Source organism: Nisaea sp. (assembly GCF_034670185.1).
GTDB lineage: Bacteria > Pseudomonadota > Alphaproteobacteria > Thalassobaculales > Thalassobaculaceae > Nisaea.
Map to the genome: position 1 here is coordinate 114409 of NZ_JAXMNY010000001.1, position 55918 is coordinate 170326.

55 protein-coding genes and 1 other RNA gene (1 of these 56 cut by a window edge) are annotated in these 55918 nt (G+C 61.4%); 15 read left to right on the forward strand and 41 right to left on the reverse strand.

The window, feature by feature from the left end:
• Window positions 1-138: 138 nt before the first annotated feature.
• The 17 genes from ftsZ to rnpB form a co-directional block, all read right to left on the reverse strand.
• Window positions 139-1737 (reverse strand): cell division protein FtsZ, encoded by a 1599-nt coding sequence (ftsZ, locus tag VOI22_RS00515; RefSeq protein ID WP_323794650.1) that lies wholly within the window; start codon window positions 1735-1737, stop codon window positions 139-141.
• 187 nt (window positions 1738-1924) lie between these two features.
• Window positions 1925-3226: a cell division protein FtsA gene (gene ftsA / locus VOI22_RS00520; protein ID WP_028465845.1), complete on the reverse strand. Its 1302-nt coding sequence runs from the start codon at window positions 3224-3226 to the stop codon at window positions 1925-1927.
• On the reverse strand, window positions 3226-4101 hold the full coding sequence (locus VOI22_RS00525; RefSeq protein ID WP_323794651.1) for a cell division protein FtsQ/DivIB: 876 nt from the start codon (window positions 4099-4101) through the stop codon (window positions 3226-3228). Before VOI22_RS00525 ends, ftsA begins: the two co-directional genes overlap by 1 nt.
• Window positions 4089-5006 (reverse strand): D-alanine--D-alanine ligase, encoded by a 918-nt coding sequence (locus VOI22_RS00530; RefSeq protein WP_028465844.1) that lies wholly within the window; start codon window positions 5004-5006, stop codon window positions 4089-4091. The genes VOI22_RS00525 and VOI22_RS00530 overlap by 13 nt, the downstream gene beginning before the upstream one ends.
• A complete protein-coding gene (gene murB / locus VOI22_RS00535) occupies window positions 5003-5959 on the reverse strand; it encodes a UDP-N-acetylmuramate dehydrogenase (RefSeq protein WP_323794652.1) in 957 nt (318 codons plus the stop codon). Before murB ends, VOI22_RS00530 begins: the two co-directional genes overlap by 4 nt.
• Window positions 5960-5961: 2 nt before the next feature.
• Window positions 5962-7407, reverse strand: a complete 1446-nt coding sequence (gene murC, locus VOI22_RS00540) for a UDP-N-acetylmuramate--L-alanine ligase (protein ID WP_323794653.1) — start codon at window positions 7405-7407, stop codon at window positions 5962-5964.
• Complete coding sequence (gene murG / locus VOI22_RS00545) at window positions 7404-8540, reverse strand: undecaprenyldiphospho-muramoylpentapeptide beta-N-acetylglucosaminyltransferase (RefSeq protein ID WP_323794654.1); 1137 nt, start codon at window positions 8538-8540, stop codon at window positions 7404-7406. The genes murC and murG overlap by 4 nt, the downstream gene beginning before the upstream one ends.
• Window positions 8537-9661: a putative peptidoglycan glycosyltransferase FtsW gene (locus VOI22_RS00550; protein WP_323794655.1), complete on the reverse strand. Its 1125-nt coding sequence runs from the start codon at window positions 9659-9661 to the stop codon at window positions 8537-8539. The genes murG and VOI22_RS00550 overlap by 4 nt, the downstream gene beginning before the upstream one ends.
• Window positions 9658-11034 (reverse strand): UDP-N-acetylmuramoyl-L-alanine--D-glutamate ligase, encoded by a 1377-nt coding sequence (murD, locus tag VOI22_RS00555; RefSeq protein WP_323794656.1) that lies wholly within the window; start codon window positions 11032-11034, stop codon window positions 9658-9660. Before murD ends, VOI22_RS00550 begins: the two co-directional genes overlap by 4 nt.
• Window positions 11035-11038: 4 nt before the next feature.
• A complete protein-coding gene (mraY, locus tag VOI22_RS00560) occupies window positions 11039-12127 on the reverse strand; it encodes a phospho-N-acetylmuramoyl-pentapeptide-transferase (RefSeq protein ID WP_323794657.1) in 1089 nt (362 codons plus the stop codon).
• Between the two features lie 8 nt (window positions 12128-12135).
• Complete coding sequence (locus VOI22_RS00565) at window positions 12136-13572, reverse strand: UDP-N-acetylmuramoyl-tripeptide--D-alanyl-D-alanine ligase (RefSeq protein WP_323794658.1); 1437 nt, start codon at window positions 13570-13572, stop codon at window positions 12136-12138.
• Window positions 13569-15062, reverse strand: a complete 1494-nt coding sequence (locus VOI22_RS00570) for a UDP-N-acetylmuramoyl-L-alanyl-D-glutamate--2,6-diaminopimelate ligase (RefSeq protein ID WP_323794659.1) — start codon at window positions 15060-15062, stop codon at window positions 13569-13571. The genes VOI22_RS00565 and VOI22_RS00570 overlap by 4 nt, the downstream gene beginning before the upstream one ends.
• Window positions 15049-16785, reverse strand: a complete 1737-nt coding sequence (locus VOI22_RS00575) for a penicillin-binding protein 2 (RefSeq protein WP_323794660.1) — start codon at window positions 16783-16785, stop codon at window positions 15049-15051. Before VOI22_RS00575 ends, VOI22_RS00570 begins: the two co-directional genes overlap by 14 nt.
• Complete coding sequence (gene ftsL, locus VOI22_RS00580; protein WP_323794661.1) at window positions 16785-17156, reverse strand: cell division protein FtsL; 372 nt, start codon at window positions 17154-17156, stop codon at window positions 16785-16787. Before ftsL ends, VOI22_RS00575 begins: the two co-directional genes overlap by 1 nt.
• Complete coding sequence (gene rsmH, locus VOI22_RS00585) at window positions 17153-18124, reverse strand: 16S rRNA (cytosine(1402)-N(4))-methyltransferase RsmH (RefSeq protein WP_323794662.1); 972 nt, start codon at window positions 18122-18124, stop codon at window positions 17153-17155. Before rsmH ends, ftsL begins: the two co-directional genes overlap by 4 nt.
• A complete protein-coding gene (mraZ, locus tag VOI22_RS00590; RefSeq protein ID WP_323794663.1) occupies window positions 18121-18582 on the reverse strand; it encodes a division/cell wall cluster transcriptional repressor MraZ in 462 nt (153 codons plus the stop codon). Before mraZ ends, rsmH begins: the two co-directional genes overlap by 4 nt.
• 447 nt (window positions 18583-19029) lie before the next feature.
• Window positions 19030-19420, reverse strand: an RNA gene (rnpB, locus tag VOI22_RS00595) — RNase P RNA component class A.
• A gap of 193 nt (window positions 19421-19613) precedes the next feature.
• Between rnpB and VOI22_RS00600 the strand changes: the two genes are divergently transcribed.
• From VOI22_RS00600 to VOI22_RS00610, 3 genes are read left to right on the forward strand one after another with little or no spacing between them, the layout of a single operon-like run.
• Window positions 19614-20042, forward strand: a complete 429-nt coding sequence (locus VOI22_RS00600) for a ketosteroid isomerase-related protein (RefSeq protein WP_323794664.1) — start codon at window positions 19614-19616, stop codon at window positions 20040-20042.
• Window positions 20039-20635: a GNAT family N-acetyltransferase gene (locus VOI22_RS00605; RefSeq protein ID WP_323794665.1), complete on the forward strand. Its 597-nt coding sequence runs from the start codon at window positions 20039-20041 to the stop codon at window positions 20633-20635. Before VOI22_RS00600 ends, VOI22_RS00605 begins: the two co-directional genes overlap by 4 nt.
• Window positions 20635-21564, forward strand: a complete 930-nt coding sequence (locus VOI22_RS00610) for a carbon-nitrogen hydrolase family protein (protein WP_323794666.1) — start codon at window positions 20635-20637, stop codon at window positions 21562-21564. The genes VOI22_RS00605 and VOI22_RS00610 overlap by 1 nt, the downstream gene beginning before the upstream one ends.
• A 160-nt stretch (window positions 21565-21724) precedes the next feature.
• Here VOI22_RS00610 and VOI22_RS00615 read toward each other — a convergent pair whose 3' ends face one another.
• The 4 genes from VOI22_RS00615 to VOI22_RS00630 form a co-directional block, all read right to left on the reverse strand.
• The gene (locus VOI22_RS00615; protein WP_323794667.1) at window positions 21725-22225 is read right to left on the reverse strand and encodes a YHS domain-containing (seleno)protein; all 501 of its coding nucleotides are present in this window, start codon (window positions 22223-22225) and stop codon (window positions 21725-21727) included.
• Between the two features lie 83 nt (window positions 22226-22308).
• Entirely contained in the window at window positions 22309-23163 is an 855-nt protein-coding gene (locus VOI22_RS00620; protein WP_323794668.1) for a cysteine hydrolase, read from the reverse strand.
• A 180-nt stretch (window positions 23164-23343) separates the two neighbouring features.
• A complete protein-coding gene (locus tag VOI22_RS00625; RefSeq protein WP_323794669.1) occupies window positions 23344-23808 on the reverse strand; it encodes a nuclear transport factor 2 family protein in 465 nt (154 codons plus the stop codon).
• A 38-nt stretch (window positions 23809-23846) separates the two neighbouring features.
• On the reverse strand, window positions 23847-24395 hold the full coding sequence (locus tag VOI22_RS00630) for a carboxymuconolactone decarboxylase family protein (protein WP_323794670.1): 549 nt from the start codon (window positions 24393-24395) through the stop codon (window positions 23847-23849).
• 188 nt (window positions 24396-24583) lie between these two features.
• On the opposite strand from VOI22_RS00630, the gene VOI22_RS00635 reads away from it, so the two are divergent.
• The 4 genes from VOI22_RS00635 (at window position 24584) to VOI22_RS00650 (ending at window position 28423) form a co-directional block, all read left to right on the forward strand.
• Complete coding sequence (locus tag VOI22_RS00635; RefSeq protein WP_323794671.1) at window positions 24584-25180, forward strand: TetR/AcrR family transcriptional regulator; 597 nt, start codon at window positions 24584-24586, stop codon at window positions 25178-25180.
• Window positions 25181-25444: 264 nt separating this feature from the next.
• On the forward strand, window positions 25445-26422 hold the full coding sequence (gene argC, locus VOI22_RS00640) for an N-acetyl-gamma-glutamyl-phosphate reductase (protein ID WP_323794672.1): 978 nt from the start codon (window positions 25445-25447) through the stop codon (window positions 26420-26422).
• 274 nt (window positions 26423-26696) lie between these two features.
• Complete coding sequence (locus VOI22_RS00645) at window positions 26697-27437, forward strand: HpcH/HpaI aldolase family protein (RefSeq protein ID WP_323794673.1); 741 nt, start codon at window positions 26697-26699, stop codon at window positions 27435-27437.
• A complete protein-coding gene (locus tag VOI22_RS00650) occupies window positions 27437-28423 on the forward strand; it encodes a 2-hydroxyacid dehydrogenase (protein WP_323794674.1) in 987 nt (328 codons plus the stop codon). Before VOI22_RS00645 ends, VOI22_RS00650 begins: the two co-directional genes overlap by 1 nt.
• Here VOI22_RS00650 and VOI22_RS00655 read toward each other — a convergent pair.
• The 6 genes from VOI22_RS00655 to VOI22_RS00680 form a co-directional block, all read right to left on the reverse strand.
• Window positions 28420-29421, reverse strand: coding sequence for a DMT family transporter (locus VOI22_RS00655; protein WP_323794675.1), 1002 nt, complete (start codon window positions 29419-29421; stop codon window positions 28420-28422). The two genes, VOI22_RS00650 and VOI22_RS00655, sit on opposite strands and share 4 nt — an antisense overlap.
• A gap of 125 nt (window positions 29422-29546) precedes the next feature.
• A complete protein-coding gene (locus VOI22_RS00660) occupies window positions 29547-30521 on the reverse strand; it encodes a DMT family transporter (protein ID WP_323794676.1) in 975 nt (324 codons plus the stop codon).
• Between the two features lie 8 nt (window positions 30522-30529).
• On the reverse strand, window positions 30530-31249 hold the full coding sequence (locus VOI22_RS00665; protein ID WP_323794677.1) for an LrgB family protein: 720 nt from the start codon (window positions 31247-31249) through the stop codon (window positions 30530-30532).
• Entirely contained in the window at window positions 31249-31620 is a 372-nt protein-coding gene (locus VOI22_RS00670; protein WP_323794678.1) for a CidA/LrgA family protein, read from the reverse strand. The genes VOI22_RS00665 and VOI22_RS00670 overlap by 1 nt, the downstream gene beginning before the upstream one ends.
• A gap of 81 nt (window positions 31621-31701) precedes the next feature.
• Complete coding sequence (locus tag VOI22_RS00675) at window positions 31702-32067, reverse strand: hypothetical protein (protein WP_323794679.1); 366 nt, start codon at window positions 32065-32067, stop codon at window positions 31702-31704.
• A 510-nt stretch (window positions 32068-32577) separates the two neighbouring features.
• On the reverse strand, window positions 32578-33729 hold the full coding sequence (locus tag VOI22_RS00680) for a benzoate/H(+) symporter BenE family transporter (RefSeq protein WP_323794680.1): 1152 nt from the start codon (window positions 33727-33729) through the stop codon (window positions 32578-32580).
• Between the two features lie 81 nt (window positions 33730-33810).
• On the opposite strand from VOI22_RS00680, the gene VOI22_RS00685 reads away from it, so the two are divergent.
• Window positions 33811-34488 (forward strand): GntR family transcriptional regulator, encoded by a 678-nt coding sequence (locus tag VOI22_RS00685; protein WP_323794681.1) that lies wholly within the window; start codon window positions 33811-33813, stop codon window positions 34486-34488.
• Window positions 34489-34491: 3 nt separating this feature from the next.
• On the opposite strand, the gene VOI22_RS00690 is transcribed toward VOI22_RS00685, so the two are convergent.
• The 6 genes from VOI22_RS00690 to uvrC form a co-directional block, all read right to left on the reverse strand.
• Window positions 34492-34950, reverse strand: coding sequence for a molybdenum cofactor biosynthesis protein MoaE (locus VOI22_RS00690; RefSeq protein WP_323794682.1), 459 nt, complete (start codon window positions 34948-34950; stop codon window positions 34492-34494).
• A 4-nt stretch (window positions 34951-34954) separates the two neighbouring features.
• Window positions 34955-35206: a molybdopterin converting factor subunit 1 gene (gene moaD / locus VOI22_RS00695; protein ID WP_323794683.1), complete on the reverse strand. Its 252-nt coding sequence runs from the start codon at window positions 35204-35206 to the stop codon at window positions 34955-34957.
• Window positions 35203-36474: a gephyrin-like molybdotransferase Glp gene (glp, locus tag VOI22_RS00700; RefSeq protein ID WP_323794684.1), complete on the reverse strand. Its 1272-nt coding sequence runs from the start codon at window positions 36472-36474 to the stop codon at window positions 35203-35205. Before glp ends, moaD begins: the two co-directional genes overlap by 4 nt.
• 3 nt (window positions 36475-36477) lie before the next feature.
• Window positions 36478-36984 carry a molybdopterin-guanine dinucleotide biosynthesis protein B gene (mobB, locus tag VOI22_RS00705; protein WP_323794685.1) on the reverse strand — a complete coding sequence of 169 codons (507 nt, stop codon included), beginning with the start codon at window positions 36982-36984 and terminating at the stop codon, window positions 36478-36480.
• A 37-nt stretch (window positions 36985-37021) separates the two neighbouring features.
• Window positions 37022-37654, reverse strand: a complete 633-nt coding sequence (gene pgsA, locus VOI22_RS00710; RefSeq protein ID WP_323794686.1) for a CDP-diacylglycerol--glycerol-3-phosphate 3-phosphatidyltransferase — start codon at window positions 37652-37654, stop codon at window positions 37022-37024.
• Between the two features lie 75 nt (window positions 37655-37729).
• Window positions 37730-39697 (reverse strand): excinuclease ABC subunit UvrC, encoded by a 1968-nt coding sequence (gene uvrC, locus VOI22_RS00715; RefSeq protein WP_323794687.1) that lies wholly within the window; start codon window positions 39695-39697, stop codon window positions 37730-37732.
• A 411-nt stretch (window positions 39698-40108) separates the two neighbouring features.
• Between uvrC and VOI22_RS00720 the strand changes: the two genes are divergently transcribed.
• Both VOI22_RS00720 and VOI22_RS00725 read left to right on the forward strand, forming a co-directional pair.
• The gene (locus VOI22_RS00720) at window positions 40109-40933 is read left to right on the forward strand and encodes an SDR family oxidoreductase (protein ID WP_323796271.1); all 825 of its coding nucleotides are present in this window, start codon (window positions 40109-40111) and stop codon (window positions 40931-40933) included.
• Between the two features lie 2 nt (window positions 40934-40935).
• Window positions 40936-41298: a dihydroneopterin aldolase gene (locus VOI22_RS00725; RefSeq protein ID WP_323794688.1), complete on the forward strand. Its 363-nt coding sequence runs from the start codon at window positions 40936-40938 to the stop codon at window positions 41296-41298.
• Between the two features lie 8 nt (window positions 41299-41306).
• On the opposite strand, the gene VOI22_RS00730 is transcribed toward VOI22_RS00725, so the two are convergent.
• Together VOI22_RS00730 and uvrB are read right to left on the reverse strand one after the other, a co-directional pair.
• Window positions 41307-42284, reverse strand: a complete 978-nt coding sequence (locus VOI22_RS00730; RefSeq protein ID WP_323794689.1) for a calcium/sodium antiporter — start codon at window positions 42282-42284, stop codon at window positions 41307-41309.
• Window positions 42285-42591: 307 nt separating this feature from the next.
• Entirely contained in the window at window positions 42592-44793 is a 2202-nt protein-coding gene (gene uvrB, locus VOI22_RS00735) for an excinuclease ABC subunit UvrB (RefSeq protein WP_323796272.1), read from the reverse strand.
• Window positions 44794-45118: 325 nt separating this feature from the next.
• Between uvrB and VOI22_RS00740 the strand changes: the two genes are divergently transcribed.
• Genes VOI22_RS00740 through VOI22_RS00750 form a run of 3 tightly spaced genes read left to right on the forward strand, consistent with a single transcriptional unit; the run spans window position 45119 to window position 48009 of the window.
• Window positions 45119-45754, forward strand: a complete 636-nt coding sequence (locus VOI22_RS00740; RefSeq protein WP_323794690.1) for a hypothetical protein — start codon at window positions 45119-45121, stop codon at window positions 45752-45754.
• Entirely contained in the window at window positions 45741-46346 is a 606-nt protein-coding gene (locus tag VOI22_RS00745; protein WP_323794691.1) for an AAA family ATPase, read from the forward strand. The genes VOI22_RS00740 and VOI22_RS00745 overlap by 14 nt, the downstream gene beginning before the upstream one ends.
• Window positions 46324-48009: an adenylosuccinate synthetase gene (locus VOI22_RS00750; RefSeq protein WP_323794692.1), complete on the forward strand. Its 1686-nt coding sequence runs from the start codon at window positions 46324-46326 to the stop codon at window positions 48007-48009. The genes VOI22_RS00745 and VOI22_RS00750 overlap by 23 nt, the downstream gene beginning before the upstream one ends.
• A 127-nt stretch (window positions 48010-48136) precedes the next feature.
• On the opposite strand, the gene VOI22_RS00755 is transcribed toward VOI22_RS00750, so the two are convergent.
• Window positions 48137-48724: a CIA30 family protein gene (locus VOI22_RS00755; protein ID WP_323794693.1), complete on the reverse strand. Its 588-nt coding sequence runs from the start codon at window positions 48722-48724 to the stop codon at window positions 48137-48139.
• A 197-nt stretch (window positions 48725-48921) separates the two neighbouring features.
• Between VOI22_RS00755 and VOI22_RS00760 the strand changes: the two genes are divergently transcribed.
• On the forward strand, window positions 48922-49785 hold the full coding sequence (locus VOI22_RS00760; protein ID WP_323794694.1) for a glutathione S-transferase family protein: 864 nt from the start codon (window positions 48922-48924) through the stop codon (window positions 49783-49785).
• Here VOI22_RS00760 and VOI22_RS00765 read toward each other — a convergent pair.
• Window positions 49762-50973: an MFS transporter gene (locus VOI22_RS00765; protein ID WP_323794695.1), complete on the reverse strand. Its 1212-nt coding sequence runs from the start codon at window positions 50971-50973 to the stop codon at window positions 49762-49764. The two genes, VOI22_RS00760 and VOI22_RS00765, sit on opposite strands and share 24 nt — an antisense overlap.
• A 248-nt stretch (window positions 50974-51221) precedes the next feature.
• Between VOI22_RS00765 and fliG the strand changes: the two genes are divergently transcribed.
• Window positions 51222-52244, forward strand: a complete 1023-nt coding sequence (gene fliG / locus VOI22_RS00770) for a flagellar motor switch protein FliG (RefSeq protein WP_323794696.1) — start codon at window positions 51222-51224, stop codon at window positions 52242-52244.
• A gap of 22 nt (window positions 52245-52266) precedes the next feature.
• Here fliG and VOI22_RS00775 read toward each other — a convergent pair whose 3' ends face one another.
• The 4 genes from VOI22_RS00775 to VOI22_RS00790 form a co-directional block, all read right to left on the reverse strand.
• Complete coding sequence (locus VOI22_RS00775) at window positions 52267-53061, reverse strand: SDR family NAD(P)-dependent oxidoreductase (protein ID WP_323794697.1); 795 nt, start codon at window positions 53059-53061, stop codon at window positions 52267-52269.
• Window positions 53062-53169: 108 nt separating this feature from the next.
• Entirely contained in the window at window positions 53170-53664 is a 495-nt protein-coding gene (locus VOI22_RS00780) for a DUF302 domain-containing protein (protein ID WP_323794698.1), read from the reverse strand.
• Between the two features lie 206 nt (window positions 53665-53870).
• On the reverse strand, window positions 53871-54572 hold the full coding sequence (locus VOI22_RS00785; RefSeq protein WP_323794699.1) for a copper resistance protein B: 702 nt from the start codon (window positions 54570-54572) through the stop codon (window positions 53871-53873).
• 3 nt (window positions 54573-54575) lie between these two features.
• A protein-coding gene (locus VOI22_RS00790; protein ID WP_323794700.1) for a copper resistance system multicopper oxidase crosses the window boundary here: on the reverse strand, window positions 54576-55918 show its 3' portion. It continues 478 nt past the right edge of the window; the window shows 1343 of its 1821 coding nt (coding positions 479-1821); the start codon falls outside the window, past its right edge; it ends in the stop codon at window positions 54576-54578.

The window sequence follows — 55918 nt, forward strand, 5'->3', positions numbered from 1 at the left end:
GGAGAATTAGGGTCGGAATATTGGTAAATAAAAAAATAAGCCCCGGAAGATGTATCAATATCTCCCGGAGCTCTCAAATCACTCTTTATGACTGAATGTTACGCCGTAATGCACTGATTTAACGGCGTAAATTCAGGGTTAGTTCGCCTGCCTGCGAAGGAAGGCCGGAATGTCCAGGAGATCGTCATCCTGGCGTGCCGGTGCAACCCGTTCGGACTGGTCCAGAGCCCCGAGACGGGCCTGTTTCGGTTCAGGCGCATTGACGTCCACGAAACGCTGCGGATTGGCTTCCGGGGCCGGTTCGGACGACTTCTTGCCGACCATTCCGGTCATCCGGGTAAACAGGCTCTGCGGCTTGTCTGCGCCAGTGTCTTCGCGACGGCCGGCATTCGCCATAGCCGCAGCCTGGAAAGGGTCCGGCTCATGGCTCCCCTTGGCTGCCGGAACCGCTGGCGGCGGTGCGATGAAGGTGTCGTCGGCCTTCGGCTCCGCGGCAACCGGTGCCGGTGCTTCCGCTTCGGCCCGTGCCGTGTCGGCCTGGGTCTGAGCGGTCAGCGCCGCGTCGTCGAGGTCAGTTTCACCGATCACCAGAGTGTTTCCCGCGACATGAACCGTATCGCTGGATGCCGAGATGGCCGGGATGTCCCCGACAGGGGCACTCGGGGCATTAGCGGCAGCGGCAGCTGTGCTTTCGGCAGCCGACTTAACCGGAGCGGCTTTTGCCTTGGTCGGAACCACGGTCAGCGGCGGGCGTTTCTGCGCCATGCCCTCGGCGGCGATGCCGGTGGCGACGACGGAGACCCGCATGGTGCCTTCCATCTTCTCGTCGAAGGTCGAGCCGAAGATGATGTTGGCTTCCGGATCGACTTCCTCGCGGATGCGGTTGGCGGCCTCGTCGACCTCGAACAGGGTCATGTCCATGCCGCCGGTGATGTTGATCAGCACGCCGCGGGCACCCTTCATCGTGGTGTCCTCAAGCAGCGGATTGTTGATCGCGGCCTCGGCGGCGTCGATGGCGCGCTTCTCGCCACTGGCCTCGCCGGTGCCCATCATCGCCTTGCCCATTTCGCTCATCACCGTACGGATGTCGGCAAAGTCGAGGTTGATCAGGCCTGGCATGATCATCAGGTCGGTAACGCCGCGCACACCGGAATGCAGCACGTCGTCTGCCATGTTGAAGGCGTCGGCGAAGGTGGTCTTCTCGTTCGCCACCCGGAACAGGTTCTGGTTCGGGATGATGATCAGGGTGTCGACATATTGTGTCAGCTCCTCAATCGCCTGATCCGCGATCCGCATCCGGTGCTGGCCTTCGAAGTGGAACGGCTTGGTCACCACGCCGACAGTCAGGATACCGTTTTCGCGAGCGGTCTGTGCGATCACCGGAGCAGCGCCGGAACCGGTGCCGCCGCCCATGCCTGCCGTGATGAACACCATGTTGCTTTCGCGCAGGTTGTCCATGATGTCTTCGATCGCCTCTTCGGCGGCCGCCCGGCCAACTTCCGGCCGGGAGCCGGCACCGAGACCCTGGGTCACGCCGGTGCCGAGCTGGATTGTGCGATCCGCCAGCGACTGTTTCAGCGCTTGGGCGTCGGTGTTGGTGACGATGAATTCGACACCCTCAAGGTTGGAGCGGATCATGTTGTTGACGGCATTGCCGCCTGCACCGCCGATGCCGACGACGCTAATCCGCGGCTTCAGTTCGTTATCATCGTTCGGGACTGAGATATTGATGGTCATGGGGGCCTCCTGATCTCGCGTTAGAGGGTTGTCTGGGGGATACGTGCCTGGAGGAGCACGCTGGATTTCGGCCTTCTGGCCTGATTTTCTTGGTCGGTGGTCTGCTTGTGGTCACGGCGCGGCCGTTCGGCCGGGCGTGTCGGGCACGGGCCGGAGCTTGCGTTGGGTGTGAACCGGAGTTGCTGCATTAGAAGTTCTCCCTCAGCCAGGAGTGGACACGGCCGAACAGGCCGCCTCCGGTCTCCTTGTTGGCGACGTGCCCTTGGCGGGACGCGTCAAGTGCCGGGTCGGCGGCATAGGCAAGCAGTCCGGCGCTGGTAGCGAAGGCCGGACCGCTGGCAACATCCGCCAGCCCGTTCACCCGGATCGGCCGGCCCAGTCGGACCTGCTTGTCCAGGATTTCCTGTGCCAGATCCCGGATACCCGGCATCTGGCTCGCGCCGCCCGTGATGACCACGCGGCGGCCGGCGACCTTGTCGAAACCGCTGGCTTCCAGCCGGTTGCGGACAAGCTCGAAGGTTTCCTCAAGACGCGGATGGATGATCCGGATCAGGAGGGATTTCGGAACGTGATTGGGATGGTTCTCGTCCTGCTCGCCGACCAGCGGCACGTCGATCACTTCGCGCTCGTCGAGGCTGGAGGGGATGGCGCTGCCATAGAGCGTTTTCAGGCGCTCGGCTTCATGCACCGGCGTGGCAAGGCCGCGGGCGATGTCGCTGGTGATATGGGCGCCGCCGACGGGCACGCAGTCGGTATAGATTACGCTACCGTCGAAGAAGACGGCCATGGTGGTGGTGCCGCCGCCCATATCGATGACGGTGACGCCGAGATCCCGCTCGTCCTCGACCAGACAGGAGAGCCCGGCTGCGTAAGGAGAGACCACGAAGGCCTCGATGCCCAGATGGCAGCGTTCGACCACGCTGGCGATGTTCCGCACGGCGCTGGAGGCGGCGGTCACCAGATGCATGTTGGCGCCGAGCCGGTCGCCGCACATACCGCGCGGATCGCGGATACCACGGCTGCCATCAATGGAATAACCAACCGGAATGGAGTGGATAAGCTGACGGTCCGCCTCGACTTCGACTTTCTGCCACTGGCTGAGGATGCGGCGCATATCCGTGTCGCCGACTTCCTGTCCGCCGATGGAGACCTCGACGCCGACTGTCTGCGAGTGAGGATATCCGCCGGACAGATTGACGAAGACGCGCTGGATGGTCTCGTCAGCCATCTTTTCCGCGGCATGGACGGCAGCGCGGACGCATTCCTCGGCCTCGGCCATGTCGACGATCATGCCGCTGCGAATGCCGCGGGCGACCTGGTGGCCGATACCGGTGACGCGGATGCCAGGCAGGCTCGGTGCCTGCTCGCCATGTTGCTCGGCTCGCGCGCCGTTCTCACCGACCCGCGCAATCAGGCAGCATATCTTCGTCGATCCGATGTCGAGGATCGCGACGGTGCCGGTCCGGGGCTTGGCGAGGCTCTTGCGCATCAGGTGTCTTTCCCCGGATTGCGGAGGCGGCTGGAAACAGTCGGGGCAACCCGGACGACGAGCTGGTTCGGCAGGCGCAGGTCGATGGCGATGACGTCCCGGTTAAGCACTCCATGGTCGCGCTGCAGCCTGGCGAGATGAGACCAGGCCTTGTCCGGCGCATGCTCCGGAAGCTCGATATCGACGCCGGTATCCAGCCGCACATTCCAGCGCCGCTCGCCGATCCAGGTAACGGCGCGGACACGCAGCTTCAGGTCCGGCTCGCCGGACAGCAGGTTGAGGAATTCATGGGCGCGGGCCGGTGCGTCGGCACCGACCACGATCGGCAGGTCGGCGAAGCGGCGCGGGTTCTGGCCCGGGACCTCGACGCCGCGATCGTCGATCAGGGACAGGTCTCCGTCGCGCTGCCACAGGGCGAGCGGGGTGCGTTCCTCAAGTTTGACGAACAGGGTATCGGGCAGGCGTCTTTCGACCGCTGCGGTACGCACCCAGGGCAGGGCATCGATACGGGATTTCAGTGCCTCCAGATCGATGCCGAGGATCGGCTCGCCGCGATCGGTCGCGATCGCGGCAACCAAGGCGCTGCGTTCGGTCCGGTAACGGCCTTCGACCAGAATGTCGGAAACCACGAGGCCGAGCTCGTTCGAGATGTCCGTGCCGACCATGTCGATCATTCGGGCCGCTTCGTCCGCGGCGCCGGTACGGGCCGCGTGCCAGCCGCTGGCTGCAACGATGGCGGTCAGCGTCGCGAACCCGGTGCCGATCAGTACCTGACGCATGCGCCGGGCCGACATCCGCGGACGCCGGGTCTGGCGCCGCCGGGTGGCGGTGGATTTCTTGCCGGTCTTGCTCTTGTCGGCGCTCAGTAGTCGCATCGCGCGTCCTCCACCAGCTTGGCGCAGAGCGCGGGGAAATTCATGCCGTGGAAGCTGGCCTGTTCCGGGACGAGCGAGGTCGGCGTCATGCCCGGCTGGGTGTTGATTTCCAGCAGATAAAGGTCATCGGGTCCGACATCGTCGCCGGTGTCGTCAAAGCGGAAATCGGCCCGGCTCACGCCCCGGCATCCAAGGGTGGCGTGGGCCTGTTCGGCCATCTGCAGGACGCGGCTTGTTACGGCCTCCGGCAGAGCGGCCGGCAGGATATGGATTGAGCCGCCATCGGCGTATTTGGCGTCGTAATCGTAGAAGCCGCGCTCCGAGGTGATCTCGGTCACGGCGAGGGCGGCGCCATCAAGCACGGCAACAGTCAGCTCGCGCCCGGCGATGAATTTCTCCTCAAGCACGATATCGCCGAACGGCCAGTCTTCCGCCGTCGGACGGTAATTGTCGCCCGGACGGACGATATGCACACCGAGGCTGGAGCCCTGATCGATCGGCTTCAGGACGTAAGGCCGCTTCATGGCCTCGCTTTCCAGCGCCTCGGCGCGGGAGCGAACGACGCCGGGCGGGCATTTCAGCCCGGCCCGCATGAAGAGATCCTTGGCGCGCGGCTTGTCCATGGCGATGGCGGAAGCCTCGACGCCGGAATGGGTATAGGGAATGTCGAGGATGTTCAGCAGACCTTGGATGTTGCCGTCCTCGCCGATCCGTCCGTGCAGCGCGTTGAAGCAGACGTCCGGCTTCAGCTCGGCAAGACGGAACGGGATGCTGCGATCGACATCGACTTCGGTCACCCGGTAGCCGGCCTCGCGCAGCGCCTTGGCGCATTCGTGGCCGCTGGAGAGGGAAACCTCGCGTTCACCGGACCATCCGCCCATCAGAACGGCGACATGCTTGCTCATGAGCGGTCTCCCCTGTTCGTGTTGCTGGCAACACCGCCGACGCCGATACGGCGGATTTCCCAGCGCAACTCGATGCCGGTGGTCTGCTTCACCCGGCGCCGGACTTCCTCGCCGAGCACTTCGATATCGGCGGCCGTCGCTGTGCCGGTGTTGATCAGGAAATTGCAGTGCTTTTCGGAAACCATGGCGCCGCCGATCTGGAGGCCCCGGCATCCGGCGGCGTCGATCAGTTGCCAGGATTTGTGGCCTTCCGGATTGGCGAAGGTGCTGCCGCCGGTGCGCTCGCGGATCGGCTGGCTGGCCTCGCGGGAGCGTTTGATTTCATCCATTGCGGCTTTGATCTCATCTCTGTCTCCGACCGGCGCCTGGAAGGTGGCGGCGGTGAAGATCCAGTCCGACGGTGCGTCCGAATGGCGATAGGACATGCCGAGCGTGCCTGCCGGAACCCGGCGCAGGATGCCGTCGCCGGTCACCAACTCGGCAGAGAACAGAACATCCTTGAATTCGCTGCCATAGGCGCCCGCATTCATCCGCAGGCCGCCCCCGATGGAGCCGGGAATACCGGACATGAAGGCGAGGCCGGTGCGACCCTCGGCGAGGGCGGCTTTGGCGAGATTTAGGTCGAGCACGGCGGCGCCCACGGTCACCATGTCGGCGCTGAAGTCGATCTGGTTGAAGCCTTTACCGAGCCGGATAACCACGCCAGGAATGCCGCCGTCGCGGATCAGAAGATTGGACGTAACGCCGATCACCGTGACCGGGACGTTCGCGGGCTTCTCGCGCAGGAAAGCGGCCAGATCCTCAGAGTCTGCGGGGCGGAACACCACCTCGGCAGGACCGCCGACGCGGAACCATGTCTGTCCGGACAGATCGACATTCTCCTGATAGCGGCCACGCACTTCCGGCAGGCGCTCGATCAGGGATGTGTGCGTATCTGAGCGAAGGGCGGCCATGATCATTGCCCGTCCTTCCCGGCAGCGTCGGTGCTGCCGCCGATGACGTGTTCGAGCTGGCCAGGCAGCGCCTGTGCCCAGTTGGTGATGTTTCCGGCGCCGAGGCAAACCACCAGATCGCCGGGCTCGGCCAGTTCGGCGATCCGTCCGGCGAGCTCCTCAGGGGCTTGCAGCGGGTAGACATGCCGGTGACCGCGGGCGCGCAGTCCGGCGACCAGGCTGTCCCGGTCGGCGCCTTCAATAGGCTCTTCGCCGGCGGCATAGACGTCCGCGACGATCACACCGTCCGCGTCGTTGAAGCAGGCGCAGAAATCCTCGAACAGATCTTTGAGACGGGAATAGCGGTGTGGCTGTACCACGGCATAGACCCGGCCATCCGGGCAGGCGGAGCGGGCGGCGGAGAGCACGGCGCTGATCTCGACCGGGTGGTGGCCGTAATCGTCGATCACGGTGATGCCGCCGGCCTCGCCGGTCTTGGTGAAGCGCCGCTTGACGCCGCTGAACCCGGCGAGCGATGTGCGGATCTGCTCGTCGCTCATGTCCATCTCAAGGGCGATGGAAATAGCGGCGAGCGCGTTGGAAACGTTGTGCTGGCCGTACATCGGCAGGGCGATGCCTTCGAGCACCCGCTCGCTGTCATGCGCACGGTCGGCGATGATGACGTCGAATTTCGCGCCGGAGCTCGTGATCTCCAGATTGCTGGCGCGGATATCGGCCTGCGGCGAGAAACCGTAGGTGATGATGCGGCGGTCGGAGACCCGCGGGATCAGCTTCTGCACCGTCGGGTGGTCGATGCACATGGTGGCGAAGCCGTAGAACGGAATATTCGCGACGAAGGCCCGGAAGGCTTCCTGCAGCTTGTCGAAATCGCCATGGAAATCGAGATGCTCGGGATCGATGTTGGTGACCACGGCAATGGTCGCCGGCAGCCGGTTGAAGCTGCCGTCGCTTTCGTCAGCCTCGACCACCATCCAGTCGCCGGAACCGAGCCGGGCGTTGGTGCCATAGGCATTGATGATGCCGCCATTGATCACGGTCGGGTCCATCCCGGCGCCATCCAGCATGGCGGCGACCAGGGAGGTGGTCGTGGTCTTGCCGTGGGTGCCGGCGCAGGCGATGGACCATTTCAGCCGCATCAGCTCGCCCAGCATCTCGGAGCGGTGGACGACCGGCAGCATGCGCTCGCGCGCGGCCAACAGCTCCGGATTGTCCGGCTTGATGGCGGTGGAGATTACGAGGATGGAGGCGTCGTCGATATTGGAGGCCTGCTGGCCGACGTACACGGTGATGCCGAGCTTCTTCAGGCGGCTGACATTCGGGTTCTCGGACAGGTCGCTGCCCTGCACCGAATAGCCGAGATTGTGCAGCACCTCGGCGATCCCGGACATGCCGATGCCGCCGATACCGGTGAAGTGGATGGTGCCAATGTTGAGCGGCATCTCTCTCATGCGGCACTTCCTTGCTGGACAGAGGCGGTCGCGGCGGAGAGCGCCGGCGCGGTGGCGATGACGAGGTCGGCGAGCTGGTTGGCGGCGTCGGGCGTGCCGGCAGCACGTGCGGCGTCCGCGGCGCGGTGCAACCGGTCGGGTGCTTTCAGCAGGCCGAGCAGGGAGCCCGCCAGTTTCTCGGCGATGAACTCATCGGGCTCCGGCATCATCCAAGCCGCACCCGTCGCCTGACAGGCAAGGGCATTGGCGGTCTGATGGTCGTCGGAGGCACTCGGATAGGGCACCAGGATCGCCGGGCGGCCGATGGCGTTCAGCTCGGCGATGGTCGAGGCGCCGGAGCGGGCAATCACCAGATCAGCCGAGGCCATGCGGTCCGGCAGGTCGTCGAAGAACGGGCGCACATCGGCGGCGACGCCGAGGGTGCTGTAACGCGCCTTGACCCGGTCGACATCCTCGGCCCGGCTCTGCTGGGTGATGCGCAGGCGCGGCAGCATGTCCGCCGGCAGGCCGGCAATGGCTTCCGGCACAACAGTAGAGAACACGGTCGCACCCTGGCTGCCGCCGAATACCAGAAGGTGCATCCGGCCGTCGCCCGTATCCGCCTTCTCCCCACGCAGAGCGAGGACGGCGGGCCGGACGGGGTTGCCGGTGAAATGACATTTCGCCGCTTCGCTTTCAGAGAGATTGGTCATCTCGCGGAAGGAGGTGGCGATCTTTTGGGCATGCGGGGCGAGGAACCGGTTGGCCCGGCCAAGCACCGCATTCTGTTCATGCAGCACCACGGGGAGGCCGAGGAAGGAGGCGGCCCGTACCGTCGGGACCGAAGGATAGCCGCCGAAGCCGACCGCGATGACCGCATCCAGGCTCTTCAGATGCATGGCCGATTGCACGGCGCCGAAACCGAGCTCCAGGATCGCTTTCGCCTTGCCGGCCATGCCGCCCTTGCTCGGGCTTGCGGCACGGATGCGGCGCACGGCAATGTCCGGGTTCTTGCCTTCATAGCGGCCGCCCCGGTCATCGGTCACAAGAGCGACGGAGACGCCCCGGCGCAGCAATGCTTCGCCGAGGGAGAGGGCGGGGAAAATGTGTCCGCCGGTGCCGCCGGCGGCGAGGATGACGGTCTTGCCGGTCATAATGCCTCCATCCGGCCCGCGCGGCTGCGGGTCAAGGCGAGCACCAGGCCCATGCCGAGCGCCAGCGCCAGCAGGGAGGAGCCGCCATAGCTGATGAAGGGCAGGGTCATGCCCTTGGCGGGCATGAGCTGCAGGGCGGAGGCCATGTGGATCAGCGCCTGCAGGCCGAACTGGGCGAGCAGGCCGGCGCCGGCCAGCAGCACGAACAGGCTCTGCTCGGCGAACAGCCGGGCGAAACCGCGCAGCACCACGAAGGCGAACAGGGAGATCAGCAGGATGCACACGATGGCGCCGAACTCCTCTCCGGTGACGGAGAAGACGAAATCGGCGTGGGCGTCCGGCAGATAGGCTTTCACCTGACCTTCGCCGGGGCCGGTACCGAGCAAACCACCATTACGGAAAGCCTCCAGCGAGCGTTCGACCTGATAGCTGTCACCGGCGGCGGGATCGAGGAAGCGGTTGATCCGGTCGTTGACGTGCGGGAACAGGAAGTAGGCCGCAACCAGCCCGCCGACACCGCACAGCATGGCGCCGCCGACCAGCATCATCGGCAGGCCGGCCAGGAAGAACTGGCCGAACCAGACGAGAGAGATCACCACGGTCTGGCCGAGATCGGGCTGCATCAGCAACAGGGAGACGACGACACCGTACAGGGCGATAGCGATCCACTGGCCTGGAAATCCGTTATCCTTACGCCATTCGGAGAACATCCAGGCGGCCACGACGGCGAAGCAGGGTTTCAGGAACTCGGAGGTCTGCAGCGAGAAGCCGCCGATCGATAGCCAGCGCCGGGCGCCCTTGATCTCGGCTCCGAACATCAGGGTCAGGACGAGCAGGCCAAGGCAGCCGATAAAGCCGACGACCGCAATCCGGCGGACCTGCAGCGGCGTCATCAGCGAGCAGACGAACAGGATGCCTGCGGCAACCGGCAGCAGCATCAGCTGGCGGCGCACGAAATGGTAGCTGTCGAGCCCGATGCGTTCCGCCACGGACGGGCTGGCGGCGAAGATCATCAGGGCGCCGAACAGAATGATCAGCAGCAGGGCGCCGGAGGTCCAGCGGTCCACGGTCCACCACCAGCGGCCGAGGATGCTCGTATCGGTGCGGGCGATCGAGTTCATGGCCGCGCCTCCCCGCAAGATGCGCCGGAGGTCAGCCGCAGCACCTGCTCGCGGAAGCGGTCACCGCGTTGTTCGAAATTATCGAACTGGTCCCAGGAAGCGGCTGCGGGGGAGAGTAGCAGGGTCGCGCCGTCCAGATGCTCCTGTTTCGCCATCGCATGCGCGGCCGAGACGGCCTTGTCGAGGGTGCCGCAGGATGTATGCGGGACAGCGTCGCCCAGGGTCTCGCCGAAGTTGGCTGCGGACTCGCCGATTAGGAAGGCGTGGCGGATACGCGGGAAATAGGGTTTCAGCGGCGCGATGCCGCCTTCTTTGGCCCGGCCACCGGCGATCCAGTAAAGCGGCTGGTAGCAGCCAAGCGCACGTTCCGTCGCGTCGGCGTTGGTCGCCTTGCTGTCGTTCACATAGCGGACACCGCCGCATTCGGCGACCAGCTCCTGGCGATGGGCCAGACCGGGGAAGCTGTCGATCGCCTTGGAGATCACGTCTTCGGCGATCCCGGCAGCGCGGGCAGCGGCAAAGGCAGCGGCAGCGTTCTGGTGGTTGTGAGCCCCGGGAAGGGTGCGCGCGGCGGCCAGATCGTGCAGCGTATTGTTGCCTTCGATGAGCCGGGTGTCGGACGAGCGGATATCGGCCGCTGCATTGTCGCTGCCGGAAACTCTGATGACCTGGGCCAGCCTGTCCGCAGTAGCGGCGGCATCGGTATCGTCGATACCGACAATTGCCGTCGCGCCCGCAGCCTGATTGGCGAAGATCCGCTTCTTAGCGGCGATATAACCCGCCAGCCCGCCATGCCGTTCCAGATGGTCCGGCGAGATGTTCAGCAGGATGGCGATATCCGGTGCCAGCGACGGCGTCAGCTCAAGCTGGTAGGAGCTGAGCTCCAGAATATAGGTGCCGTTCGCATCAAGCGGCGCGAAGGACAGAACCGGCGTGCCGAGATTGCCGCCGACTTCCGCCCGCTTGTCTGCGGTCTCGAAGATATGGCCGATCAGCGCCGTGGTTGTGGATTTGCCGTTCGTGCCGGTGATGGCGATGACTTTGGCGTCCGGGCACTCCGCCAGCAGCAGCTCGACATCGCCGATGATGGCGACGCCTGCGGCTTTGGCATGCGCGGCGGCCGGATGAGGCGCCGGGTGGGTGTGCGGGATACCGGGGCTGAGCACGAGGGCGTCGATGCTTTTCCAGTCCGCCTGTTCCGGGTTTTCGATCCGGGCGCCGAGACGTGCGGCATCGGCGCGCCGGTCTTCCCGGTCGTCCCAGGCAATGACAATCGCGCCGCCGGCGACCAGCGCCTCAACCGTTGCCAGCCCGCTGAGGCCGAGCCCCATGACGAACAGACGTTTTCCGGATTTGCTGCGGCAGACGATCATCGCTCTACCTCAGCTTCAGGGTGGAGAGGCCGATCAGCGCCAGAATGACGGCGATGATCCAGAACCGGATGACGATGGTCGGCTCCGCCCACCCCTTCTTCTCGAAGTGATGGTGCAGCGGGGCCATGCGGAAAACGCGCTTGCCGGTCAGCTTGAAGGAGGCGACCTGGACAATCACGGAAGCGGTTTCCAGCACGAACAGCCCGCCGATAATGGCGAGCACCAGCTCGTGCTTGGTGACAATGGAAATGGTGCCGAGCGCGCCGCCGAGGGACAGCGAGCCGGTGTCGCCCATGAACACCATGGCCGGCGGGGCGTTGAACCACAGGAAGCCGAGCCCGGCGCCGAGCAGGGCGCCGCAGAACACGGCAAGCTCGCCGGTGCCCGGGACATGGTTGATCTGCAGATAATTGGCAAACACCGTGTTGCCGGTCAGATAGGCGATCAGCGCGAAGCACAGGCAGGCGATCATCACCGGGACGATGGCCAGGCCGTCGAGACCGTCGGTCAGGTTCACGGAGTTGGACGCGCCGACCATGACGAAGATGGCGAAGGGTGCAAAGAACCAGCCGAGATCGATCAGCACATCCTTGAAGAACGGCACGGCGAGGCCATTGGCCAGATTGGCAGGCATGCTGTCCTGGATCATCAGCACGGCGATCACGGAAATGACGATCTGTCCGAGCAGCTTGATCTTGCCGGGAAGGCCCTTGGTGTTGCGCTTGGTCAGCTTCAGGTAATCGTCGGCGAAGCCGAGCAGACCGAAGCCGCCGGTAACCACCAGAACTGCCCAGATGAACCCATTGCTGAGATCGGCCCAGAGCAGGGTGGAAACCGAAAGGGCGATCAGGATCAGCAGGCCGCCCATGGTCGGCGTGCCTTTTTTGGTCAGCAGATGGCTTTCCGGGCCGTCTTCGCGGATCGGCTGGCCCTCGCGTTGCTTGCTGCGCAGCCAGTCGATCAGCCAAGGGCCGAGCACGAAACCGATCAGCAGGGCGGTCATGATCGCGCCGCCTGTCCGGAAGGTGAGATACCGGAACAGGTTGAAGATCTGATAGTCGTCGGAGAGAGGGACGAGCAGGTTGTACAGCATGGTGTGCCCTAGCCTCCGTAAGCCGCGCTGGGCGGCGTTATCTGGTTTGAATCAGCAAGGTCGCGGATGGCGCTGACGATTGGTGCCATGGCCATGCCGAGGGAACCTTTCACGAGGACGACGTCGCCATCGGAAAGCTGATCGGCGACCAGTTCGGCAAGCTCATCCGAGGTGGCGCCATGGCCACCGAACAGCATCGGTGGCAAGTTGCGCCCCATTCGGTCCATCATCGGGCCGACGGTGAAGACGAGATCGGCGGAACCGCAGACTTTTGCCAGCAGATTGAGGTGCAGGAATTCGGACCGTTCGCCGAGCTCCAGCATGTCGCCGAGCACGACGATCCGGCGGCCCTGGCCCTTGGGCTTGGTCATCGAGAGCACTTCGAGGGCGGCGGCCACGGAGGCCGGGCTGGCATTGTAGCTTTCGTCGATCAGCAGCAGGCCCATCTCGCCGAAGGCGATCTCTTCCTGGCGTCCGCGTCCGGCCTTTGCCGTTACATCCCGAATGGCCGTCGCCGCTTTGTTGAGATCCAGGCCCAGTGCATGAATGCAGGCAAGCACGCCGACGGAATTGAAGGCCCAGTGCATGCCGATACCGTCAATCCGGTAGACCAGCTGCTTGCCGTCCACCCGGATGACAATGTTGGAGCCGTCGGGGCCGCATTCGGCACCGATCAGCCGGACGTCCGCGTCTTCGCTGCGGCCGAAGCTGACGATCCGGGCGCCGGCGGCCTCGGCTTTGTCGGCGCAGAAATAGAAATGTGCGTTGTCCCGGTTCAGCACCGCGAGTCCGCTGTCCTTCTCCAGACCTTCGAAGATCTCACTCTTGGCTTCGGCGATCTGTTCCAGGTCGCGGAAATGCCCGATATGGGTTTCCTCGACATTGGTGATGATGGCGAGGTCAGGTCGGACCAGCCGGGTCAGATCTGAAATCTCGCCGAGATGGTTCATGCCGAGTTCAAGCACGGCGTAATCAGCGTCCTTGGGCAGACGGGCCAGGCTGAGCGGCGCCCCGATATGATTGTTCAGGTTACCGGCGCTGGCATGGACCGAGCCGAAGGCGGCAAGTGCCGCCGCCAGGGAATCCTTCGTGCCGGTCTTGCCGACGCTGCCGGTTACGGCGAGCACTTTTGCCGATGCGCGGGCCCGGGCTGCCACGGCGATATCCGTGAGGCCGCCGAGAACGTCTTCAACCTCGAGCAGGGATGCGGTGCTGTCCAGCCCGTCCGGGATGCGGCTGACCAGTGCCGCCGCTGCGCCGGCTTCAAGCGCGGTGTCGACATAGTCATGGCCGTCGACCCGTTCGCCAGGCAGGGCGACGAACAGGCAGCCTGGCGTCACTTTGCGGCTGTCGATAACCAGGTCCGAGATCTCGAAGGCGGGCCCGTGAAGGTTGCCGCGCGTCGCCTTGACCAACTCGTCCGATGTCCAAAGCGAAGCGGTCATCGAACTTCCCCCAGGAGAGTTGATACGACGGCGCGCGCGGCGTCTCTGTCGTCGAAGGGCCGGGTTTCGGTTCCGACGATCTGATAGGTCTCGTGGCCCTTGCCGGCGATGATCAGGGCATCGCCGGGCTGCAGGGCCTTGATGGCAGTGGAAATGGCCGTTGCCCGGTCGCCGATTTCGGTTGCGCCGGGGCAGGCAGCCATGATTTCGGCGCGGATCTTTGCCGGTGCTTCCGTCCGTGGGTTGTCATCCGTCACATAGACATGATCGGCAAGATCGGCGGCGGTCCGGCCCATGATCGGGCGTTTGCCCGTGTCCCTGTCTCCGCCGCAGCCGAACACCAGATGCAACGCGCCGGTAACATGGGGGCGGACTGCCGTCAGCACGGTCTCCAGTGCCTCGGCCTTGTGGGCGTAATCGACGAAAATCGGCGCGCCGTTCGGGTGGCGGACCGCAAGTTCCAGGCGGCCACGCACACCGGCGAGGGCGGGCAGGCAGTCGAAGACCTTCGCAGCATCGACACCGGAGGCGATGACGATCGCGCTCGCGGCCAGGGCGTTCATGGCCTGGAAGGCACCGATCAGGGGCAGCTCGATGGTGCGCTCCTGGTCGGCAAAAGCGATGGTCAGGTGCTGACCGGTAGCGTTCGGCTCCCGCCGGATCAGCCGGAGATTGGCGTCCGGGGCGGTGCCGAAGCGGATGGTCCGCAGGCCGCGCCTGGTCGCAATGTCCGCGATCCCGGCGCTTTCCGGTGCATCGGCATTCAGGACGACCGTACCGTCAGCCTGCAGAACCCGCTCGAAGAGACCGGCTTTCGCTTCCAGATAGGCGGCCATGTCCTTGTGATAGTCGAGATGCTCGTGACTGAGATTGAGGAAGGCCGCGATGCCGACCTTCACGCCATCGAGGCGGAACTGGTCGAGCCCGTGGCTGGAGGCTTCCATGGCGAGATGGTCGATACCGCGATCCGCGAGATTTGCGAGCGCGGCATGGAGCTGCACCGGATCCGGCGTGGTCAGGCCGGGGCCGTCCGTGCCGTCATCGGCGGTGACGCCGAGTGTGCCGAGGCTGGCGCTTTTCTGGCCGAGAGCGGCCCAGATCCGTCGGGTGAATTCAGCCGTGGAGGTCTTGCCGCTGGTGCCGGTGATGGCGGCGACTGTCTCCGGCTGCCTGCCATAGAACCGGGCGGCCATCAGCGCAAGACGGCGGCGCGGGTTGTCGTCGGCGATCAGGGTGATGTCGTCTTCGCCAGCGTCGATGCCGTCTTCCGCAAGCACAGCAATGGCCCCACGGCGTACTGCATCACCGATGAACTTGCGTCCATCGAGCGTGCTGCCGGACAGCGCGGCAAAGAGATAGCCGGGCTGGACCTGACGGCTGTCGGCGGTCAGTCCCGAGACGTCACGCTCCAGCGCGCCCGATGCCAGCAGGGCGGCGGTGCGCGGGTCGTGGCGGATCAGGTCGCCATTTATCAGCTCAGAAAGACGCAAGTGCCTTTTTCCCCTTGGTTTGAGGGATCTTCACCATCAAAGAACGGCGAATTTCAGGCGCTTCTTCGTCTACGGGTGTCACATTCAGCATTGGTGCCGCGCGCTCGACGATGCGTTTGACTGCCGGCGCGGCGACCCAGCCGCCGGTTGCGTATCCGTAGGAGCTCTTGTTGCCTTTCGGCTCGTCCACCATGGCCAGCACGACATACTGCGGGTCGTTCACCGGGAAGGCGGCGACGAAAGAGGAGAGCAGGGCCTTGCGCTGATAACCGCCGCCACGTCCCGGCTTTTCCGCCGTGCCGGTCTTGCCGCCGACCAGATAACCCTTGGCGTTGGCATTCCGTCCGGTGCCCTTTTCGACCACGAGACGAAGCAGGCGGCGCATGGCCTGGGAGGTCTTCTCGGAGACGACCCGCTCGCCGACAAGCATTTCCGTTGTGTCTCTGCGGAGCAAAGTCGCGGGATGGCGAACGCCGCCATTGACGATGCTGGACACGCCGTTCGCCAGCTGGACCGGGCTGACCGCGATACCGTGTCCGAAGGAGATCGTCATGGTGTTGATCGGCCGCCACGGGTTTGGCGACAGCGGACGTCCGCGCTCCGGCAGCTCGATTGCGGAGGTGTCGAGGAAGCCGAGCTTCTTCATGAAGCCCTTCTGCCGCTCGCCGCCAACATCCATGGCCATCTTCACCGACCCGATGTTCGACGAGTACATGAAGATCTCCGGCACGGAGAGCCAGCGGTTCTTGGCATGGTCGTCATTGATGGTGAAGCGCGCGATCCGGATCGGCTTGCTGGCGTCATAGCCGTTGTGCATCGTCGTCGTGCCGTAATCGAGCGCCATCGCGGTGTTAAAGATCTTGAAGGTCGATCCCATCTCGTAAACGCCGAGCGTGGCCCGGTTGAACACCGCGTCGTCAGAGATCTTGTCCCGGCGGTTCGGATCGAAATCCGGCAGCGAGATCATGGCGACGATTTCGGAGGTGTTGACGTCCATGACGATGCCGGCGGCACCGATGCCGTCGAAGGCATCGATCTGGGTCTGCAGTTCCTCGCGCAGGATGTGCTGAATCCGGACGTCTATGGAGAGGCGCAGCGGATCGGAGCCGTCGCGCAGCATGGAGTCGAAGCTCTTCTCGATGCCGGACAGTCCGACATCGTCAAAACCCGCGCGACCGACGATATGGGCGGTCAGCCGGCCCTGCGGATAAATCCGCTTCGACTCGTTCTGGAAATACAGGCCGGGGATGCCGAGTTTGTTGACCGCATATTGCTGGCGTGGCGTCAGGTTACGCTTGATCCAGGTGAAGCGCTTGTTGTCGGAGAACTTGGCAACCAGATCGGCATGGTCCAATTCCGGCAGGACCGTGCGGAGCTTCGCCGCCGACACGGCCGGTTCCATGACGTATTTCGGATCGGCATAGAGCGACGGGACGTTCAGCGTGGTCGCCAGCAACATGCCGTTGCGGTCCACGATGTCGGCGCGCCCGGTCTTGTGGGTCAGGGTGCCGCGTTCCTCGGCGAGCCGGGGCTCTTCCGCCCGCTCGAACACGGAAACGTCGATCACCCGCGCGGCAATCACGCAAAAGGCCAGAGCGAAGACGGAGCCGGCGATCAGCAGGCGGGTGCGGCCCTGTTCAAGGGCCTGTTTGCCGTTGCCCTCGATCTTCAGGGTTTTTTCCGGGGCCGGGATGTCGGTCGTGTCGAGCCGCGTGTGGGTCATCACTGCTCTCCCGCTTTGATCGAGACAGGCCGGATCATCGGCAGGACGATGCCGTTGTCGCCGCTGTTGGCCAGGTGCAGGTCGTCCGGGTCGCTCAGCAGCTGCGGCAGCATGTCGACAGAGGTCAGCTGCAGACGATTGGCTGTCCGGTTTTCACTGAACTCACGGATCAGGTGCTCCAGCCGGTCCGGCCGGTTGAGGTAGCTCCATTCCGCGTTCAGAACCTGAATGGCTTCCTGGTCAGCCAGGATTTCCCGGTGCAGCGCGTTCAGCCGGTCTTCGCGCTCCTGTACCTCATGCTTGATGAGAAAGAGCGAGATCCCGGCGCAGGTGGCGAGCAGCAGCCAGAGGGTCATGGAGCGCCGCATCATGCCGCCTGCCGGTCCCAGGCCGGAGCATCGGTGCGTTCGGCGACGCGCAGGCGGGCGGAACGGGCGCGCGGGTTGCGCCTCTCTTCTTCCTCGCTCGGGCCGATCGGTTTGCGGGTGATCTCGATGAAGGACGGTGCCGGTCCGGTCTGGCCGGTCTCCGGGGTATGGCGCGACGGCCGCGCGGTCTTGCCCGCACGGGTCCGGATGAAGGTCTTTACCCGGCGGTCTTCCAGGCTGTGGAAGGAGACAACGGCAAGGCGCCCACCCGGATGAAGCAACCGCTCGGCTGCTTCAAGGCCGCGGTCAAGCTCACCCAACTCGTCATTCACATAAATACGCAGTGCCTGAAAGGTCCGGGTGGCGGGATCGATGCCTTCCCGACCCTTGATACGGGTGCGCGGCACCACCCCGCGGACAATCTCAGCAAGCTGGGATGTCCGCAGGATGGCGCTGCCTGTCCGTGCCAGGACGATGGCTTTGGCGACACGGCGGGAAAGCCGCTCTTCGCCAAGTTGGTAAATCAGGTTCGCGAGGTTCTCTTCGGTCTCGTTATTCACGACGTCGGCCGCACTCGGTCCGGACTGTTCCATCCGCATGTCGAGCGGGCCGTCCTCGCGGAAGGAGAAGCCGCGCTCGGCCTCGTCGATCTGCGGTGAGGAGACGCCAATATCGAGGGCGATGCCGTCGACCGTCTCGATGCCGGCCTCGCGGACCAGGGTGTCCATGTCGCCGAACCGGCCCTCAAGCAGCATCAGCCGGTCGCCGAAACGTTCCTTCAGCGGGGCACCGCGCTTGATGGCGTCTGGGTCACGGTCAATCGCCACCACCCGGCAGTCCGCCGCTTCGAGGATCGCGGTCGTGTAACCGCCGACGCCGAAGGTGCCGTCGATGAAAGTCTTGCCGGAGGCGATATTCAGGGCGCCGACAACCTCGTCGCGCAGGACCGGGATATGGACCGCGCCACTCACGTGTCTCTCCCGCGTCCGACCATGGGCAGGGTGATGCCCCGGTCGCGGGCCCGCTGGCGCTTTTCGGCCCGGTGCGCTTCGTAGGCGTCCGGCTGCCAGAGCTGGAAGCTCTTGCCGAGGCCGACGAACATGATGGTTTCGGAGATGCCTGCATAGTCGAGCAGGTCCTGTGGCATCATCACCCGGCCATCGCCGTCGATGGTGAGTTGCCGCGCGTCGGCCAGAATGGTCTGGAGATCTTCGGCTTCTTCGGAGAAGGCATCGAGCCGGTCGATGGAGTCGACCATTTCCTGAATGCGCTCGTCGCCGCAGCCGTCGATGCAGGGATGTTTGAAGGACGGGTAGAGGATCAGACCCGAGGAAGCCTGCCGCTCGAGAACGCTGCGAAACGATGCCGGAACGGACACGCGTCCCTTCCGGTCGACCTTGTTCGCAAATGTGGACAGAAAAACTGCCACGACTTCCCCCGTTCTCGACCGGCACCCCACCCGCTGGACTGCCGTTCCACCTGCACAACACCGGACCCTCCATTGGCCTGGCGTCTGCCCCTGTCCGGTCCGTTTGACCCGCCGCGATGGAGTGGGCATGGGTCTGGTACGGTCCCGTATGGGATTACATGGGATACCATGGGTTAAAGTGGAGTGCAATGGGAATGAAGTGGGAAAACCGCGCAACTCCGGGGTTTTTCTAAGGTTTTCGAACTAATTCAAAACAAAGCTTCAGAACTCGCGGATGCGCGGAGGGTTTTTGGTTAATGTGCGAGCATCGGGCGACTTGAAACCGCCGAAAAATCTTAATGTTCGTGATTTGTTCTCATTGATTTAGACTTGCGCGCATTGTGCGAAAACCCGCAATGCAGGCTCCGGATGAAGTGAAGCGCCGGTTTGGAAGCCGGGGAGGAATAAACGATCAGGCGGTCTATAAGCCGGGTTCTGTCCAGCATCCGAAGATGCCTGTATGGCCATTCCTCTGGGACGATCGTTGCCGACCGCCTCGCGCGACCTACCCGGATGACGATGCGAAAACTCACCTGTCGCCACCTTGCGGCGCGACCGGCCATCCCTATTTGGTCTTGCTCCCGGTGGGGTTTACCATGCCGCGTCCGTTGCCGTCCGCGCGGTGCGCTCTTACCGCACCCTTTCACCCTTACCCGTCGGCCGAAGCGGACGGGCGGTTTGCTTTCTGTGGCACTTTCCCTAGGGTCGCCCCCGCCGGGCGTTACCCGGCACCGTGTCTCCGTGGAGCCCGGACTTTCCTCCAGCGGCTTGCGCCGCCAGCGGCCATCCAACCGCCTGATCGGCGCAACAGATAGAGCCGGGGAGAGGGGCGGTCAAGAAATGCCGTCGCCGAGGCGAAAATAGTGTCGGTTCCGGGGGATAGCGCCGGGCGGTGTATTCCTAGAATGGCCGGCATTGATTCAGACGGCGCGGGGCGCATACCTTGAGCCGGATCGCCGTACACTCTCCACTGAAAGCCCGAGGTCTTCGCCATGTCCGCCAGCAGTCAGTCCGCCGCCGAAGCGCTTGTGCAGCGTTATTATGAGGCCTTCAATGCCGGCGACGTGCCGGCAATGCTGGCCTGCCTCTCCGACGATGTGGCCCACGATGTCAACCAGGGCGGGCGGCGCAACGGCAAGGCGCTGTTCGAGGAATTCTGCGGCCATATGGAGCGTTGCTACAAAGAGCAACTGACTGACATCGTGGTGATGCCATCCGCCGATGGCCGCCGGGTCGCGGCGGAATTCACGGTCAATGGCACCTATCTCTCTGATGACGAGGGCCTGCCCCCGGCAACCGGGCAGACCTACACTCTGCCAGCGGGGACCTTCTTCGATATCGCGGATGGCAAGATCACGCGAGTGACCACCCATTACAATCTCCAGGACTGGATCGCACAGGTGACCGGGAAGGCGGCATGAGTATCGCGCTGTCTGTTCTGACCCCCGGAAGCCCAGGCTTTGCGGAAGCAGTGGAGCAGGTCGCGGCGCTGCGCATCGCCGTGTTCCGGGAATGGCCCTATCTCTATGACGGAACACTGGAATTCGAGCGCTGGTACATCGCTAAGCTTTCGGAAGCCGAGGGGGCGATCATTGTCGCCGCAAAGGACGGCGATGCCGTTATCGGTGTCTCCACGGGGATGCCGCTGCTTTCCGAGCATGAGGAGCTGATCGGTCCTTTCAGCGAGTTCGGTTTCGAGCCGGCCGAGGTTTTCTACGGTGCGGAAACTGTCACGCTGCCGGAATACCGGGGCCGTGGCCTCTACCGGGAATTTCTGGAACGTCGCCGCGAGCATGCGAGGCGGCTTGGCGGGTTTCGCTGGGAGACGTTCTGCGGCGTCGTCCGGCCCGCCGATCATCCGCTCCGGGACCATGCGGCCCGTCCGGTGGAGGCGGTCTGGGAGCGGCTCGGCTACCGGCGCATCGAGGGCCTGACGACGGGCTTCAGCTGGAAAGACGTGAACGAGGACGAGAAGAGCGAAAAACTGATGCAGTTCTGGGTCCGGGAACTCTGATGAGCAGGGTCCGCAAGTTCACGGTCGCCTCCGCCCAATACGGCATCGGCAGACCGAAGAACTTCGATGATTATGCGCTCCGCATCACTGCGAAGGCGGAAGAGGCAGCGCATGGCGGAGCGTCGTTACTGATGTTCCCGGAATATGGCGCGATGGAGCTGGCGTCGCTCTTCGGCGAGAAGGTCGAGGCGGATTTGCAGAGGCAGATTGGCGCGCTCGACGAGCTGGCGCCGCAAGTGGACGCGCTGCATCAGGATCTCGCGGCAGCACACGGCCTGCATATTCTCGCCGCGTCCCTGCCGGTGCGGGTGCCGGGCTGGGAGCTGCCGGTGAACCGGGCCCGCCTGTTCGCGCCGAACGGACGGCACGGGCATCAGGACAAGATTATCATGACCCGCTTCGAGCGGGAGGAATGGGCAGTCGGCGGCGGGGACGGGCTGTCCGTCTTCGAAACCGATCTCGGCTGTATCGGTGTTGCCATCTGTTACGACTGCGAGTTTCCGTTGCTGGTCCGTACCATGGTGGAGGCCGGGGCCGAGCTGATCCTGATCCCGAGCTGCACGGACACCCTGCGCGGCCATGGCCGGGTCCGTGTCGGCGCCATGGCCCGGGCGTTGGAAAGCCAGTGTTACGCCGTCGTCAGCCCGACCGTCGGCAAGGCGCCCTGGTCACCATCCGTCGATATCAATCGCGGCGTCGCCGGCGTCTACGGCCCGCCCGATATCGGCTTCCCGGAAACAGGCATTGTCGCCGAAGGCCGGTTCGACGAGGACATGCTGCTCTTCGCCGAGATAAATCTCGACCTGGTGACCGAAGCGCGGCATGCCGGACAGGTGCTGAACCACCAGCACTGGGTCGAGCAACCCGGCGCCGACCTCTGGCCAATCCCGCCGGTGCGGACGATGGATTTGTTGTCTCCCTTTCAATGAAGCCAATAGGGCCTAGAACCGGTCCGGTGCCTCATCCCGTAATCTAGGTAGCAAAGGCTTCAGGCGCAGTCTGCGTTGGAGCAGCCAGCAAGGAATCCACCAGTATACATTCGATTGGGTGGATCCCCGTGGCTCCGACTTGAGCTGCTAGCTTCTCGACCTAAAGCGCGTCTACCGCAGAGGTGCGGATCTTTGGCCAGGTCTCCTTGGCTCCGGCCAGGACCGCCTCTTTGTTTTCGAGGTATTTTTGGAAGATCACCTCGTTGACGAACAGATAGAGCTTGCCATCGACGATGTCGGCATAGCGGACGTCTCCGTCCAGCTTTTTGCCGAGCGACACGCCAAGTGCGCAAAAGCCTCCGTACTGCGGCAGAAAGGCCTGCGGACCGCTCTTGAAACGATCTCGTGTCTTGGCTGAGGCGAAGTAGTAGTCGACGCCGTCATGCGCGGCCGTGAAATCGGCCGAACCGAGTCTCGCTGCCTCTCCGCCGAATAGAGACGTTGGATCGATGCCGTGGACACCTAGCGGGTTGCCGGTCAGCGTCAGGCCGTTCGAGACGTTGTATTCGTCTGCCGCATACGCCGCTGACGCGTAGAGTGCCAGGCCATAGAAGATTGTTGCGGCTGTGGCGTAGACCAGGACCGTTTGTCTCCGAATCATCTTACTGTTCCTTCTTGTGATCGTTTCTGGAAGTGCTTGTGCAGGGGAAGGGCTGGCGCCGGAGGGATCGGCGCCAGCATGGTTTAGCTGCCGTTGGTCATCCGCTTGACGGCGTCATCCGTCCACCAGACAGCGTTCGCCACCATTCGGAAGTTGATGATGGCGGCGAGGTAGCCGTCTCCTTCCGGAACTTTTGCGCCCGCTGTCGCATCGCGGACGACGGCGACTTCGTAGCCAAGTTCGAGAAGGTCATAGAGGTGCGCTTGAGTGCAGAGGTTCGCCGACATACCGGCAAGGATCACCTTGTCGATCCGGCGCTTGCGCAGCTGAAGATTGAGGTCGTTCTGCGCCGGGCTATACACCTTGTGCGGCGAGCAGACGATCGTCTCGCCATCTTCGATGTATTTCTTGTACTGGGGCATCCAGTCGGCGCCGGATCCGTCGAAGTTTTCCAGGTTCAGCGGGCCGAGCCGGTCAAACATCCCGATCGAGTGCATGGTCTTTTCCAGCGTGCCCTCGAATTGCCACTTGTGATCATGCGGGTAGTAGTAGTGAGGGGAGATGAACACCGGTATGCCAGCCGACTTCGCGGCGATGAACAGGCGCTCGATGTTATCGACCGTTCCCTGTTCGGTGACGCTTTCGCCGACGACCCCCCAGGTGACGCCTTTTTCCGAGAGGAAATCGATCTGAGGGTCCGTCACGACAAGGGCGGTTCGACCTGGTTCGATGGTCATATCGATCTGGGGTAGGCCTGGATTCTCCGGATCGGCGTAGGTGGCGCGTGCCTGCTCGGTGGCTGCCAATGCGGTGCTGCTGGCGCCGACGGCACCGACAACAGTAGCTCCTGCGGCGCCGGCCAACAGACGGCGACGTGCCAAATCGACATGTTCATGGGTGATGTCGCAGCCACAGTTGTGATCGTGCTTGCTGTTCATATCTGAACTCCTTGTTTGTGATCTGGCCAGGGAGGCAGCACACCGCACCGGCCGGCTGAAGAAACCGGCGGTTGTCGCCGGACAAACCCATCCCGTTCACGGGCGAGGTTCGTCCGCGGCGGATTGGGAGATCGATATTTCTGGTAGGCCGTTGCTGCGCGGCCGGATCTGAAGTCTTGGCTAGAGTCTCAGTGTCGTGAGCCCGGCGTGGTCTTGGGGTCGTGGCCCTTGCTGCCACCTGAACAGCCGCTGGGACTCGCTGATCGGCAGCTCATTTATGGATGCGATCCGTTGCCGCATCAGTCCATCGGGTGCGAACTCCCAGTTCTCATTGCCATAGGCCCGGAACCAGAAACCACTGTCGTCGCGATACTCGTAGGCGAAGCGGACCGCGATGCGGTTGCCTTGGAACGCCCATAATTCCTTGATGAGACGGTAGTCCAACTCGCGCGACCATTTCCGCGTCAGGAACTCTACAATTCGGTCTCGCCCCTCGAAGGTTTCTGCCCGGTTTCGCCATCGGCTATCTGGCGTATAGGCAAGCGCCACCTGCTCTGGAGATTGTCCGTTCCAGGCATCTTCGGCCTTCCGCACCTTTAATGCGGCCGTCTCCTCGTCGAATGGGGGAAAGGGTGGGCGGCTCATTGATTGCCTCCTGTTACACGCTGAAAAAAGATGTTCCGTCAGGCGGCATTTGCGTCGACGGCCGGAAAGTCGATCGGCGTGCCGAACGCTTCGTTGAGGTAGTTGGTCAGCGTGTTCAGGGCGACATGCGCCACGATTTCAACGAGCTCGCCGTCGCTGTATCCCGCGGTTCGGACAGCCGATACGTCGTCGTCGCTCACATGACCGCGCTGGTTAACCAGAGCCACGGCGAAACGAATTGCCGCATCGGCTTTCGGGTCGCTGGAGGATCCTGCGCGGTTTGCGGCGATCTCCGCATCATCGAGTTTGGCGAGGTTCTTGGCGAGATAGGTATGGGCCGAGAGGCAATAGGCGCAGCCGTTGATCTGGGCCACGGCAAGCGCGATCCGCTCCCGCGTCTGAGGCTTGAGCGCTCCTTTCGCGAGGGCACCGTTGAGGCCCAGAAAGCCTTCGAGGGAGGCCGGGCTGTTAGCGGTCAAGCGGAAGAGGTTCGGAACGCTGCCAAGCATCTTTTCCACTCCTTGCAGGAAGGGCTGTGCAGCGGCGGGGGCGTCGTCGATCGAGGCGGGAAACTGAAGTCGGGTCATCATTGGCTCCTTGGACATACGCAAGTGCGCGTCGTTTCGATGATTGCAGATATACAGACAGGTCTGTCTATTATCAAGATAAATTTTTTTGAGAAGATTCTTAGAATCTCTTGCAGAGGTGATCATAGGTGCACAAATTAGACAGACCTGTCTGGTAAAGCGCTGTACTTTGGGAAGGAGCCAATATAGTGACTTCGCGCCGCGATGACCTGATCGATACTGCCCTGCGACTGTTCTATACCCAGGGCTTCCACGCCACCGGGATCGATAAGGTCTTGGCCGAATCCGGAGTGGCCAAGATGACGCTCTACAAACATTTCAAGTCGAAGGACGAACTGATCCTGGCGGTTCTAAACCGCCGAGACGAGCAGTTCCGCAATTGGCTGATGGGGGAGATGGAGAAGGTCTCATCCAATCCTCGCGAGCGCCTGATTGCCATGTTCGACGCTCTTGAAATCTGGTTCCGAGGGCGTGCTTTTAAGGGGCTTGGCTTCTCAGGCTGCGCCTTCATCAATGCTTCAAGTGAATTCGGCGATCAGGAGCACCCGGCCCATCGCATATCGAGTGAGCATAAGCGGCGTATTGTCGATTATCTGACGAAGGTTTGCGCTGATGCGGGTGCCCGAAATCCATCGGAGCTGGCCGAGCAACTTGCCCTTCTAAAGGAAGGCGCGATCGTCACTGCTCATGTCCGTGGCATATCGGAGGCCGCCCGTACCGCAAAAACGATAGCGGAAGGATTGATCGCTGCGGCTCTCGGCGGCGAACCATCAGCCGAGAAGTAGGTGTGCCCATTTCTGCTGACCGTCACTTAGTCTGCAGTCTGTTTATATCTTCTAACCTGAGCTCCAAAAGTTTCATCTTTTTCATGGAGAGTCCGTCCTCTGAGAGGAGATGGATTTAGGTCGAAAGCAGCCGTTCGCTCCAGTCATCTAACAGCACGCAATCCAAACGAAGCCTCCACCCGCTGGCCTCTTCAACGCCCTCCTTGTCCCGAATGACAACACGGCTATAACAATCTGGTATTACTCCAGCATCAGGACAGCACCATGAGCATACGTGTCGGCATTGTCGGGATCAGCGGGTTTGGCGGGGGCGAGGCGTTGCGCCTGATCGCGGCGCATCCGTCTTTCGAGCTGGTCTATGCTGCGGGCGAGAGCACGGCCGGGAGCCGGTTGGTGGAGCGCTTTCCCGGTGTGCCGACCAAGCTGGCCGGGTTGGTGATCGAGAAGTGGGATCCGGCAAATCTGCCGAAGCTCGATGTGCTGTTCGCGTCGCTGCCCACGGGCGCCTCGGCCGAGGCGCTGGCGCGGGTTTCCAAGGACGTGAAGATTGTCGATATCGGCGGCGATCATCGCCATGTCGAGGGCTGGGCCTATGGTCTGGCCGATGTCTGGCCCGAGAAGGTCGAGGGGCAGACCCGCGTCGCCAATCCCGGCTGCTTCCCGGCGGCCACGCTCAATGCGCTCGCGCCGCTGCTGGCCAACAAGCTGATCGAGTCCGGCAGTATCGTGGTGGACGCGAAGACCGGCATCTCCGGCGCAGGCCGGGGCGGCGGTGACAACAAGTTCGGCTATGCCGAGAGCAACGAGAATCTGGTGCCTTACGGTCTGCTCAAGCATGTCCATATGCCCGAGATGGCCCGAACGATCGAGATGCTGAGTGGCGGCAGTGCGGACGGGCTCGTTTTCACGCCGCATCTGGTACCGATGACCCGGGGCGTCCTCGTCACCATCTATTGCCGCGGCAGTGCCACCACAAACCAGTGCCTGGACGCGGCCCGGCGTTTCTATGACGGGCGTGCATTCGTCCGCGTGACCGACACGCCGCCACAGACCAAATGGGCGACCGGCTCGAACCTTTCATTCGTCAGCTATGCGGCCGATCCGGAACGCAATCTGGTGATCGCGATGGGTGTGGTCGACAATCTCGGCAAGGGCGCGGCGGGGCAGGCAGTGCAGAACGCGAACCTGATCTGCGGCCTGCCGGAGGTCGCGGGGCTGGACGGCGCACCTCTCTGGCCGTGAGCTATCTGGTTCCATCGCACGTTTCGCGGGCGCCCTCTGTCGAACAAGGGTTCTAGGCGGCTGTCCGGCTCTGGCTGAGCGCTCGATTTGCTTCCCGATCCGGACGCGCCATCCCGCTAGCTGAAATCCGGCAATCTATCCATTGAGCCCGGCATTGAATGTCGGCACGCTACCGCCCGTGCGCATGTTCATGCGCTTTGCGTGACGCAGGTCCGGGCCTTCGGGCCGTGGTCAGGTACAGGGGGAACTAGCGATGACACTCAGGCAGAGAGCCATGTCGGGCGAACCGGTGCTCGGCGCCATGATTTTCGAGTTCTTCAGCCCCGGGATACCCCAGATCCTGTCGCATGCGGGCTGCGAATACGTGCTCTATGACATGGAGCATACCGGGATCGGGCTTGAGACGCTGAAGGACCAGGTTTCCTTTTGCAGAGGTCTGCCGATTGTCCCGATGTGCCGCGTTCCGCGCGGGGAATACCAGTTCCTCGCCCGGGCACTCGATATCGGCATGAAGGGATTGATGATCCCGATGGTCGAGAGCACCGAAGAGGCGAGAGGCATCGTCGAGGCCACGCGCTACCCGCCGGTCGGACGGCGCGGCGCCGCCTTCGGATTCGCCCATGACGATTATTCGGACGGCAATCCGGCGGACAAGATCGCGAAGGCGAATGCCGAAATCACGGTGATCGCGCAGATCGAGACGGAACATGGTCTGGCGCATGTCGACGAGATCGCGGCGGTGGACGGCATCGATGTGCTCTGGCTCGGCCATTTTGATCTCGCCAATTTCCTCGGCATCCCTGGCGAGTTCGGAAATCCCGTCTTTATCGATGCGGTCAAGACGGTGGTCGCGGCGGCCAAAAGGCACGGCAAGGGACTGGGTTTCATGCCGGCCAGCGGGGCCATCGCCAAGGAATACAAGGATTACGGATTCAACATGCTTGGTGTCGGAACGGATCAGGGCCTGCTGATGCAGGGCGTCCGGTCCGTGCTGAAAGACGTGGAGGGGGCCTGATGGCATTCAGGATCGGCACGACGCGGGATCTGCTGACCGCATCCGGCAAGCCGGCATTCAACGAGGCGGCATTCGAGGAACTCCGGGGCAATCCGGACATCGAGTGGGAGTGGATCCCGGAAGATGTCTCCGAGATCACGCCGGAGATTGCCGCGCGGTATGACGGCCTGCATGTGAACCTGCCGCTGGTCACCGCCGCATCGGTCTCTCGCGACGACTGCAAGGTGAAGATCATCGCGCGGAACGGCGTTGGTTTCGACACGGTGGATGTGGGCGCCTGTGCCGCCCGCGGGATCACGGTTACGAACACGCCGTTCGCGATCCGGCGGCCGGTCGCCGTTGCGGCGCTGACGCTGATTTTTGCGCTCTCCGGGAAACTCTTCACCAAGGACCGGATCGTCCGCGAAGGCCGCTGGAACGATCGCGTCGAGCACATGGGGATCGGCCTTACCGGCCGGAGGCTTGGGCTGATCGGCGCCGGCGGTATCGGCCAGGAGCTGATCCCGCTCGCCCGGCCATTCTTCCGGGAGGTGCTGGTCAATGATCCTTACGTCGATGCAGATCTGTATGCCCGGTTGGGTGCGGAAAAACGTTCATTCGAAGAGACGATCACGGAAGCGGACTTTGTCGTTGTCGCCTGTCCGCTGAACGACGAGACCCGTCATCTGATGAATGCGGAGGCCTTCGGGAAAATGAAGCCGACCGCCTGTTTCATCAATGTTGCCCGCGGACCGATCCATGACGAAGCGGCCCTCTGCGAGGCGCTCCGGTCCGGACAGATCGCCGCCGCGGGGCTCGATGTGACGGAGGTCGAGCCGATCTCGCCAGACAGCCCGCTTCTCACCATGACGAACACCATCGTCACGCCGCATGCGCTGTGCTGGACGGATGAATGTTTCGAGGACATTGCCCGGACAGCGCTGCGATCGATTGTGGATGTCTCGCTCGGACGGAACCCGGTCCACCCGGTTTCTCTCGGTCACTAGCGCCGGGTTGCGCCCGTGCCGGCCGGCGGGTCGCTCGCCATCGGGCGGTTGCGCTGGCGCTCGCGCAGGAAGACGAACAGGCCGGAGGCCATGATCAGGAAGATGCCGATCATCACTTCAAGGCCCGGCAGATATCCCCAGATGGCCCAACTCCAGAACACGGCGAGCAGCAGGCCTGTATATTCGAACGGTGCAATCGTCGCGGCGTCGGCGGCGCGATAGGCGGCGGAGAGGCAGTAGGCGACGGCGGCCGAATTGAAGCCCAGCCCGATGAAAAGCCACAAATCGGTTCCTTCGGGCCAGACCCAGGCGCGGAGCAGGAAGATCAGGCTTTCGTTGTCGCTTCCTTCCGCGAAACGGCCGTCACCGGCAAAGATCCAGAACAGGCCTGCGACGATCAGGAACATCAGCTGGATATAAACCGCGAGCGCGGAGGGTTTGCTGCTCATGCCGAGCTTGCGGGTCATGATCTGCATGCCGGCATAGGTTATGGCCGCAATCACGGGCAGCACGAGCACAAGACGGCTGACGCCGAGATCGTCCGGACTGGCCCAGGGACGCTGCATGATCATCACGCCAATGAAGCCGACCAGCACAGCGCCGAGACGGAACGGCCCGACCTTCTCGCCGAGGATCGGGATGGACAGCAGGGTAATGAACAGGGGGGCGGCGAAGAAAAGCGCGGTCGCATCGGCCAGAGGCAGCACTGCGAGCGCGGCGAAAAAGGACATGTTTGCGGTGACGACGAGCAGGCCGCGCAAGGCGTGCAATCCCGGCCTCCGGGTTTTCAGAATGCTCCAGCCACCCTCGAACTGAACGATCACCAGACTGAAGGCAATACCGATCGCCGACCGGGTAAACACCATCTGATGCAATGGGTAGCCGCCGGAGAGTTCCTTGATCAGCATGTCATTGATGGAGATCGCAAGCATTCCGGCCAGAATGAGGGCAATCCCGAAGGTCGGGCGGTTGATGGCTGTCGCGGATGTATCGGTCATATGCCGGACACTAGGCCTTAAAAAACATCGTGTCTTGTCCCGACGCGCCGTCTCTTTCCGGGGCGTGTGGCGCAAGCGGGACAGTTCCGAGAGATCGGGCGTTCAGTGTCAGCCGTGGCTGTTTTTCAGGTATCCGGCTGCGGCGTCAGGCGTGCGGCCAGGTGCCGTTCCCGGAAGAAAACGGCAAGGCCGCCGGCAACGATCAGAACAATCCCGAACGCGACTTCGGGGCCTGGGGCTTCGCCCCAGATCACCCAGCCCCAGAACACGGCCATCATCAGGCCTGTATATTCAAAGGGAGCCAGGGTTCCGGCATCTGCCATCCGGTAGGCTGCCGAAATGCAGTAACTGGCAACGGCGATGTTCCCTCCGAGGGCAAGGAAACGCCAGATATCCGGCGCTTCGGGCCAGACCCAGGGCCGAAGTAGAAATAGCAGGCTCGGATTCTCCAGTCCGGCAGCGAACTTGCCATCTCCGGCAATCGCGCCGACAGCAATCGAAACCACGACGAAAACGGCCTGGATATATACCGCCATCGCCGAAGCCTTTGAGACCAGGCCGAGGCGCCGGGTCATGACCTGTTGCAGGGCGTAGGCACTGGCCGCAACCAGTGGCAACAGGAGGACAATCCGGCTGACGCCGAGGTTGCCCGCATCGGCCCAGGGGCGTTGCATGATCATCACGCCGGCGAAACCGATGAGAACCGCGCCCAGTCTGACCGGTCCAATCCGCTCGCCGAGCACCGGTACAGAAAACAGGGTGATCAGGAGCGGGGCCGCGAAAAAGATTGCGGTCGCTTCGCCGAGCGGAACCACGGCGATGGCCGCGAAGAAGCAGGAATTGGCAATGACGATCAACAGGCCCCGGAGGAAGTGAAGGCCGGGCTGGCGGGTTTTCAGTATGGCCCAGCCGCCCTCGAAGCGGACGAAGACGAGACAGAGAGCAAGGCCGATCAGAGCGCGTGTGAAGATCACCTGATGTAGCGGATAGTTGCCAGACAGGCTCTTGACTAGGGCATCGTTGATCGACATCGAAATCATCGCTGCAAGGACCAAGGCGATGCCTGCGGCTGGCTTGTTAAGGTGCGCCGTATGGGTCATTCACCAGCCTAGAAAAACAATTGCCAAAGCAGCGGCAGCAGGATCGCCGTGGCGAGCGCGTTCAATCCCATTGCGAGGCCGGAGAAGGCGCCTGCGATCTCGCTTACCTGCATGGCCCGGGCGGTGCCGATGCCATGTGCTGCGATGCCGATGGCGAAGCCGCGCGCAGCCCAGTCCTTGAAGCGGAACAGGTCAAGCATCAGCGGGCCGATCATGGCGCCGAGAATGCCGGTCAGAATGACGAAGACAGCGGTGAGAGAGGGCAGGCCGCCGAGTTTCTCACTGATGCCCATGGCAACCGGCGTGGTCACGGATTTTGGCGCAATGGAAATCAGGGTCGCCTCGGAGATACCGAAGGCCCAGCCAATGGCGACGGCGCTGCCGGTCGCGACCAGGGAGCCGAAAATCACGCTGAGCAGGATCGGGACCAGGTCTTTACGAATGCGGGAGACTTGCCGGTAAAGAGGCAGGGCGAGGGCGACCGTGGCAGGGCCGAGCAGGAAATGCACGAACTGTGCGCCTTCGAAATAAACCAGATAGGGAGTCTCGGTCACGACCAGTATCGCCACTAGGACGATGACCGCGATCAGCACCGGGTTGACCAGCGGGTGCATGCCAAGCCGTTCGTAGAGTTTCTGCCCGCCGAGATAGGCAAGTAGCGTGAGGAACAGATGCAGTAGAGGGCTTGCCGACAGGTAAACCCAGATGTCGCTGAAGTCGCCTTCCATCAGCTGTCTCCCCCGACGCTATCCTGACCCACTCGGGTAAATTTCTTCAGGCCAACCATGAGCAGAGCGGTAAGCACGACAGTGATGGCGGTACTGCCGATCAGTGCGGCGGTAACACCGATCCATTCACGCTCGATCAGGCTCAGATGAAGCATCACCCCGACGCCGGCTGGGATGAACAGTAGGGACAGATTGCGGAGCAATGTGTCGGACACGGCGGCGACCGGCGCGGGCACCTTGCCGTGGATCATCAGGCCCGTGAACAGGATAACCATGCCGACGACAGGGCCGGGCAGGGGCCAGCCGGTGGCGGCAATGAATAATTCTCCCAGCAGCTGACAGCCGAGCAGCAGGGTAATGGCACCGATCATGGGAATCTCCGGAGGCAAGGACACTCTGGACTCTAGCGCCGGTCTCCGGTGGTTAACAACAGACTCTCGGAGAGGGCAGGGTCAAGCTGCCGCGGCCAGTTCGCCGGTTTCCATCATGACACAGCGCACACGCTCGATCCCGGCGAAGAGGCAGGCGGCAAAACGGTGGTTGCCGTCGCACAGCCGCCCGTTTCGGATAATGATGCTCATCCGCTTCCGGTCGCCGTGGCGGACCAGCCAGGCGACGCGCGCGGCATGATCTTCGGCTTTCATCGGGGTGTTCGGGTCACGATTGTCGTCGGGAGCGATCAGCCGTTCTTCGGCCAGCGCGCGCTGGATATCCGCGTCGGTAATGCGGCGCTCGCTTCCGGCCCAATAAGGATAATCCTCAAGGCCGCACTCCGTCGCCACATCAAGTAAATCGCGCTCTACCAAGCGAATGCTCATCGCCGGTCTCCCTGCCACATCGTCGGTTTCTCATCCGGCGACGGGCAAGCGCTGCTCCGGGAAGAGCAAAGGCCGTTTGCGGGGTGTCGCAAACGGCCAATCGGCCCGTTTAATTGCCGCCCCCCGTATGGGTGACGGAGACGCTGCCAGCAATTGCGTTTTATGCATGGGGCGCATGCAGTTTTCGCATAGGAAAAGGCGAAATTTAACTTGCTATTTCAGTGGGCTGCATCGTTTTTGGGTAAGTTTTTCGTGGGCGGTAAAAAATAGTCTATGAGCGACAAGTTGGGCACGGGAAAGGCACAGCGTCAGGCGCTCAGTCCCACTTATATGCGCCGTCCTTGTCGCTGTCCCGCGCATCCACCCATTCGGCACCTTTGTCTTCTTCTTCGAGCTTCCACGTTAGGGCCCTGATTTTCGGTCAGTCGAACTGGAAATGGCAGGCATAGAAGGCGATTCCGTTAACTCGTTTTGACGTCTCCAGGCCGACGGACAACGTGTCTGCCGCGACTATCGGACAATCATGGCTTTCAGGCGATCAAGCCCGAGAACGGCTAGTCCGGCTAAAAGCCCCCAGAACGCGGACCCAATACCGAACAGGCCAATCCCGGAAACTGTAACGACGAAGGTCACGGCGGCGGCAAATCGATGGCGTTCTTCCGCCAGACCGTTGCCGATCGCTCCCACGAACGGGCCGAGAAGCGCGAGCCCGGCTATCGTCAGGATCAGCGCTTCGGGGAAGCTGGTGAACACAGCCACGACCGATGCGCCGAAGATGGCGAGGAAGCCGTAACCGAGTGCATAAAACGGTCCGCAGAGCCATCGTTTGGATGGATCGGGATGGGCGTCCGGTCCTGTGCAGATCGAGGCAGTGATTGCTGCAAGATTGGATGTGTGGGCGCCGAGCGGGGCGGTCAGGAGCGAGGCGAGGCCGGTCACCGTCAGGATGGAGCGCATCGGCGCGTGATATCCGGCGGCGCGCAGAACAGCTGCACCGGGAAGGTTCTGCGACGCCATGGTCACAAGGTATAGCGGGACCCCGACCCCGATCAGCACCGCGGGATCAAAGGTCGGATGGATCAACGTGAACTCCGAAAGGCCGAGTGCAGGAATTGAACCGATCATCCCCAGACCCTGCGCCAACATGATGCCGCCAATGAGCACCAGCAAGACTGCCCATGCCGGCGAGACCAGCCGGAGAACCATGAAGCCCCCGACCAGAGGCAGGACGAGTGCTGGGCTCCCCTGAAGTGCCCCGAATATTTCGAGCACAAAGGTAAAGAGAACGCCTGCCAGCATGGAGGATGCGATCGCTGACGGAAGTTTCTCGACAAGTGCGCCAAGGGAGCGGAAAGCGGCAGTGGCCAGGACAAGAGCTGCGGCAACGAGGAAGGCACCAACCGCGCTGCTCATGTTTACACCGTTCGTCGCCGCAATCAGCGCGGCCCCTGGCGTCGACCAGGCCGTGACGACAGGCAGCCGGTGGCGAACGCTCAGGAAACCGGACGTCGCCATCATGGCGAGGCATAGGCCTCCGATCCAGGAGGCGGTCTCAAGTTCCGTGGCGCCAACGGCTTTTGTTGCCGCCAGAACGACCGCGACCGATCCGCCGAAGCCGACAACAACCGCGACGAATGCGGAAATGACGATTGAGGAGCGCATGTGGATCTCTTTTGGATGCAAAAATAAAAATTGGATACAAAAAGAGATTTTGTCAATTATTCAAACGCGCTAGGTTTAATTATGAGTAACGTGGAAAAAGTAACCGAAATGCATGGCCGGGTGTTGAGGCGACGCGGCGGGACCGTGGCGGACATCGTTTCCGGGCTCCGTCATGAGATTATTTCAGGCCGATTGTCGCCGGGCAGTCCGTTGCGTCAGGAGCATCTGGCAGAGCGTTTCAAGGCCAGCCGGATGCCGGTACGTGACGCCCTGAGGCTTCTGGAAGGCGAGGGGTTCGTCCAGCTCGACCCGAGCCGGGGCGCCAGAGTGACTCCGATCTCCGTAGATGACGTTCAAGAGATATTCGAGATGCGGGTTGCCGCGGAGAGCCTGGCGCTCAGGATCGCATTGCCGGAATTGAGCAATTCGCAAATTGATCGGGCGGCGGCAGTTCAGGATCGCATCGAGCGCGCGCCTGCATCGGAATATGGCATGCTGAATGCGGCATTTCACAAGACGCTCTATGCTCCGGCTGCGCGCCCTCGGCTCCTAAGCCACATCGACATGCTGGGCCAGGCGGCGAACAGGTATCTGAGCATGACGATCGCCACGCTGGATTATGCGAGCCGCTCGAATGCCGAGCACCATGACTTGCTCCTTGCCTGCAGAAAACGAGACGAAGATAGCGCCGTGTCCTGCCTCGTGATGCACATTGAAACTGCGGGGAAGGCTATGGTCTCGAGTTTGGAGGCGTCCTAGGGGCTAGGTGTTCGCCTTGTCCCATTTCGCAGTTGCGTCGGCGTCGCTTTCCCGTGCATCGACCCAGGCTGCGCCGCTGTCTTTTTCTTCGAGTTTCCAGAACGGCGCCTTGGTTTTGAGCCAGTCGATCAGGAAATGGCAGGCTTCGAAGGCGGCTTCCCGGTGCGGAGAGGCACAGGCGACCAAGACGATTTGTTCGCCCGGTTCCATCCGGCCGTAGCGGTGAATGATCAGGCTGGCTTCGAGCGACCAGCGCTTGTTGGCCTCCGCCTCGATCTGTTCCAGCATCTTCTCCGTCATGCCGGGATAATGCTCCAGCGTCATGGCGCCGACCTGCTCGCCATCGGCCATGTCTCGGACCAGCCCGACGAAGCTGGTGATGCCGCCGATATTGTGGTTCCCGGCACTGAGCGCGGAGAGTTCGGTGGCGAGATCGAAATCCTGCTTCTGCACCCGGATCACGGCATCAGCCCCCCGTCACCGGCGGGAAGAAGGCGACTTCGTCATTGCCGCCGACCGCCGCGTCGAGTTCAACGAATTCCTGGTTCACGGCAGCCCGCACCACTTTCATGTCGGAGAACGCGTCCTCGAAGCCGGGGCCTCGGGTTTTCAGCCAGGCCACTAGGCCGGCAACGTCGGTCACTGTCTCGGGCGGAGAGACATCTTCTTCTCCGATGCCGGTCTTGCCGCGCATCCAGGCGAAATACAAAATCTTCACAGGCCAACCTCGCTGAAGGGCAGGTAGTCGACAATATCTCCGGCTGTAACGCCGGTGCAGTCTTCCGGCAGCTCGACAAGCCCGTCGGCCGCCACCATTGAGGAGAGTATCCCGGCCCCCTCCCGGTCGAACTTAACGGCTTCGAGATCGCCCGCGCCGGTGAGCTTCAGGGTGACGCGGACATATTCGCGCCGATCCTGCTTCTTCTTGTAACCGAAGGCGGCTCGGACGGGAAACAGTGCCGGGTCCTTATCCATGGCTCCGGCGAGCCGTTGGATCAATGGCCGCGCAACCCGGAGGAACGTCACCATCACGGCAACGGGATTTCCGGGCAGGCCAATAAAAGGCACCTTGCCGATCTGGCCAAGCGCAACCGGCCGCCCCGGCTTGATGGCGAGGCGCCAGAAATGCAGGGAGCCCAGAGCTTCGACAGCGCTCCGCACATGATCCTCGCCACCGGTGGAAACGCCACCCGTCGTCAAAATCATGTCGGCTTTTCCTGCCGCACCTTCAAGCCCGCCGCGAATGGTGTCCAGCCTGTCGGGCAGGATGCCCATGTCGATCACCGTGCATCCGAGGCCGCGCAGCAGGGCAGAGACGGTGTGCCGGTTGGAATCGAAGATAGTGCCGTCGGGGGCGTCCGTCCCGGGATCGCGCACCTCGTCGCCGGTCGAGAAAATCGCCACGCGCAGGGGCTTGCAAACGCTGAGTTCTGTCCGTCCGACGGCGGCGGCAAGCCCGATATCCTGTGGCCGCAGACGAATGCCGGCATCCAAGATCCGGGCGCCTTGCTTCACGTCTTCACCGGCAAAGCGGCGGTTTGCCCCGCGCTTGATACCGTTCGGGATAACGACGCGCTCACCGGAGACGCGGCAGTCTTCCTGCATCAGTACCGTATCGGGGGATGTTCCGTCCGGGCCGGTCGGCATCGGTGCGCCGGTATAGATCTTTGTGGCCGTGCCGCGTCTCTGCGGGCCGTCCAGAGGATGCCCAGCCGCGATGGTGGCGGTAACCGGCAGCACTGTATCCGCCCCTTCGGCCAGATCGTCGAAATAGACGGCGAAACCATCCACGGCTGAATTGTCGTGCGGCGGCACGGACCGGCCGGCGATGACGTCGGTTGCCAGCACGCGTCCGAGGGCATCGGCGAGCGGTACGGTTTCCGGCTCAACCACCGGGACCAGAATCTCGCGAAACCGGGCAAGCGCGTCTGCGACCGGGATCAGCTTCCCGCCAAAGGCGAAGCAGTCATCTGTCAGTTGCGACATGGCTCACGCGGCTTTCGATAATCCAGTGAAGTCGAGAATATAGTCCGCCAGCCCTGCAATATCGTTCAAATCGAGCACGGGAACAGTCGCGGCGGCGACCGGGCCATCCGATGCCACGGCCCTGATCAGCGGATCGTTCGGCTGGATCAGGGACTTGCCGGTTGCCGCCCGGTATATTTCCATCTTGTCATGCGCGTGGTCCTTGAACCCCTCGATGATCAGCAGATCGACCGGGCTCATATGCTGGACCAGCTCTTCGATGGTCGGCTCCGGCGTGCCGCGATTTTCGTGCATCAGGGCCCAGCGGTTCGCCGAGGTGACCAGCACCTCGCTGGCCCCGGCGGCGCGGTGCTCAAAGGAATCCTTGCCCGGCTTGTCCACGTCGAACGCGTGGTGAGCATGTTTCATGGTCGAGACGCGGACGCCGCGGGCGACAAGTTCAGGGAGCAGCTTGACGAGCAAGGTCGTCTTGCCGCTGCCGCTCCATCCAACAAGGCCAAAAATTTTCATGGGGCAAGTCTAGTGGGCCGGATGGCCCGGACTCAAGTCATGCATCAGCAGAAGCGCTTTTACTTGCGGCGGTTTTACCGGTGTCCCCGGATTTCCGGCGGGCCCGTTCGGCTTCCGCTTCCGGGGTCACATGCAGCAGGCCGGAGCGCAGGTAATCGTAACCTGTGATCAGGGTCAGGATGGCAGCCGCCCACAGCAGACCCTCGCCGATCAGCACGGTCGGTAGCCATCCGGGGCCTGCCGCGCCAACGATCAGAAAGCCGAGCGAACCAATCTGGAAGGCCGTCTTCCATTTGGCCAACCGGCTCACAGGCATGCGAACCTGAATCTCCGCCAGGAATTCCCGCAGGCCGGAAACCAGGATTTCCCGCAGCAGAATGATCAGCGCAGGCAACAGGCTGTAGCCGGAGATATGGTCGAGCGCGCAGAGAATCAGTAGAACGGCGCCGACCAGCAGCTTGTCCGCGATCGGGTCAAGCAGTCGGCCGAAATCGGAGTGCTGGTTCAGCGACCGGGCAAGATAGCCGTCCAGATAATCGGTAATGCCGGCAAAGGCATAGAGACCGAAAGCGATCCAGCGGTACGTATCCTCGCCATACCAGATGAACCCAACAATGAGGGGGATCGCGAGGATGCGGGAGAGTGTGAGTAAATTGGGGAGGCCGGTCATATCTCTGCGTCGGTCTGAAGAGTGTGCGGGATGGTGATTCCATCCTCGTATTCCATTGCCGAGACGCTACACCAATCAGCCCTCATCATGGAAGAAATCATAGATTTTTTTGGCTACAGTTTTGCTAATTCCGTCGACGGCTTCGAGATCCTGAAGTCCGGCGCGGGAAACTTCCCGGGCGGAGCCGAAATGATGCAGCAATGCCTTCTTGCGCTTGGCACCGATTCCGGGGACCTCGTCGATTTTCGACTGGCCGATGGCTTTGGTCCGTTTCGCCCGGTGTGTCTCGATGGCGAAACGGTGGGCCTCGTCCCGCAGGCGTTGCAGGAAATACAGAACCGGATCGTTGATCGGCAGGGAGTAGGGCGCGCGCTTCCCTGAGAAGAACCGTTCACGTCCGGCATCCCGGTCCGGCCCCTTGGCGATGGCGACAAGCGCGACATCCTCGATACCAAGCTCGTCGAACACCTCCCGCACGGCCGTGTACTGGCCCTGACCGCCATCGATCAATACCAGGTCCGGCCAGTTGCCGGACTTGCGGTCCGGGTCTTCTTTGAGTGCCCGGCTGAACCGCCGTGTCAGGACCTGCCGCATCATGGCGTAATCGTCACCGGCCTGAACCGGCGCGTCGCCGTTCTCATCGGCCTCGGGCACCTCCGGCAAAGGGGCATCCGCTGGCACCACGTTTCGGATGGTGAACTTGCGATAGGCGTTTTTCATCAGGCCTTCCGGGCCGGCCACGATCATGGCGCCGATCGAGTTGGTGCCCTGGATGTGGCTGTTGTCGTAGACCTCGATCCGCTCCGGCGGGCCGTCCAGATCCAACGCCTCCGCAAGCCCGTCAAGTAGGCGCCGCTGGGAGGCGCTTTCCGCCAGCCGCCGCGCATGAGCTTCCTTGGCGTTTGACAGAGCATGCTCCATCAGCTTGCGCTTAGAGCCGCGTTGCGGGCGCAACACCTCGACCCTGCGGTCGGCCCGTGTGCTGAGAGCCTCGGCGATCAGCTCCTGTTCCGGCATGTCGTGGCTCACAAGCACGAGCTTCGGCGGCGGCTTGTTGTCGTAGAACTGGCCGATGAAGGCGGCAAGGATTTCGCCCGGCTCCAGGCTCTTGTCGTGGCTCGGGAAATAGGCCCGGTTGCCGTAATTGCTGCCGCCCCGGAAGAAGAACACCTGGATACAGGCGGAGCCGCCTTCGCCATGCAGGGCCATCACGTCGGCATCCTCGACGCCTTCGACATTGATGTCCTGATGCGCCTGGATGTGGGCAAGTGCCCTGATCCGGTCGCGGTACCGGGCGGCGCTTTCGAAATCGAGCGCGTCGCTCGCCTCCTGCATGCGCACGGCAAGCTGCTGCGAGATCTTCCGGCTGGAGCCGGTCAGGAAGGCTTTTGCCTGTTCGATCAGCTCGCCATACTCCTCCTTGCCGACATAATCGACGCAGGGCGCGGCGCAGCGTTTGATTTGATATTGCAGGCAGGGCCGGGTCCGGCTGGCGAAGGTTGCGTCAGTACAGTTCCGGATCAGGAAGGCGCGCTGCAGGGCGGTGATCGTGCGGTTTACCGCGCCGGCCGAGGCGAAGGGGCCGAAATAGTCGCCTTTGCGGTTACGGGCGCCGCGATGTTTCACCAGTTGCGGCCAGTCGTGGTCGCCGGTCAGCAGGATATAGGGGAAGGACTTGTCGTCGCGCAGCAGGACGTTGAACCGCGGCCGCAGCTTCTTGATCAGGTTGCTTTCGAGCAACAGCGCTTCGACTTCGGTATGGGTGCGCACGAATTCCATGCGCATGGTCTCGCTGACCATGCGGAAGATCCGGTGCGGCAGCTTGGCCGGGAAAGTGTAGTTCGCGACCCGCTTTTTCAGGCTCTGCGCCTTGCCGACATAGAGGACGTCGCCGGTGGCATCGAGCATGCGGTAGACGCCGGGCGCGTTTGGCAGCAGTTTGACCTGCTGCTGGATCACCTTCACGCCCCGCGCGATATCCGTTTTCGGCCCCGCTGAAGGGGGCTGTTCCGGCAGATCCGGCTCGGGTTTTGTTGTCGACATACCGTCTTTGTAACCGATCTGATCGTAGCCGGAAACGGGCTGTCGCCAGCAAACCCAGAACGGGAGTTAAGGTTAACGTTAGTGCCCGGGACTCTATCCCCGATATTTGTGGACAAGGCTGTGAATAACTCTCGTGTGCAGGGCCCGAGGACCCATTTTCTCTCAGTTTGGCCGCATTGCTCAAAATTTGAGCAAATACAGTAACCTATTGAAACATAACAAAAAATACTCTAGAACGCTGATTCTGATCACTATTTGTGACGAAGTCATGACTCATTCGTGTCTTTGGTGGCTATTGATGCAAAATGTGCAAAAAATTCTCCCTAACGCAGTCGTGGCTTTTCGCGCTCGGCGCACAAGGATAGGGTCGGCAAAGCTGATTTTGACTGCATGAGTGAAGCCTGTTTCCAGATGACCAGAAACGCTGCTGAAAAAAGGACAGCCCTTGTGACCGGAGGCGCCCGCCGTGTCGGCGCGGAGTTGTGCCGGGGACTCGCCAAGGATGGCTGGCATGTGGCGGTGCATTTCAACGGCTCGCGCACTGACGCGGAGACTCTGGTCGGCGAGATTCGCGCCGCTGGAGGCACGGCCGAGGCCCTGCAGTGCGACCTCTCTGACCCGGGCGCCGTTCTCCGCCTGATTGACCGCGCGGTCGACGGCGCGCCGCCGCTCGGCCTGCTGGTGAACAATGCTGCTTTGTTCGAGGATGACCGGTTGGGCAATCTCACGGCAGAATTGATCGACAGACATCATGCCGTGAATGTTCGGGCGCCGGCACTTCTATCGCGTGCTTTTGCCGAAATTGTAGGCAGACAGGCTGGAGAGGGCATCAGCCCCCGCACCGATTGTTGCATCGTGAACCTGCTGGATAACAAGGTGTTCGGCCCGAACCCGGACTATCTTTCCTATTCCCTGACGAAATTCGCGCTGCACGGCATGACGCAAATGCTGGCGATGGAGCTGGCGCCGGATATCAGGGTGGCTGGCATCGCGCCCGGCGTGACCCTGCCGAGCGGGCCGCAGTCTCAGGAGGAATTCGAGCGCTCCCAAAAATCTCTCATGCTCGGGCGCGGCTCGACGCCGGAGCAGATCCTGGCGGCATTGCGCTTCATCCTCGCGGCGTCCGCCTTCACCGGTCAGTGCATCACCATTGATGGCGGCCAGGTCCTGCAGGCCATGCCGCGCGACGTCGCCTTCATGGGCAATACTGACACTCAGGGCGAGGGAGGCCGCTAGGCGTGCCGATCACGAATGCAAGAATCCTGCTGGAGAATTTCGCGGTGATCGCGGATATCGGCATCCATGATTTCGAGCGGGGCACGCCGCAGCGTGTGCTGGTCAGCGTGGAGATGGATGTCGATGTCGACCCGACCGGGGCAGCCGACTCCATCGAGCGGGTGCTGGACTATGATTTTGTCCGCACGGAGATCCTGGCGCTGGTGGCGCGCCGCCGCTTCAATCTGCAGGAAACCCTCTGTCACGCCATCGTCGAGATGATCGCGGCGCGGCCGGTGGTGCGCCGCGCCCGTGTCACCACGCGCAAACCCGATGTCTACGAGGATTGCGAAGCGGTCGGCTTCAGCCTGTTGTACGAGCGCTGAGGTAACGGCTAGCCGGTGATCAGCTTGGTCAGGTCGACGAACTGGTCGATGATGAACAGCGCATAGCTGAAGAAGAACAGCACCGCCAGCGGCCGACCGAGGGTCTTCAGGCCGAGTGCGGCCGTCACGAATACAGTGGTGACGCCGAGCATGACCCAGAGGTCTGATTCCATGATCTCCGCCGGGATGGTGATCGGCGTGACGATCGAGACCACTCCGAGAATGCCGAGCGTGTTGAAGATGTTGCTGCCGATGATGTTGCCGAGGGCGACATCGTTATGCCGGCGCACGGCGGCGACCACGGTGGTTGCCAGCTCCGGCATGGAGGTACCGAGGGCGACCATGGTAATGCCGATCACCGTCTCCGAAACACCGAGCAGCCGGGCCACATCGACAGCGCCGTCAACCAGCAGGCGCGCGCCGAAGACCACGCCGACCAGCCCGATGATGGTGTAGATCGCCGCTTTCTGCATGGTGTCGGGTAGATTGTCGAATTCGTCCACTTCCTTGGCGTGGATGCTTTCGTTGTTCGCGCAGTTCCGGCGGTCGGTGATGTAACAATAGGCAAGGAAGCAGACCAGAACGCCGAGCATGGTGATGCCCTGCCAGGGCTCGATCACTCCGGTATGGCATAGAATCACGAAGACGATGGTTGAGAGCAGTAGCGCGAAGCCATCGCGCCGGATCGCCGGGTCGCCGCAGGCGAATGGATAGATTACTCCGACGGTGCCGATCATCAGCAGGATGTTCGCGATATTGCTGCCGACGACATTGCCGACGGCGATACCGTCATGGCCGTGCATCGCCGCTTTCAGGCTGACGAACAGCTCCGGCGCGGAGGTGCCGAAGGCGATGACCGTGAGGCCGATGACATGCGGAGAGATCTTCAGGATGCGGGAGCCGCCGACGGCGCCGCGGATCATGATTTCCGCAGCAACGAGCAGGAGTACGAGTCCGCCGATGGAAAGGGCGAGGGGGGCGATCAAGCGGGGACTCCCAGTTGCATACAATTTGGCAACTTATGACGACACTCTGCGGTCACGGAAACAGCCTTCCAAGGACGGTGGCTAACACCGGATTCTAGATAGGCCCGCCCCCTCAATCTGGCGGCGGGCTACGGTGGGCCTAAATGATTGCTCCTAGATATTAGACCTTTGCCTGCGCTTTCAATCCTTTTGATGCCTTCGGGATGTATTCTCTGCGCAGCGGGCGGCGACAAAGCGGATCGCTCTGAACCCTTTGCTTTTATGCAGCTTTTTAGTCGATTTATGAAATGCGAGGCGTCAAGGGATATTAACTGCGGCGCCGGCCAGAGCCGCGCTTCTGTGACTTGCCCCTGTCCGGCTTGCCTTTCGGGGGCTGTACCGGGCCCTTGACCCGGACCACGGCGCCCTTGGGCAGCGGCTTGCCGTCCAGAGTCATGCCGAGATCGGCCGCTTCCAGCCGCTTGATTTCATCACGCAGCCGGCCGGCTTCCTCGAATTCCAGATCGGCGGCGGCGGCATGCATGGCCTGCTCCAGCTCGGCGATGACCTGCTTGATGTCCTTGCCGACCAGCTCGCCCTCGTCGGAGCCGGTCTCGACCGTGACATGGTCGCCGCGCTCATAGACGCTTTCCAGGATGTCGCCGATGCTCTTCTTCACGCTTTCCGGCGTGATGCCGTGCTCCTTGTTGTATTCCTCCTGCCGGGCCCGGCGCCGGTTGGTCTCGTCGATGGCGTATTGCAGGCTGTTGGTCATCTTGTCTGCATAGAGCAGCACCCGGCCCTCGACGTTCCGGGCCGCCCGGCCGATGGTCTGCACCAGCGAGGTCTTGGAGCGCAGATAGCCTTCCTTGTCCGCGTCCAGAATGGCGACAAGCGCGCATTCCGGGATATCCAGCCCCTCACGCAAGAGGTTGATGCCGATCAGCACGTCGAAAATCCCGAGCCGCAGATCGCGGATGATCTCGATCCGCTCCAGCGTGTCCACGTCGGAATGGATGTAGCGCACCTTGATGCCGGCCTCGTGCATGTATTCGGTCAGCGCCTCGGCCATCTTCTTGGTCAGCGTGGTGATCAGCACCCGCTGGCCGAGCGCCGCGCAGGTCTTGCATTCGGCGATCACGTCATCGACCTGGGTTTCGGTCGGCCGGATGATGCAGACCGGGTCGATCAGGCCGGTCGGGCGGACAAGCTGCTCGATGAAGGCGCCGCCGGTGCGGTCCAGCTCCCACGGGCCGGGGGTGGCGGAGACGAACACGGTCTGCGGCCGCATGTCCTCCCACTCCTCGAACTTCAGCGGCCTGTTATCGAGGCAGGAGGGCAGCCGGAAGCCGAATTCGGACAGCGTCGATTTGCGCGCGAAGTCACCCTTATACATGGCGCCGATCTGCGGCACGGTGACGTGGCTCTCGTCCACGATCAGCATGGCGTTTTCGGGCAGATACTCGAACAGGGTCGGCGGCGGCTCGCCCGGATTGCGGCCGGAGAGATAGCGGGAATAGTTCTCGATCCCGGCACAGGAGCCGGTCGCCTCCATCATCTCCATGTCGAAGACGGTGCGCTGCTCCAGCCGTTGCGCTTCCAGCAGCTTGCCCGCCTTGTGCATCTCGTCCAGCCGCAGCTTCAGCTCCTGCTTGATCAGTTTTACGGCCTGATGCAGCGTCGGCTTCGGCGTCACATAGTGGCTGTTGGCGAAGATCCGGACCTGCTCCAGCTCGGCCGACTTGTGACCGGTCAGCGGATCGAACTCGTGGATCGCCTCAACCTCGTCCCCGAACAGGGACAGCCGCCAGGCCCGGTCGTCAAGGTGGGCTGGATAAATCTCGATGCTGTCCCCGCGCACCCGGAAGGTGCCGCGATGGAAGCTGGCATCGTTGCGCTTGTATTGCAGCTCGACAAGCTGACGCATCAGCTTGGTCTGGTCGATGGTGCTGCCGGTCTTCACGTTGACCGTCATCTTGCCGTAGGTCTCGACCGCGCCGATACCGTAGATGCAGGAGACGGACGCGACGATGATGACATCGTCCCGCTCCAGAAGCGCCCGCGTCGCGGAGTGCCGCATCCGGTCGATCTGCTCGTTGATCGTCGCTTCCTTCTCGACGAACGTGTCCGTGCGCGGGACGTAGGCCTCCGGCTGGTAATAGTCGTAATAGGAAACGAAATACTCGACCGCGTTGTTCGGGAAGAAGCTCTTCATCTCCCCGTAAAGCTGGGCGGCGAGGGTCTTGTTCGGCGCCAGCACCAGGGCCGGCCGCTTCACCTGCTGGATCACATGCGCCATGGTGAAGGTCTTGCCGGAGCCGGTGACCCCGAGCAGCACCTGATCCATCTCCCCCGCGTTGATCCCGCCGATCAGCTCCGCAATCGCCGCCGGCTGATCGCCCGCGGGCTTGTACTCCGAGACAATCTCGAACGGCCGCCCGCGATCCTGCGGCGCGGTATCGGATTTCAGGTCGGGCTTCTGCGCGCCGTGGAGCGGCAGCGGGCGGGGATCGTCGAGTTGGGTGCTCATGAGGGGAATGTAGGTGGTGGGGGCGGAGTAGGGAAGATAGAGCTTACTCAAAGTTTTCCCAATGGGGGAGATACGCTTTGCGGTGGCTGATTTCACCGCTTCAGCCACTTTGCTGAATGGAGAGCGGGCTAAGAAGTTGGGGGCAATTTAAATGTATTAAATTCGCTTTATTGTTGTGGAAGCTGAGGCGGTAGTTTAAACAAATTTTGAGAATTAATGATTGATATTTTGAGGAATCATGCACTTTTTTTCTGACATTGACGTGTCGCATATCCAGCATTTCGCGCCTCTACACTATCTTCCTTTCATTGCAAGATCTCAAAGCTTGAAGAGCAAGCCCGTCCTTTTAAATGACGGTTTCAATAATTCACATTTTCGATCTAAATCAAAGAGAAGTGATGTTGCAAGAGGATTCGGAGATTACGCTTTTTTAACTTTAAGCAAGCATCCACGAATAGTAATGGCGAAATTAAAAGGCGGGTTTCCGCATGTAGCAATAAATGTGCCTGTTGGTGCATTTAATGGGCACGCGTTTGATTTGTGCCGATACAACGTCGCAATGGCTCGCCGAACACCTAGCAGCCCAACTGGTGGGTTTCTTGAGAGCGAAACAAACGGAAGGTATTATGAAGATAAATCGTTACCAATTGCTCGTGAAGATGCGGATAAGTCGGCTCTTTTAAAGCGGCACTATCCATTGGGTACTATGATTGAAGTTCTGGTTGTTGATGAGCTTCAATTGCCAGAACAAACAACAGTATCATGTTATTCTGAAGACGATTTCAAAATCGTAAAAAATATATTAGAAAAGTTGAATGTTCTCTGGTCGATCAGGCTCGTGTCACCGCCTGGAGAGTATAATAGAAAATTAAAATATGTGAATGAGATTCAGTTATTTATTGAGAAGGCAATCGACGATCCGATTTGGAGAGGGAATGGACTAGAATATGATAAAGTATAAAAATAATAAAATTATTATAGTTGTTTTTAGTGGAGGGATAGCGTCTGGAAAAACAACAGTTTCGAAAGAATTGGTTAATAATTTTTTGTATAAAAGAATAAGTACAGGTACATACTTATCTAAAAAATCAGCAGATAATGGCCGAGATGTTGATCGAGAGACCCTGCAGAATATTGGAGAAGAATTAGATATAGAGTCGGGTGGGTCATGGGTCGTCGACCTTGCAAAAGAAGAAATTCACCAAGATAGAGACCGTAAAGTATGGGTTTTTGACAGTATAAGGAGGGATTTTCAGTTAAAAAAATTTCTAGATGAATTTCAGTCTTCGATTTTTCATGTTCATATTGAAGCGCCTCGAGGAATTAGCGAAAGCCGGTTTTATATTCGTGCGCCAGAAGACGGCAGAGACGTTAACGTAAATTTTGATGTGATTAAATCCAACGAGACAGAAATTCACGCCGGAAATCTAGGACCATCTGCCGATTTGGTCCTGAATACCGCTAAATTTTCTCCTTCGGAGTGCGCCAAAATAATCAACGATAATGTTGAGAAAAAAATGGGAGAGGGCGATGAGGCAAATAATATTGATTAGTGGTCACACATGCAATGGAAAGTCAGCATTAGCTGGCTTGCTTAAAAGTCGTTACAATTTTGAAATTTTTAAAACATCATCATTTATTCAAAAAATTGCAAGTCAAAAAGGAAAATCAAAAGATAGGCAGTCTCTAAAAAGGCTAGGTGATGATCTAGATTCGAGTACAGATCATAGATGGTTGAAGGACGAGATTGATAAATTTGCCGATTCTCTCTCGTCAGAGACCCCAATTGTTGTAGATAGTATAAGAAAAGCAGAGCAGTTAGAGGTTTTTCGAAATCAATTAGATTATGAAGTAACGCATGTTCATCTTTATGCGACACGTAAAGTATTAGAGGATAGATTTAAAAAAAGACAAATTGATCGTGGGTTCGAGTCGAAAGAGAGTGAGCATCAAGAAGTAGATTTGATAAAATCAGAAGAAGATATTAGAAGTTTTCGTGAAGATGCCGATGTTAGGATTTTTACAGATCGTACGGATACAGAAGATACGTTTGTTCGTGTCGCAGCATATCTTGGTTTATTTCCTTCACCAGACAGACGTTGTGTGGATGTTTTGATTGGTGGGCAGTACGGTAGTGAGGGAAAAGGGCAGGTTGCCGGATATTTGGCGCAAGAATACGACGTACTAATGCGTGTTGGTGGACCGAACGCTGGGCACAAAGTTGCGCGCGAATCGGGGAAGTACACCTATCATTCTCTGCCTTCAGGTTCTAGGGAAAGTGAGGGTGATATATTAATTGGGCCAGGGGCGACAATATATATTCCGGAGTTCGTCAAGGAAGTATCGGATTGTGCTATTTCTAAAAACCGGATCTATTTAGATCCCAATGTGATGATCATTAGTGACGAAGACCGTGAAGAAGAAAAAGCGTTAAAGAAAGCTATAGGGTCGACAGGTAGAGGCGGTGGTGCCGCGGCGGCCCGAAGAATTATGGGGAGGTTAGGTTCGCCGGATACGGCAAAGCTTGCACGAGATTACCCTGAGCTTACTGATTTTGTGAAGCCCACGCAGCCTCGGCTACAAATAGCATACGCGGCTGGCGAACGAGTACTATTAGAAGGTACTCAAGGATGCCATCTAAGTCTCTATCACGGACAATATCCATACGTAACGTCAAGAGATACAAATGTTGCTGGATGTCTAGCAGAAGCGGGAATATCGCCGACTCGTGTGAATCGCATTATGATGGTTATACGATACACGCCAATCCGAGTTCAGTCCCCAGAGGATGGGCATTCGGGCGATTTGAAGCATGAGACAGATTTTGTAACGATCGCACGTGAGGCTGGAATACCTGAAGATCTTGCCGAGCAGGAACGAACATCAACGACCAACCTGCGCCGAAGGGTTGGATGGTTCGAGTGGGAAAAGTTCCGCCAAGCTTGCGAATTAAATGCGCCTACAGACATAATTCTTACGTTTGCAGACTACCAAAAAGCGGCTAACCGAGATGCACGACGGTTCGAGCAGTTGGAAGAGGATACGATCAAATTCGTTGAGGAATTAGAGCGTGTCGCCCAAGCACCGGTATCCTTAATAAATACGCGCTTCCCGCACGAAGAAGACGCTCCCCTAGATCTTCGAACTCTCATAGATCGAAGAGACTGGAGGGCTAAGTTTGATCGTGTTGGAAATCGAAATGTTAAAAACGAATAACAGACATAGAAAATACATGAGGCGACACTTAGCCCACAGTTTACACCCGATAAGATTATGTTGTTTGAGAATTGAGGGAACACGCCCCTAACGCCCCGTCTCCTCGTCGTCCAGACCTGCCGGCCAGCTAATAAAACCCGACTTCCCGCACTTCGATCAATGCCTCGTGATCCCGTCCGAAGGCGACGATGCCGATCGAGGTCAGGCTCGCGGCTGCGGGTGTGTCCGCGAGGAGCCAGCCCGAGGGCTCGAAAGCCGTGAGCGGCAGCCGTATCTCGGCCCAGTCCGCCCGGGCCTCGAAACCCGCCTGGTAATATTGCCACGGTAGCAGGGTGCCTTTGGTCCGGAGATGCACGAAATAGCGCTGGTTATTGCCGCGCACGCTGAGCCGGACGCCTTTGGTACCATCCGGCGGCGGGGTGTCGAGGCGCGTGCGGAACTGGATGAAGCCGCCATTGTTTTCGGTGCTGACATTGCCGGTCAGGCGCGCGTAGGCGGTGCCGTTTTCCGTGGCGAAATCGAGTTTGCCCGTCGACTCCCCGCCCATCACGGTATCGGCGATGAACCGCCAGCGTGTCTCGGGACGGTCTTCGAACGTCTCTATTATGCGTTCCTCTGCCATGCGTTCCTCCGCGGCCGCGGCCGCGCCCGGCTCGACAGAGAGTGCAAGCATTGCCATGAGGGCCAGAAAAGTCCGTTTCATCATCTTCCGCATTTCTGTTTCCGGTCAGGGGATTGCCGGTCAGTCAGGTAAATAGGCGTCCGGCGGGCGGCTGCCACCCCGTGGGTGACATCTCCGGGCTCCGCGATCAGACAACATGTCACTCTTCGGAATTGCCTATATCGTTGTTGATCACCGCCCGCGTCCGGCCGTTCAATGGGGAAGGCGGGACACAGAAGGCGAGGTCGTACATGCAGGTCAGCAAAGCAGGTGACGGGGTGGCGGATATCGCCGGGTGGCGGGGCGTGCATCTCTTCCATTTCGGCATGTCCTCCTGCTCGCAGAAGGTCCGGCTGCATCTGCGGCTGAAAGGCATTCCCTGGACCGGGCATCTTGTCGATCTCGCGAGCCACGAGAATTACGGGCCCGATTTCCTCGCCATCAACCCGCGGGGCATGGTGCCCGTACTGGTCCTCGACGGCGCTGTGTATACGGGCAGCAACGCCATCATTGCCCTGCTGGAAGAACGCTTTGCCGAGCCCTGCCTGATCCCGCCGGAGCAACGGGAAGAGATCTCGGCGTTGCTGGCTGCCGAAGACGCGCTGCACCACGATTTGCGGCATCTCAGCTTCCGCTTTGTCCATGGCCGTACCGGCAGCACGAAGACTCCGGCATTGATGGAAGCCTATCGAAAAGGCGGTGGGCTGGACGCGGAAAAGCAGTCGGAGATCGCTTTCTATGAGCGGCTGGCCCGGACCGGCCTGGACGATGCCACCTGCCTGGCCTCGGCTTTGCGGTTCCGCGCGGCGTTCGAAGGGCTGGAGGCGCGGCTTGCGGATCATCCCTTCCTGCTCGGCGATACGCTCACCGTCATCGATATTGCCTGGTTCGTCTATGCCTATCGTCTCACCCTCGGCGGCTATCCACTGGAGGCGCTGCATCCGCGCCTCCATGCCTGGTTCGAGGGCCGCCGAGCCGTGCCGGGCTGGGAGGACGAGGTTGCTCCGCCCCCGGCGTTGGCGGGAAAAATCGCGGCTATCCGGGCACAGCAGCAAGCGGAGGGCATGACGATGGCGCATCTCATGGGGACGTCACACCGCATTTTGGGCCTTTAAACTCTCATAACTCACCACCCGCCGCAGTCCGCTGAACAGCGACACGGCGAAGGATGCGGCAAAGGCCAGCGCGACAAAAACAATCCCGACCTCCGGTCCGGCCGCGCCCGCAACCGCGCCGCCGATCAGCGCGCCGAGCGGGCGGACGCCGTAGATGGCGGTCTGGATTACCGCGTTGACCCTTCCGAGCAGGGCGGGCGGGGTGACGAGCTGGCGGACGGAATTCTGCGCGATCAGCCACATGGACGGGCCGAAGCCGATGAAGAAGAAGCAGGCGTAAAGCTGGACTGCGGGGCTTTCGGGTCCGATCAGGAGGATGCCGGCGGCGGCGATGGCGGAGCTGCCTGGACCGAACAACAGCACAAAGCGCGGGGCGAGCTTGTCGGAAATGCGGCCCGACAGCCAGGAGCCGGTAAAGGCGGCCAGCCCGAAGGCCGACAGGGCAACGCCGAAAGCGCCGGGATCGAAGTGATAGAGATCCCGGATGGCGGGCACCAGGACGACCAGCAGGGCGGCGAAGGCGAGATTCCAGAAAATCGCGCAGAGGGAGATGGCGAGCAGAAGCTTGTGCGCCAGCACATAGCGCCCGCCCTCAAGGATCTGGGCGATCCTGGAGACGCGCGGCGCCTGGCTCGTCTCGAATGTCAGCAGGCTCGCGGTGAAGAGCAGCGCGCCCAGAGCCGCACATGCAGCGGCGGCATAGATCAGCGGCGGGGATATGCCCGCCACCAGCAGGCCGATCGCCAGAGGAACCGCGAAACTGCAGAACGCGCGGGGTGTCTCGATGGCGGCATTGGCACGGGCCAGTCCGGTCGCCGGGGCGGCTTTCGGCAGGATCGACAGGGCGGTGAGGGCGAACAGGACGGTGCCGAACCCGGCCAGCGTGATACCGGCACCGAACCAGACGACAGTGCCGGCCCAGACACCAAGCCCGGCGCCGGTGAAGCCCGCGAGCGCGATCAGCGAGGATGCAATGGCGAGGCTGCGCAACTGCCACCGGTCCACCAGCATGCCGAACGGGATCGAGCCCAGCAGATGCGCCATGGACTGGCAGGCGACGAGAATGCCGATGAGTTCGGCCGAAGCGTCGAAGACCAGAGCGGCAACAAGCGGCACCGAGACGAGGGCGATCTGGTCGCCCAGATGCGTGCCATAGGCGGCACCGGCGAGACGGTGAATGACGGACATGGGACTCTCCAAAACGTTTCGCCGGGTGATACGAACCGGTCCGGTTTCGGGATATCCGATTGTTGCGCGGGTTTTCTGTCCGTTTCGTGGTGGGTCAGGCGCGATACTGCTGGCTGGACAACCATCTCGCAGACGGCAGGTTTTCCTGATTAATTGAAAACCCATTATTTTATCAGGTTATGAATATGCTAAGGTAATTGTTAAAGTTTAACGCAAGATACCGATACCCCGCAGAGAAGGCACACCATATGGGCATGCGCATTCGCGAGGATTATCGCGGCATTACCGGGCCGGAAAAGGCGGGCATCCTTTTGATGTCTCTTGGCGAAGAGCAAGCTGGAAAGCTCTTTGCTTTGCTCGACGATGAAGAAATCAAGGAAGTCTCCCAGGTTATGGCGGGGCTCGGAACCGTCAGCTCCAACATTGTCGAACGCCTGTTTGTCGAATTCGCCGAACAGGTTTCCTCGACCGGCTCTCTCGTCGGCTCCATGGATTCGACCGAGCGGCTGCTGACCAAGGTGCTCGGCGGAGACCGCGTCGGCGATATCATGGAGGAGATCCGTGGTCCGGCCGGCCGGACCATGTGGGACAAGCTCGCCAATGTGAACGAGCAGGTTCTCGCGAACTTCCTGAAGAATGAATATCCGCAGACCGTCGCCGTGATCCTTGGCAAAATCGGCCAGGCCCATGCCGGCAAGGTGCTGTCGATCCTGCCGGAAAACTTCGCGATGGAAGTCGTCATGCGGATGCTCCGCATGGAAGCGGTGAACAAGGACATCGAGAAAGACGTGGAGCGCGTGCTGCGCACCGAGTTTATGTCGAACCTCGCCCGCACCAACCGGCGCGACAGTCACGAGATGATGGCGGAGATCTTCAATAATCTGGATCGGGCGACCGAGTCCCGCTTCCTGTCCGCGCTGGAAGAGCGCAACAAGGACAGCGCCGAGAAGATCCGCAGCCTGATGTTCACCTTCGAGGATCTTTCCCGCGTCGACCCGGCGGGTGTGCAGACGCTGCTCCGCGCGCTCGACAAGGACAAGCTCACCATCGCGCTGAAGGGCGCGTCGGAGGAGTTGAAGGATCTGTTCTTCTCCAACATGTCCGAACGTGCGGCCAAGTTGCTGCGCGAGGACATGCAGTCGCTCGGCCCGATGCGCCTGAAGGATGTTGAGGACGCGCAGACTGCCATGGTGACGGCTGCGAAGGATCTCGCCGACAGAGGCGAGCTTGTGATCGGCGGCTCCGGCGGCGACGACGAGCTGGTTTACTGACGCGGGTTACCCAACACACCCTCTACCCAACATTCGCCGTGAGCCCGCCATCCACGGGCAGGCAGATTCCGGTAATATAGCCGGCCTCATCCGAGGCCAGGAACAGCGCCGCATTGGCCACGTCCCAAGCGGTTCCGGTATGGCCCTTGAGCGGCACGTCCGCCGCCCGCGAGGCGCGGATTTCGTCGCGTGCCTTGCCGGTTTCGTTCGCCCGGCGCTCAATCGCCATCGGCGTGTCCATCAGGCCCGGCAGGATCGAGATCGCGCGGATACCGTAGGGCGCGTTCTCCATCGCGATATGGTGGGTCATGGTGTTTACCGCGCCCTTGCTGGTCTTATAGGTGACGGTGCTGCGGGCCGCGATCGACGAGGTCGAGGAGATATTCAAGATCACGCCGGAGCGCTGCTCCCGCATCACCGGGAGCACGTGCTTGCAGGTCATGAACATGCCCTTGAGGTTCATGTTCATGATCTCGTCCCACATATCCGCATCCATTTCCGGCGTCGGCTTGTCCCCGCGCGAGCGCCCGACATTGTTGTGCAGGATGTCGATGCGTCCGAAACGTTCGACGCAGGCCGCGGCGATACGGCGGCAGTCTTCTTCCCGGGTGATGTCGGCGACAGCGACCTCTGCCTCGGCCCCTGACTCCCGGCAAAGTGCGGCGGTTTCCCCGGCCCAGTCCTCGTTTGCATCGACCAGCAGGAGTTTAGCGCCTTCCTCGGCAAAGCGGAGGGCAACGGCCCGTCCGTTCCCCGTGGTCTCGCCCGGTTGTTGCCCGGCGCCGACGATGATCGCGACCTTGTCTTTCAAACGCATGAGGATTCCCCGCCCCTAGAATTCATGTGGGCGTAGTCTCCTCAAGTTCGGGGCGGTTGGCAAATTGCGGAGGCGTTGGCCTCCGCTTCTGTGTGACCGGGCTCGTGCCTACTGTTTCGGCAGGCCGCCTTTTTTGATCGCCATGTTCGTGAACTTGTTGAGGGCGCCGGTCATTTTCTTGAAGACTTCATCTCGGTCGGCGATGCCGTGGCGCTTTGCCAGCCACGCGGGATCGGTATAGCCGAGCTTCACGGACCCGTCCGCCGCCTGCCATGCCAGCGCTTTCAGCGGCAGGTCGAGGCCAATCTTCGGGTTAGACTGCATAAGCGGAGTGCCGAGCTTCGGATTGCCGAAGATGATCAGCGCCGTCGGCAGCAGCTCAAGGCCGACTTTCTTGGCTCCCTTAGAATGATCGATCCGGGCAAAGACCGTGATCCCGGCCCGCTCCAACGCAATGCCGAGGCGGTCGAGAGTCTTGGTCACACCGAAATCACTCGTCTTGACGATCATCCCGTCGCCTTCGGCCCGGGCGAGACCGGGCGCCAAGGTGATGACGCCAAGAAATAACGCTGCCAAAGCGCCTATGTGAAGCTTGTGTCGCACGAGATGTTCTCCCTGGCCTGATGCTGAATTCTCAAATGAATGCGAACCCTATTGTGACCACCCCGCGATCAACAGTCACATTCGCGCTATTGAATGTTTAGGGGCGGGCTTGGGCCGGCGCATTCACTTCCCCGCTTGAGCGCAGCGAGCACGAACACCATCCACCCCGGGAGGCGGATCGCATCCCGGGGCGATGGTGTGTCCGTCTAGAACATCAGGCGGAAGCCGACGACGAGCGAGACCACGTCGTCATCTTCTCCCTCCGCCCGGACAAGCCGCCCACTCTCGCCAAGGGTCCGCTCCCAATGCACGCCGACATAGGGTGCAATGGCGCGATCGAGCAGGTCGTAACTGAGGCGGCCACCGACTTCGAGTTTCGGGCCGAAGGCCGCCCGTGAGGTCGCCTCGTCGTCGGCGAGGGGGACGTCCAGCTCGATGCTCGGGGTAAAGGTCACGCGGTTGGTGATCAGGCCTTCATACTCGACCTCGAAGCGGGCGGACGGATATTCCGACAGATAAAGATCGGCATCCACCTCGAACCACTGCTTGGCGAGGCCGTGCAATCCGAGCACGCCATAGGTCCGGTGCGGGCCTTCGTCCGGACTGTCATAGCGCACCCCTGCGACGGCATCGAAGAACGTGCTCACCGGGACCTGCAGGCGGAGTTGGTTCTCCAGGGTCTCGAAGCTGTTCGGTCCTGTGGCGTATTCCGCCTCGCTGCGCCAGACGACCTTCAACTCGTCTGTGCCAACAAATGCATCGGCATCCCAGGCAAAGGCTTCGGAGCCTTCTCCGCTGCGCCATTCCAGTTGCTCCGCCTGGATCCCCCAAAAGAGCTGCTCGGCGGAAGCAGGGCTGGCGAGAAGGAAAGCCGAAAGAGCGGAAAGGGCTGCGTATCGTGTGAACATCGCTCAGCCCTCCGTCTTCACGGGTAGTGCGGCGGCCTTACCCTCGGGGCCACCCTCGACGATGACCTTGCGGAACATGCCGCTGTCGGCGTGGTAGGAAAGATGGCAATGGAACGCCCACTGGCCTGGAGCATCGACCTCGGTCTCCATGAAGACAGTCGTTCCGGGCGCGACACTGACCACGTGCTTGATCGGATTCCATTTTCCCTTGCCGGTATCAAGGATCGACCACATGCCGTGCAGGTGCATCGGGTGGGTCATCATGGTCTCGTTGACGAACTTGAAGCGGACCCGTTCTCCATATTGCAGCCGGATCGGCTCGGCGTCGGCATATTTGATGCCGTTGATCGACCACATGTAACGCTCCATGTTGCCGGTCAGGCGAAGTTCGATTTCGCGGGTCGCCTCGCGATGGGGGTAGAGCGGCTTCTGGGTCCTCAGATCATTGTAGGAGAGGAACTTGCCGCCGTTCGCCGCTGCCGGCATGAGGCCGCTACCCGGAGCGTAGAACGGGTCGGAGCTACCCATGTTCATGGTGCTGTGGTCCATGCCTTTCATGGTGGAGCCGTCCGGCATCGCATGTGTGCCGCCGGGCATGTTCATGGTGCTGTGGTCCATGCCTTTCATGGTGGAGCCGTCCGGCATCGTATGTGTGCCGCCGGGCATGTTCATGGTGCTGTGGTCCATGCCTTTCATGGTGGAGCCGTCCGGCATTGTATGAGTGCTGCCGGACATGTTCATCGAGCCGTGGTCCATGCCTTCATGCGCCATGCCCATATCCGCCATCGTCAGAAGTGGAGGCTTCCGGAGGTCAGGAACATCGCCTTTCATTCCTTCCGCCGTGGCAAGTGTTCCGCGGACGGACGAAGTCCGTCCCATGGATTCCGCGAAGACAGAATAGGCCTTGTCCTCTGTTGGCTGGATGAGAACGTCGTAAGTCTCGGCAACGGCAATCCGGAACTCGTCGACCGGAACCGGCAGGACATTGTTCCCGTCCGCCTGCACGACCGTCATTTTCAGACCAGGTATGCGGATGTCAAAGTAAGTCATGGCCGATGAATTGATGAAGCGCAGTCGGACACGTTCTCCCGGCGTGAACAGGCCGGTCCAGTTCTGTGCCGAGCTTTTGCCGTTGATCAGCGGGGTAAATCCCTGAAGATCCTCGATGTCGGTGGGCATCATCCTCATATCGCCCCAGGCGCCTCGTTCGGAGAGCGCCGCGTCGAGACCCATTTCTTTCGAGTCTTTCAGGAAGTCGAACAGGGTGCGCTGCTGCCGGTTGTAGTAGTCCGGCATCATTTTCAGATTGCGCATGATGCGATCACCGCTATGCGGATGCGCGTCGG

Excerpts from the sequence above, each read along its gene's own strand:
- uvrB (WP_323796272.1), bottom strand. The coding sequence starts at position 44,793 with ATGAGCACCCAACTCGACGATCCCCGCCCGCTGCCGCTCCACGGCGCG.
- VOI22_RS00720 (WP_323796271.1), top strand. The coding sequence starts at position 40,109 with ATGACCAGAAACGCTGCTGAAAAAAGGACAGCCCTTGTGACCGGAGGC.
- VOI22_RS00655 (WP_323794675.1), bottom strand. The coding sequence starts at position 29,421 with ATGACCGATACATCCGCGACAGCCATCAACCGCCCGACCTTCGGGATT.
- VOI22_RS00750 (WP_323794692.1), top strand. The coding sequence starts at position 46,324 with ATGAGGCAAATAATATTGATTAGTGGTCACACATGCAATGGAAAGTCA.
- ftsL (WP_323794661.1), bottom strand. The coding sequence starts at position 17,156 with ATGATGCGGCGCTCCATGACCCTCTGGCTGCTGCTCGCCACCTGCGCC.
- ftsA (WP_028465845.1), bottom strand. The coding sequence starts at position 3,226 with ATGCGCAAGAGCCTCGCCAAGCCCCGGACCGGCACCGTCGCGATCCTC.
- VOI22_RS00625 (WP_323794669.1), bottom strand. The coding sequence starts at position 23,808 with ATGAGCCGCCCACCCTTTCCCCCATTCGACGAGGAGACGGCCGCATTA.
- VOI22_RS00775 (WP_323794697.1), bottom strand. The coding sequence starts at position 53,061 with ATGCGTTTGAAAGACAAGGTCGCGATCATCGTCGGCGCCGGGCAACAA.
- VOI22_RS00525 (WP_323794651.1), bottom strand. The coding sequence starts at position 4,101 with ATGCGACTACTGAGCGCCGACAAGAGCAAGACCGGCAAGAAATCCACC.
- VOI22_RS00760 (WP_323794694.1), top strand. The coding sequence starts at position 48,922 with ATGCAGGTCAGCAAAGCAGGTGACGGGGTGGCGGATATCGCCGGGTGG.
- VOI22_RS00600 (WP_323794664.1), top strand. The coding sequence starts at position 19,614 with ATGTCCGCCAGCAGTCAGTCCGCCGCCGAAGCGCTTGTGCAGCGTTAT.
- VOI22_RS00670 (WP_323794678.1), bottom strand. The coding sequence starts at position 31,620 with ATGATCGGTGCCATTACCCTGCTGCTCGGCTGTCAGCTGCTGGGAGAA.
- mobB (WP_323794685.1), bottom strand. The coding sequence starts at position 36,984 with ATGAAAATTTTTGGCCTTGTTGGATGGAGCGGCAGCGGCAAGACGACC.
- murB (WP_323794652.1), bottom strand. The coding sequence starts at position 5,959 with ATGGCCGCCCTTCGCTCAGATACGCACACATCCCTGATCGAGCGCCTG.
- uvrC (WP_323794687.1), bottom strand. The coding sequence starts at position 39,697 with ATGTCGACAACAAAACCCGAGCCGGATCTGCCGGAACAGCCCCCTTCA.
- VOI22_RS00620 (WP_323794668.1), bottom strand. The coding sequence starts at position 23,163 with ATGAACAGCAAGCACGATCACAACTGTGGCTGCGACATCACCCATGAA.
- VOI22_RS00680 (WP_323794680.1), bottom strand. The coding sequence starts at position 33,729 with ATGCGCTCCTCAATCGTCATTTCCGCATTCGTCGCGGTTGTTGTCGGC.
- VOI22_RS00645 (WP_323794673.1), top strand. The coding sequence starts at position 26,697 with ATGTCGGGCGAACCGGTGCTCGGCGCCATGATTTTCGAGTTCTTCAGC.
- VOI22_RS00650 (WP_323794674.1), top strand. The coding sequence starts at position 27,437 with ATGGCATTCAGGATCGGCACGACGCGGGATCTGCTGACCGCATCCGGC.
- mraY (WP_323794657.1), bottom strand. The coding sequence starts at position 12,127 with ATGCTGTACAACCTGCTCGTCCCTCTCTCCGACGACTATCAGATCTTC.
- VOI22_RS00615 (WP_323794667.1), bottom strand. The coding sequence starts at position 22,225 with ATGATTCGGAGACAAACGGTCCTGGTCTACGCCACAGCCGCAACAATC.
- murD (WP_323794656.1), bottom strand. The coding sequence starts at position 11,034 with ATGATCGTCTGCCGCAGCAAATCCGGAAAACGTCTGTTCGTCATGGGG.
- VOI22_RS00745 (WP_323794691.1), top strand. The coding sequence starts at position 45,741 with ATGATAAAGTATAAAAATAATAAAATTATTATAGTTGTTTTTAGTGGA.
- VOI22_RS00565 (WP_323794658.1), bottom strand. The coding sequence starts at position 13,572 with ATGACCGCTTCGCTTTGGACATCGGACGAGTTGGTCAAGGCGACGCGC.
- VOI22_RS00530 (WP_028465844.1), bottom strand. The coding sequence starts at position 5,006 with ATGAGCAAGCATGTCGCCGTTCTGATGGGCGGATGGTCCGGTGAACGC.
- VOI22_RS00785 (WP_323794699.1), bottom strand. The coding sequence starts at position 54,572 with ATGTTCACACGATACGCAGCCCTTTCCGCTCTTTCGGCTTTCCTTCTC.
- VOI22_RS00610 (WP_323794666.1), top strand. The coding sequence starts at position 20,635 with ATGAGCAGGGTCCGCAAGTTCACGGTCGCCTCCGCCCAATACGGCATC.
- VOI22_RS00660 (WP_323794676.1), bottom strand. The coding sequence starts at position 30,521 with ATGACCCATACGGCGCACCTTAACAAGCCAGCCGCAGGCATCGCCTTG.
- VOI22_RS00575 (WP_323794660.1), bottom strand. The coding sequence starts at position 16,785 with ATGACCCACACGCGGCTCGACACGACCGACATCCCGGCCCCGGAAAAA.
- VOI22_RS00765 (WP_323794695.1), bottom strand. The coding sequence starts at position 50,973 with ATGTCCGTCATTCACCGTCTCGCCGGTGCCGCCTATGGCACGCATCTG.
- murG (WP_323794654.1), bottom strand. The coding sequence starts at position 8,540 with ATGACCGGCAAGACCGTCATCCTCGCCGCCGGCGGCACCGGCGGACAC.
- glp (WP_323794684.1), bottom strand. The coding sequence starts at position 36,474 with ATGTCGCAACTGACAGATGACTGCTTCGCCTTTGGCGGGAAGCTGATC.
- fliG (WP_323794696.1), top strand. The coding sequence starts at position 51,222 with ATGGGCATGCGCATTCGCGAGGATTATCGCGGCATTACCGGGCCGGAA.
- VOI22_RS00605 (WP_323794665.1), top strand. The coding sequence starts at position 20,039 with ATGAGTATCGCGCTGTCTGTTCTGACCCCCGGAAGCCCAGGCTTTGCG.
- VOI22_RS00665 (WP_323794677.1), bottom strand. The coding sequence starts at position 31,249 with ATGGAAGGCGACTTCAGCGACATCTGGGTTTACCTGTCGGCAAGCCCT.
- argC (WP_323794672.1), top strand. The coding sequence starts at position 25,445 with ATGAGCATACGTGTCGGCATTGTCGGGATCAGCGGGTTTGGCGGGGGC.
- VOI22_RS00685 (WP_323794681.1), top strand. The coding sequence starts at position 33,811 with ATGAGTAACGTGGAAAAAGTAACCGAAATGCATGGCCGGGTGTTGAGG.
- VOI22_RS00550 (WP_323794655.1), bottom strand. The coding sequence starts at position 9,661 with ATGAACTCGATCGCCCGCACCGATACGAGCATCCTCGGCCGCTGGTGG.
- pgsA (WP_323794686.1), bottom strand. The coding sequence starts at position 37,654 with ATGACCGGCCTCCCCAATTTACTCACACTCTCCCGCATCCTCGCGATC.
- VOI22_RS00630 (WP_323794670.1), bottom strand. The coding sequence starts at position 24,395 with ATGACCCGACTTCAGTTTCCCGCCTCGATCGACGACGCCCCCGCCGCT.
- VOI22_RS00755 (WP_323794693.1), bottom strand. The coding sequence starts at position 48,724 with ATGCGGAAGATGATGAAACGGACTTTTCTGGCCCTCATGGCAATGCTT.
- murC (WP_323794653.1), bottom strand. The coding sequence starts at position 7,407 with ATGAGAGAGATGCCGCTCAACATTGGCACCATCCACTTCACCGGTATC.
- VOI22_RS00675 (WP_323794679.1), bottom strand. The coding sequence starts at position 32,067 with ATGAGCATTCGCTTGGTAGAGCGCGATTTACTTGATGTGGCGACGGAG.
- ftsZ (WP_323794650.1), bottom strand. The coding sequence starts at position 1,737 with ATGACCATCAATATCTCAGTCCCGAACGATGATAACGAACTGAAGCCG.